48 protein-coding genes, 1 tRNA gene and 1 other RNA gene (2 of these 50 running past the window's edge) are annotated in these 57671 nt (G+C 33.1%); 22 read left to right on the top strand and 28 right to left on the bottom strand.

Translation table 11 applies throughout. From position 1 onward, the window contains the following. The 4 genes from ACVCXO_RS05210 to ffs all read right to left on the bottom strand — a co-directional run. Nucleotides 1–254: the 5' portion of a hypothetical protein gene (locus ACVCXO_RS05210; protein WP_452228541.1), read on the bottom strand. 178 nt of this gene lie to the left of the window's left edge; 254 of the gene's 432 nt are visible here — the first part of the coding sequence; the start codon lies at nt 252–254; its stop codon lies off the left edge, out of view. A gap of 28 nt (nt 255–282) precedes the next feature. Beyond that, nucleotides 283–2718 carry a choice-of-anchor L domain-containing protein gene (locus ACVCXO_RS05205; protein WP_452228540.1) on the bottom strand — a complete coding sequence of 812 codons (2436 nt, stop codon included), beginning with the start codon at nt 2716–2718 and terminating at the stop codon, nt 283–285. Nucleotides 2719–2766: 48 nt separating this feature from the next. After that, nucleotides 2767–3570, bottom strand: coding sequence for an SDR family oxidoreductase (locus ACVCXO_RS05200; protein WP_452228539.1), 804 nt, complete (start codon nt 3568–3570; stop codon nt 2767–2769). Nucleotides 3571–3694: 124 nt separating this feature from the next. Continuing rightward, nucleotides 3695–3792, bottom strand: an RNA gene (gene ffs, locus ACVCXO_RS05195) — signal recognition particle sRNA small type. 88 nt (nt 3793–3880) lie between these two features. Here ffs and ACVCXO_RS05190 point away from each other — a divergent pair. The 4 genes from ACVCXO_RS05190 (at nt 3881) to ACVCXO_RS05175 (ending at nt 7622) form a co-directional block, all read left to right on the top strand. Then, entirely contained in the window at nt 3881–4915 is a 1035-nt protein-coding gene (locus ACVCXO_RS05190) for a glutaminyl-peptide cyclotransferase (RefSeq protein ID WP_452228538.1), read from the top strand. A gap of 3 nt (nt 4916–4918) precedes the next feature. Further along, nucleotides 4919–5308, top strand: a complete 390-nt coding sequence (locus ACVCXO_RS05185) for an acyl-CoA thioesterase (RefSeq protein WP_452228537.1) — start codon at nt 4919–4921, stop codon at nt 5306–5308. A 272-nt stretch (nt 5309–5580) separates the two neighbouring features. After that, nucleotides 5581–5970, top strand: coding sequence for an acyl-CoA thioesterase (locus tag ACVCXO_RS05180; protein WP_452228536.1), 390 nt, complete (start codon nt 5581–5583; stop codon nt 5968–5970). 98 nt (nt 5971–6068) lie between these two features. After that, nucleotides 6069–7622: a hypothetical protein gene (locus ACVCXO_RS05175; RefSeq protein WP_452228535.1), complete on the top strand. Its 1554-nt coding sequence runs from the start codon at nt 6069–6071 to the stop codon at nt 7620–7622. A gap of 376 nt (nt 7623–7998) precedes the next feature. Here the strand turns inward: ACVCXO_RS05175 and glyA are convergent, their stop codons facing one another. After that, entirely contained in the window at nt 7999–9273 is a 1275-nt protein-coding gene (gene glyA / locus ACVCXO_RS05170) for a serine hydroxymethyltransferase (protein WP_452228534.1), read from the bottom strand. A gap of 230 nt (nt 9274–9503) precedes the next feature. Here glyA and fahA point away from each other — a divergent pair, with 230 nt between their 5' ends. Further along, nucleotides 9504–10796 carry a fumarylacetoacetase gene (fahA, locus tag ACVCXO_RS05165; protein ID WP_452228533.1) on the top strand — a complete coding sequence of 431 codons (1293 nt, stop codon included), beginning with the start codon at nt 9504–9506 and terminating at the stop codon, nt 10794–10796. Between the two features lie 68 nt (nt 10797–10864). On the opposite strand, the gene ACVCXO_RS05160 is transcribed toward fahA, so the two are convergent. Beyond that, entirely contained in the window at nt 10865–11710 is an 846-nt protein-coding gene (locus tag ACVCXO_RS05160) for a DUF2911 domain-containing protein (protein WP_452228532.1), read from the bottom strand. Nucleotides 11711–12013: 303 nt separating this feature from the next. Between ACVCXO_RS05160 and ACVCXO_RS05155 the strand changes: the two genes are divergently transcribed. The 11 genes from ACVCXO_RS05155 to ACVCXO_RS05105 all read left to right on the top strand — a co-directional run bounded on the left by ACVCXO_RS05155 (nt 12014) and on the right by ACVCXO_RS05105 (nt 19964). Continuing rightward, a complete protein-coding gene (locus ACVCXO_RS05155; RefSeq protein ID WP_452228531.1) occupies nt 12014–13324 on the top strand; it encodes an ABC1 kinase family protein in 1311 nt (436 codons plus the stop codon). Nucleotides 13325–13327: 3 nt separating this feature from the next. Then, entirely contained in the window at nt 13328–14749 is a 1422-nt protein-coding gene (locus tag ACVCXO_RS05150) for an SDR family oxidoreductase (protein ID WP_452228530.1), read from the top strand. Nucleotides 14750–14977: 228 nt separating this feature from the next. After that, a complete protein-coding gene (folE, locus tag ACVCXO_RS05145; RefSeq protein ID WP_452228529.1) occupies nt 14978–15676 on the top strand; it encodes a GTP cyclohydrolase I FolE in 699 nt (232 codons plus the stop codon). A gap of 3 nt (nt 15677–15679) precedes the next feature. Further along, complete coding sequence (locus ACVCXO_RS05140; RefSeq protein ID WP_452228528.1) at nt 15680–15904, top strand: hypothetical protein; 225 nt, start codon at nt 15680–15682, stop codon at nt 15902–15904. 1 nt (nt 15905) lies between these two features. After that, entirely contained in the window at nt 15906–16589 is a 684-nt protein-coding gene (locus ACVCXO_RS05135; protein ID WP_452228527.1) for an SDR family NAD(P)-dependent oxidoreductase, read from the top strand. Between the two features lie 30 nt (nt 16590–16619). After that, a complete protein-coding gene (locus tag ACVCXO_RS05130; protein WP_452228526.1) occupies nt 16620–17135 on the top strand; it encodes a glutathione peroxidase in 516 nt (171 codons plus the stop codon). A 6-nt stretch (nt 17136–17141) separates the two neighbouring features. Next, nucleotides 17142–17312, top strand: a complete 171-nt coding sequence (locus ACVCXO_RS05125; protein WP_452228525.1) for a Lacal_2735 family protein — start codon at nt 17142–17144, stop codon at nt 17310–17312. 1 nt (nt 17313) lies between these two features. Beyond that, nucleotides 17314–17769 (top strand): TspO/MBR family protein, encoded by a 456-nt coding sequence (locus ACVCXO_RS05120; RefSeq protein WP_452228524.1) that lies wholly within the window; start codon nt 17314–17316, stop codon nt 17767–17769. After that, nucleotides 17769–18233, top strand: coding sequence for an SRPBCC family protein (locus ACVCXO_RS05115; RefSeq protein WP_452228523.1), 465 nt, complete (start codon nt 17769–17771; stop codon nt 18231–18233). The genes ACVCXO_RS05120 and ACVCXO_RS05115 overlap by 1 nt, the downstream gene beginning before the upstream one ends. Then, on the top strand, nt 18233–19543 hold the full coding sequence (locus tag ACVCXO_RS05110) for a cryptochrome/photolyase family protein (protein ID WP_452228522.1): 1311 nt from the start codon (nt 18233–18235) through the stop codon (nt 19541–19543). Before ACVCXO_RS05115 ends, ACVCXO_RS05110 begins: the two co-directional genes overlap by 1 nt. A gap of 58 nt (nt 19544–19601) precedes the next feature. After that, nucleotides 19602–19964: a SnoaL-like domain-containing protein gene (locus ACVCXO_RS05105; protein ID WP_452228521.1), complete on the top strand. Its 363-nt coding sequence runs from the start codon at nt 19602–19604 to the stop codon at nt 19962–19964. 73 nt (nt 19965–20037) lie between these two features. Here the strand turns inward: ACVCXO_RS05105 and murA are convergent, their stop codons facing one another. From murA to ACVCXO_RS05090, 3 genes are all read right to left on the bottom strand, one after another. Then, on the bottom strand, nt 20038–21354 hold the full coding sequence (murA, locus tag ACVCXO_RS05100; protein ID WP_452228520.1) for a UDP-N-acetylglucosamine 1-carboxyvinyltransferase: 1317 nt from the start codon (nt 21352–21354) through the stop codon (nt 20038–20040). A 6-nt stretch (nt 21355–21360) separates the two neighbouring features. Continuing rightward, nucleotides 21361–22035, bottom strand: a complete 675-nt coding sequence (locus ACVCXO_RS05095; RefSeq protein ID WP_452228519.1) for a DUF4290 domain-containing protein — start codon at nt 22033–22035, stop codon at nt 21361–21363. Nucleotides 22036–22354: 319 nt separating this feature from the next. Then, nucleotides 22355–22648 (bottom strand): DUF493 family protein, encoded by a 294-nt coding sequence (locus ACVCXO_RS05090; protein WP_452228518.1) that lies wholly within the window; start codon nt 22646–22648, stop codon nt 22355–22357. Between the two features lie 250 nt (nt 22649–22898). Between ACVCXO_RS05090 and ACVCXO_RS05085 the strand changes: the two genes are divergently transcribed. The 5 genes from ACVCXO_RS05085 to ACVCXO_RS05065 all read left to right on the top strand — a co-directional run bounded on the left by ACVCXO_RS05085 (nt 22899) and on the right by ACVCXO_RS05065 (nt 27437). Further along, nucleotides 22899–23441 carry an AAA family ATPase gene (locus ACVCXO_RS05085; protein WP_452228517.1) on the top strand — a complete coding sequence of 181 codons (543 nt, stop codon included), beginning with the start codon at nt 22899–22901 and terminating at the stop codon, nt 23439–23441. Continuing rightward, the gene (locus ACVCXO_RS05080; RefSeq protein ID WP_452228516.1) at nt 23441–25342 is read left to right on the top strand and encodes a RecQ family ATP-dependent DNA helicase; all 1902 of its coding nucleotides are present in this window, start codon (nt 23441–23443) and stop codon (nt 25340–25342) included. Before ACVCXO_RS05085 ends, ACVCXO_RS05080 begins: the two co-directional genes overlap by 1 nt. Next, nucleotides 25342–26289 carry a methionyl-tRNA formyltransferase gene (gene fmt / locus ACVCXO_RS05075; protein ID WP_452228515.1) on the top strand — a complete coding sequence of 316 codons (948 nt, stop codon included), beginning with the start codon at nt 25342–25344 and terminating at the stop codon, nt 26287–26289. The genes ACVCXO_RS05080 and fmt overlap by 1 nt, the downstream gene beginning before the upstream one ends. Nucleotides 26290–26479: 190 nt before the next feature. Continuing rightward, the gene (locus tag ACVCXO_RS05070; protein ID WP_055442264.1) at nt 26480–26752 is read left to right on the top strand and encodes an HU family DNA-binding protein; all 273 of its coding nucleotides are present in this window, start codon (nt 26480–26482) and stop codon (nt 26750–26752) included. 124 nt (nt 26753–26876) lie between these two features. Next, nucleotides 26877–27437: a YqgE/AlgH family protein gene (locus ACVCXO_RS05065; RefSeq protein WP_452228514.1), complete on the top strand. Its 561-nt coding sequence runs from the start codon at nt 26877–26879 to the stop codon at nt 27435–27437. On the opposite strand, the gene ACVCXO_RS05060 is transcribed toward ACVCXO_RS05065, so the two are convergent. Together ACVCXO_RS05060 and ACVCXO_RS05055 are read right to left on the bottom strand one after the other, a co-directional pair. Then, nucleotides 27430–28275 (bottom strand): aminotransferase class IV, encoded by an 846-nt coding sequence (locus ACVCXO_RS05060; protein ID WP_452228513.1) that lies wholly within the window; start codon nt 28273–28275, stop codon nt 27430–27432. The genes ACVCXO_RS05065 and ACVCXO_RS05060 overlap by 8 nt on opposite strands. 57 nt (nt 28276–28332) lie before the next feature. Further along, nucleotides 28333–28719 (bottom strand): START-like domain-containing protein, encoded by a 387-nt coding sequence (locus ACVCXO_RS05055; protein WP_452228512.1) that lies wholly within the window; start codon nt 28717–28719, stop codon nt 28333–28335. Between the two features lie 126 nt (nt 28720–28845). Between ACVCXO_RS05055 and ACVCXO_RS05050 the strand changes: the two genes are divergently transcribed. Then, nucleotides 28846–28919, top strand: a tRNA-Met gene (locus ACVCXO_RS05050). 465 nt (nt 28920–29384) lie between these two features. Here the strand turns inward: ACVCXO_RS05050 and ACVCXO_RS05045 are convergent. From ACVCXO_RS05045 to ACVCXO_RS04965, 17 genes are all read right to left on the bottom strand, one after another. Beyond that, nucleotides 29385–32564: a T9SS type B sorting domain-containing protein gene (locus ACVCXO_RS05045; RefSeq protein ID WP_452228511.1), complete on the bottom strand. Its 3180-nt coding sequence runs from the start codon at nt 32562–32564 to the stop codon at nt 29385–29387. 190 nt (nt 32565–32754) lie between these two features. Next, nucleotides 32755–33762 carry an L-glyceraldehyde 3-phosphate reductase gene (mgrA, locus tag ACVCXO_RS05040; protein WP_452228510.1) on the bottom strand — a complete coding sequence of 336 codons (1008 nt, stop codon included), beginning with the start codon at nt 33760–33762 and terminating at the stop codon, nt 32755–32757. A gap of 11 nt (nt 33763–33773) precedes the next feature. Continuing rightward, entirely contained in the window at nt 33774–35279 is a 1506-nt protein-coding gene (locus ACVCXO_RS05035) for a sulfatase-like hydrolase/transferase (RefSeq protein ID WP_452228509.1), read from the bottom strand. A gap of 21 nt (nt 35280–35300) precedes the next feature. Then, a complete protein-coding gene (locus ACVCXO_RS05030) occupies nt 35301–37586 on the bottom strand; it encodes a beta-galactosidase (RefSeq protein ID WP_452228508.1) in 2286 nt (761 codons plus the stop codon). Between the two features lie 3 nt (nt 37587–37589). Beyond that, nucleotides 37590–39038: a hypothetical protein gene (locus ACVCXO_RS05025; RefSeq protein ID WP_452228507.1), complete on the bottom strand. Its 1449-nt coding sequence runs from the start codon at nt 39036–39038 to the stop codon at nt 37590–37592. Between the two features lie 4 nt (nt 39039–39042). After that, a complete protein-coding gene (locus ACVCXO_RS05020) occupies nt 39043–40932 on the bottom strand; it encodes an FG-GAP repeat domain-containing protein (protein ID WP_452228506.1) in 1890 nt (629 codons plus the stop codon). A gap of 165 nt (nt 40933–41097) precedes the next feature. Beyond that, entirely contained in the window at nt 41098–42756 is a 1659-nt protein-coding gene (locus ACVCXO_RS05015; protein WP_452228505.1) for a sulfatase, read from the bottom strand. Nucleotides 42757–42933: 177 nt separating this feature from the next. Continuing rightward, nucleotides 42934–43878 carry a family 16 glycosylhydrolase gene (locus tag ACVCXO_RS05010; RefSeq protein ID WP_452228504.1) on the bottom strand — a complete coding sequence of 315 codons (945 nt, stop codon included), beginning with the start codon at nt 43876–43878 and terminating at the stop codon, nt 42934–42936. A 217-nt stretch (nt 43879–44095) separates the two neighbouring features. Then, complete coding sequence (locus ACVCXO_RS05005) at nt 44096–45664, bottom strand: sulfatase (protein ID WP_452228503.1); 1569 nt, start codon at nt 45662–45664, stop codon at nt 44096–44098. Between the two features lie 37 nt (nt 45665–45701). Next, the gene (locus ACVCXO_RS05000) at nt 45702–46727 is read right to left on the bottom strand and encodes a hypothetical protein (protein WP_452228502.1); all 1026 of its coding nucleotides are present in this window, start codon (nt 46725–46727) and stop codon (nt 45702–45704) included. A 235-nt stretch (nt 46728–46962) separates the two neighbouring features. After that, nucleotides 46963–48717 carry an FAD-dependent oxidoreductase gene (locus ACVCXO_RS04995; protein ID WP_452228501.1) on the bottom strand — a complete coding sequence of 585 codons (1755 nt, stop codon included), beginning with the start codon at nt 48715–48717 and terminating at the stop codon, nt 46963–46965. Nucleotides 48718–48729: 12 nt separating this feature from the next. Beyond that, nucleotides 48730–50388 (bottom strand): sulfatase, encoded by a 1659-nt coding sequence (locus ACVCXO_RS04990; protein ID WP_452228500.1) that lies wholly within the window; start codon nt 50386–50388, stop codon nt 48730–48732. 4 nt (nt 50389–50392) lie between these two features. Beyond that, entirely contained in the window at nt 50393–51409 is a 1017-nt protein-coding gene (locus tag ACVCXO_RS04985) for a family 16 glycosylhydrolase (RefSeq protein ID WP_452228499.1), read from the bottom strand. 23 nt (nt 51410–51432) lie between these two features. Next, on the bottom strand, nt 51433–53001 hold the full coding sequence (locus tag ACVCXO_RS04980) for an MFS transporter (RefSeq protein WP_452228498.1): 1569 nt from the start codon (nt 52999–53001) through the stop codon (nt 51433–51435). Between the two features lie 27 nt (nt 53002–53028). Continuing rightward, nucleotides 53029–54897 carry a CRTAC1 family protein gene (locus ACVCXO_RS04975; protein WP_452228497.1) on the bottom strand — a complete coding sequence of 623 codons (1869 nt, stop codon included), beginning with the start codon at nt 54895–54897 and terminating at the stop codon, nt 53029–53031. Between the two features lie 9 nt (nt 54898–54906). Next, nucleotides 54907–56877 (bottom strand): glycoside hydrolase family 127 protein, encoded by a 1971-nt coding sequence (locus ACVCXO_RS04970; protein ID WP_452228496.1) that lies wholly within the window; start codon nt 56875–56877, stop codon nt 54907–54909. Between the two features lie 138 nt (nt 56878–57015). Continuing rightward, nucleotides 57016–57671, bottom strand: the 3' end of a protein-coding gene (locus ACVCXO_RS04965) for a family 16 glycosylhydrolase (RefSeq protein ID WP_452228495.1). It continues 829 nt past the right edge of the window; only the last 656 of its 1485 coding nucleotides appear in the window; its start codon lies beyond the right edge, outside the window — the gene reads right to left on this strand; it ends in the stop codon at nt 57016–57018.

The following is a 57671-nucleotide window of genomic DNA, read 5'->3' as shown; positions in this document are numbered from 1 at the left end:
TCTTGTAGCGCTTTTTCAGCGTCCAACTTTATAGTCGCTTCATTATTTAAAGCCTGCAGTAAAATTTGCTTTTGTTCTTTAAAAATCCCTTCGATATTTCCATCTATTAATATTTCAACATCTACATCTAGATATCTTCTATTAACTAGCCAACCTATCCTATTTCCGTTAGTACTAAAACTTTCTATTTCTCCAAAATCAATATCTGTAATTTTTAGCTTATCTGTGCCGAATAGTTTTTCTAATATTCCCATTTTGTTCTTTTATTGTTCGATTAACAACCTATCTTTTAAGTGTAAAATGGGCTGAAAACGCTTTCTTTGTATTGTTTAATGGTTCTAGATAATCTACGGTAAACCAATAATCGGAAGTTGGCATATCCTCCCCATTAAAAGTACCATCCCAACCAATACTTGAAGGACTTAGCTGTTTCATAAGCTTTCCATATCTATCATAAATATAGATTTTTGCTCCTAATTGATTTTTAGTTCCTAGAATATTCCAGGTATCATTATACCCATCATTATTAGGAGTAAAAACCTTCGGATAATCTACTATAATAGCTTCAAAAGTTAGTTCTTCACAATTATAAACATCTCTAACTTTAACCGCATGCTCGCCTCCTATCACGTTACTAAATACAGGAGAATTTTGCCAATATCCTTCATATAAACTAAACTCATAGATACCAATTCCGGTAACAGTTACTTCTAACATACTGTTATCTGAAAAAGCATCTGTTAATACTTCTACAGAAATACTTTCTGGCGGGTAAGAGGAAACCACTTCTGTAGTATCTAAATATGTACAGCCAGAAATGATATTCGTGACCTGTACGGTATAAAACCCAATAGCTGCGGCATTATATGAAGCTTGGGTTTCCCCAGGAATACTATTTGCTGCTAAAACACCTTCGCCCGTATACCATTGAAAAGTGTAATCTGTTTCACTTAAATTCGTATCTATTGGAGGCGTTTGTAATGCTGTATCCTCTTCTCCAGGAACTAGAATATTATCATTTGCGGCTAAACAAATAAGATATTTATCCTCTAAACCAATGTCTAATAAAGGATGTACAATAAGTGTTATAGGTACAACCTGAAAGCATTCATTCGTTATTGGTTGCACTCTTGCATATACAATTTGTGATGTGGCCGTTGTATTATTAAAATTTGTAGGTGTGGCTATTTGCGTAGCATTACCAAGAATTGCATCTACTTCATTTTCGTAATAATTAAACGAATAATTTGCTGCTGGTAACCCATTTAAAATATCAGATTCTGCTACTGTTAAATCGAAAGTATTAAAACCATCTGTATCTAGGTCGCAAGCACGTAATGGTAAAGGGTTTGATGCTGTTAACGAATTAAAAACATGAATATCAAAAGTAGTAATATCATAACAATAGGTGTATGTATTATCTTCTATTCTTACAAATATAGTTTCTAATTGATATGCATTTTGGTTTGTATACGGAGTCGTTATTGGATTTACATCATTCTCTGCATCATTTTGAGATAGATGGTAGCTTACCGTATAATTGGAAGCAGACTGTGCACCAAGAACAGAATCATTAAACACCTGAAAATCAAAGGTATTAAAACCATCATTATTATCATCACAAATAAATTGGTCATCTATAGCATTCGCTATCGGAACCTGAGTAAACTCTATAGTAATTTCAGCGGTAGCTATACAAGAAGTACCATAAGCAACCGAAACACTATAATGACCAGCTATTGTAACATCTAATGTATTATTATTTTGCCCAATAATTTCATCTCCGTTTCTAAACCACGTATGTGCGGCATCTGTAATTGGTATTTCAGTTTCTAAGGTATACGTGGAACTACCACAAACAGGGTTTCCAGAAGCAAAAGTTATATCATCTCCTAAATCTAAACCAAGATTAAAACTTCCTGCTTCTAAAAAAATAGCAGAATCGTAAGCCGAATCTCTTTGATCTGCCACTACTATTTTTATTTCATATTCTTGATTTGGTATTACTGTAGCATTAGCGGTTAAAACTTCTGTTCTTCCTCCATAGTTGGTACTAACAAGATTATATCCGTAAAAAAAATCTGCATTTGCAGTACAAACTCCTGAGTTGTTTATATTGGTTACACTAACAGGAGTTCCGTCTGGTAAAACAGCCAAATTAGCATAAGTAGTTGTACCTACTTCTCTTAATAAAAAAGCAAGACTATCTGAATAATTACATTCATCACTTCCAGTATACTCTTCGGATGCCATTAAAAACCTAAAACTAAAATCATTGGATGTTGGCGTAAAATTAAACTTGACAAAAGTAGCGTCTCTAGTATTCGATTGCGACAAAGCTATTTCTAGGTCTGTATCACCTGGTAGTCCATTACCAAAATCTGGAAAAGCAGCACTACTCGTATTTCTTACGTTTCCTGCAGGAAAAGCTCTTCCTGTGGTTAGAATAACACCACTTTCAAAAGGAAAATCACTACCTGTTGGCGTTTTAAAATACCCATAACTTTTTGTTTGCGTACTTGTTGGTAAACCCGATGCTTGCTCAGAAAAATTATCAATAACTGCACAATCACTAGCAATAAGAACATCTTCTACTAATTGCTGTAGATCATACTCCGATTCCGGATCTGCTGCATCATTTATACTAATGATTTGTGCATAATTTGTATACGCTAAAAGCATAAAAATTAACACAAAAAAGTTTCTTCTATTTTTCATTCCTTTCTTTTTTCTTACGTATTTCCATATGTTTTTTTTGGCATAATTTTATAACTTATAATGGTTTAGCAACATCTTTTCATAAACCTTATCTGGTAATATGCGTTTTAAAACAATAGAGAATTTTTGCATAAACTCTCCTACTTTATAATGCGTTTTTGGCTTTTTGGTATTCATTACTTTGTACACCGCTTTTGCCATAAGCAAAGGATCTTTACCTTCATCTACATGCGCATCCATTAATTTTAGGGTATTACCATACGGTTTTTTGTATGGTGAATTTTCTTGTATTGGCGCATGAAAACGTCCGGAAGCAATATTAGTAGCAAAATCGCCAGGAGCAATATTAGTCATCTGTATATTAAAGTCTTTTATTTCCATTCTAAAAGCTTCGGTAATAATTTCTAAAGCACCCTTACTAGCAGAGTAAATTCCTCGATATGGAAGTCCCATATATCCAGCAATGGAAGTTATATTTATTATTAAACCAGACTGTTGCTTTCGCATTTGTGGTAAAACAGCTTTAATAACGTTTATTGGTCCAAAAAAGTTAGTTTCAAAATTGGCTTTAATTTCTACTTCTGGTATTTCTTCAATTGGTCCGGTAATACCAACTCCTGCATTATTTATAAGCACGTCAATTCTTCCTTCTGCTTCCACCACTTTTTTAATAGCTGTTGCAATGGTATCAATTTTGGTTACATCTAAAGCGATAATTTTAAATATACTACTAGTTAACTTATTGGGATTTCTACTAGTTCCATAAACGATGTACCCTTTTTCTGTTAAAAATTCTCCAACAGATTTACCAATTCCGGAAGAACCTCCGGTAATTAAAACAACTTTAGACATAAATGTATTTTTAAGGTTTCAAAAATACAATATTAATGGAGAGATTCCCATTATATAGGAACTTCAATAAACCAAAAAAATTTTGATTAGCTATTGCTTTCAAGATTTGAGTTTATTGCATAAAAAAAGGCAAGCTACCTACATCACACTGCTCAACCATTTACCTTTGCTTCGTTCCCGACCTGGAGGATTCAACAGGAGCTAGTTGTGTAGGACTTGCCGAGTGCAAATATACAACCTTTTAATTTTTTCACAATGTTTTTTTTAACTGAATTTTAATAAATATCTTGCATAAAACTTTTAAGACAACATGAGAACATTCAAAATACTCACAATCATATTTTTAGCAACTTTTATTGTGTCCTGCGGAAGCAATGCAACACAGAAAAAAAAGGACTTTACCCTAGTTACTAATGCAAAAAACAATGCTTTATCGCTAGGAGAAGCCTTAAATCTGTCTATAAAAAATCCTAAAAAGCATACTATTACATCTGTAAGCTACACTTTAAATGGTGAAACTATTTCCGAAAAAAGTATTTTAGAAAACACAAAGCTTGGGGAGCATACATTAGAAGCTACCATTATATTGGATGGAGAAACACAAACGGTTTCTCAAAAGTTAACTGTTTTAAACAATACTTCTCCTAAAGTATATACCTATAAAATTATTAATGAATATCCGCATGATATCACATCCTACACCCAAGGATTAGAGTTCTATAATAACGAATTATACGAAAGCACAGGACAACGTGGCGAATCGAAACTTAGAAAAGTGAACTATAAAACAGGAGAAGTTCTTAAAAATATAGATTTAGAAAAAGCTTATTTTGGAGAAGGCCTAACCGTTTTAAATAATAAAGTGTACCAATTAACTTGGACAAGCGGAACTGGTTTTGTCTATGATGTAGATACTTTTGAAAAAACAGGAAGCTTTAAATACAATAATAGTAAAGAAGGTTGGGGAATTTGTAATGACACGAAAACTTTATATAAAAGTGATGGAACAGAAAAAATCTGGACTATAAACCCAGAAACACTTACCGAAGAAGGTTATATACAAGCATACCACAATCAAGGAAAAGTTGTTGGACTAAATGAGTTAGAATGGGTTAACGGAAAAATTTACGCCAATCGCTATCAAAAAAATGGTGTAGCAATTATAAATCCTACCAATGGAGCAATTGAAGGCGTTATAGATTTTTCGCCATTAAAAAAGAAAGTAACACAACACCAAGGTTTAGATGTATTAAATGGTATTGCGTACAACCCGGAAACCAAAACGCTTTTTATTACCGGAAAACGTTGGGATAAATTATTTGAAGTGGAAATCATAGAAAATTAAAAGATGCAGGTTTTTGAATCTATAGTTATAGTAGAACAAAGTGATTTAGACGATCTAAATCATGTGAACAACGTACGTTATGTGCAGTGGGTAAATGATATCGCAAAACAAAACTGGGAAGAAATAGCAACGCCTAATATTAAAAACGAATATTTTTGGGTAATGCTATCCAATCATATAGATTATAAACAAGCTGCATATTTAAACGATACTCTTTTAATTAAAACCTATGTTACTAAATCTGCAGGCGTAAAATCTACTAGAATTGTTGAAATTTTCAACAAAAACACCGATGCTTTATTGGCCAAATCGGAAACGCATTGGTGCTTAATTAGTAGAAAAACACAAAAACCCACTCGAATAACTCCAGAGATTCGCAATCTATTTTTATAAAAAATAATAACGAATACTAACGTACTGATTTTAATAGAGACTACTTCTCTTGAAAACAAAATTCTTCACTCTTTAAAATAGCAACACAAACCATTTGATACAGAAGTTATTACATGATAACTAGAAAAATGGTTTTATAGCTGATTTAATTTTCAGAAACTATTCGCTTTCCTATATTTAAGAAATCATACTTTCCTAAAAGAGAGTCTTCGATTAATAGCAAACTTTTATTGAACACAATTTTTAATTTAATACGCTATTAAATGGACTTTATGAAAACCTTCGAATTTACAGTTACTGTTACCAAAGAAGATTTAGACGAACTCAACCACGTTAACAACATTCGCTATATACAATGGATTCAAGATATTGCCAAAGCGCACTGGCAACAAATAGCTACGGAAGATATATACAACGCTTACTTTTGGGTGGTTCGTAAACATCTGGTAGACTATAAGGCTTCGGCACACTTATATGACGAAGTAAAAATAACTACCCAGTTTATAGATGCACAAGGTGCAACGGCCAAAAGTATTATAGAAATGCACAATAATAGTACACAAAAATTACTTCTAAAAGCAGAAACCACTTGGTGTTTAATGGCTGTACAAACCAAACGTCCTACTCGCGTAACCAAAGAAATTGATGCTATTTTAAATTAAATAATATCAAATAGATACTAAAACCTAGTTTCAAAAGTTATATTTTTAACGTTTAAAATGCATTTAATTATTTTTGCCTTATAATCTGTTTATTATATATGAAAAAGACGCTATACTTCTTAATCTGTTTCTCCTTTCTTTTACTTTGGAGTTCTTGTAGAAAAGACTTTAACTTTTCCTCAAGTGATGGTAATCTTGGTTTTTCTAAAGACACCGTTTATTTAGATACCGTATTTACCAATATTGGTTCTAGTACTTATAACTTAAAAGTATATAATAGAAGTAGTGAAGATATTAGCATACCTAATGTAAAATTAGCTTTAGGCGAAAGTTCAGAGTACCGATTAAATGTAGATGGTATTGCTGGAAAATCTTTCGATAATGTAGAAATTCTTGCAAAAGACAGTATGTACATTTTTGTAGAAACTACCATAGACATTAATAGTTTACCAAATCTTAATGGTGCATTTTTATACACAGATAAAATAGAATTCGATTCTGGAAGTAACCAACAAGTAGTAGAATTGGTTACACTTGTTCAAGACGCTGTATTTATTTATCCTGACAAAGATAATACCACAGGAGTTATTGAAACACTTACCATAGATATTGGAGGAGAGCAAATTGAAACTGAAATCCAAGGTCGATATTTAGAGCCAGACGAATTAACTTTCACGAATCAAAAACCATATGTGGTGTATGGTTATGCCGCGGTACCAAACAATCAAACTTTAAATATAGAAGCTGGAGCACGAGTGCATTTTCATGCAAATTCAGGACTTTTAGTTGCTGAAGGAGCTTCCTTGCAAGTAAATGGAGCGCTAAGTGCCGACCAAGAATTATTAGAAAACGAAGTTATTTTTGAAGGCGATAGATTAGAACCTGCTTTTGCAAATGTACCTGGACAATGGGGAACTATTTGGTTGCTTGACGGAAGTATTAATAATACCATAAATCATGCAACTATTAAAAATGCATCTGTTGGTATTTTATCGGAAGGAAATCCAAACGAAGTCACAAACAAACTAACCATCACAAATTCTCAAATTTACAACACGAGTAATTTTGGTGTTTTAGGAAGAAACACGTCTATTGAAGCAAATAATTTAGTAATCAATAATGCTGGTCAAACTTGTTTTGCTGCTACTTTAGGAGGAAAATATAATCTTACACATTGTACCATTGCTAATTATTGGAACAATAGTTTCCGTCAGTTTCCTGCTTTATTAATTAATAACTTTCAAGAAACTGAAGATGCTACTTTTTTAGCGAATCTAACCGAAGCTAATTTTAATAACTGTATTATCTACGGAAATGATAATCCGGAATTCATAATCGATGAAATTGAAGATGCTTCTTTAGCATTCCACTTTAAATTCACCAATTGCTTAGTTCGATTTAGTGATACTGGGAATACGTTTTCTGGAGCTAATTATGACTTTAGTGATGAAACAAAATATAAAAATATCATTCGTAATCAAGATCCAGATTTTAGAGATTCTAGTGAAAATGATTTCATTATTGGTGCTGATTCTGCTGCTAACAATCAAGGAGACGCAACCTTTGCTTCTCAAGTTCCTTTAGATATTCTTGGAGTAAACAGAACGGCTTCACCAGATTTAGGTGCTTATCAACATATTACTTTTGAGTAATTACGGCTATGTAGACCGGTTCGGTCTTCTTGGGCTTGCACTACTTCTTAGCTAAATTTGATTTTAACCCGCTCCTCTCTTTGGCTAAAGAGAGGTGGATTTATTGAAAATAAATTCGGAGAGTTTGACATAAAATGCGAAGCGATTTTAAAACTTAAGCCAACTCCTTTATCTTCTGGTTAAGAAAAGTTCATAGTGTTAGAATAATGCTTTCTTAACTCCTCTTTCTTCCAATTTTCTTTAAGGAAACTTAAAATTCATTCTCCCTTAAAATAAGAGGAGAGCCACATACTCAGAAAATTTTTATTAAGCACAAAAAAAGCCTACTAAACAGTAGGCTTTTTATTTCCGCGAAAGCGAAATTATTTTAATAAATTTAATCTACAAAAAGAGGTAAATCATGCATCATAGCATTTACTTTACCTGCAATAGTTTCTAATTTATCTTCATCTTCATGGTTTGTAATTACTTGATCAATTAGATCTACAATACCTTCCATATCTTCTTCTTTTAAACCTCTAGTTGTAATTGCTGGCGTACCAATACGAATTCCTGAAGTTACAAATGGGCTTTTATCATCAAAAGGAACCATGTTTTTATTCACGGTAATATCAGCTTTTACTAAAGCATTTTCTGCGTCTTTACCTGTAATATTTTTGTTACGTAAATCGATTAACATCATGTGGTTATCTGTACCTCCAGAAATGATATTATAATCTCTCCTTACAAAAGCTGCCGCCATTGCTGCCGCATTTTTCTTTACTTGTAACATATAGTGCATATACTCTTCTGTAAGTGCTTCACCAAATGCAATTGCTTTTGCTGCTATAATATGTTCTAACGGTCCTCCTTGATTTCCTGGAAAAACTGCAGAGTTTAAAAGGGAAGACATTTTCTTTAAGTTTCCGTTCTTCAATTTTAAACCAAATGGGTTATCAAAATCTTGCCCCATCATAATCATTCCACCTCTTGGTCCACGTAATGTTTTATGTGTTGTTGTTGTAACAATATGGCAATGTGGTAAAGGATCGTTTAAAATTCCTTTTGCTATTAATCCTGCTGGATGTGAAATATCTGCGATTAAAATAGCACCAACAGAATCTGCTATGGCACGAAAACGTTTAAAGTCCATATCACGAGAATATGCCGAAGCTCCTGCAATAATTAATTTTGGCTTTTCACGTTCTGCTACTTCTGCAACATGGTCATAATCTATTAATCCGGTTTCTTTTTTTACACCGTAAAATACAGGATTATATAATTTACCTGAAAAATTTACTGGAGAACCATGTGTTAAATGTCCACCATGAGATAAATCGAAACCTAAAATAGTATCTCCGGGATTTAAACAAGCAAAAAATACTGCGGTATTTGCTTGACTTCCAGAATGTGGTTGCACGTTTACGTATGCGGCACCAAATAAGGCTTTTGCTCTATCTATTGCAAGTTGTTCTACTTCATCCACAACTTCACAACCTCCATAATATCTTTTCCCAGGATAACCTTCTGCGTATTTATTCGTTAATACAGAACCTGCAGCCTCCATTACTTGGTCGCTTACAAAGTTTTCTGATGCTATTAATTCAAGACCATCAAGCTGTCTTTCTTTTTCAGCTTGAATAAGTTCAAAGATTTGTTCGTCGCGTTGCATATAGTTTAATTTTAATTTTCTTAAAGTTGAAAATCTAGTTATAGTTAAATATTTATCAAAAATAACAATTAGATTATTTAAATACATCAAAAAACATATATTTACTTCTAGAATATGTTATTTTTTTAAATAGCATAATAGGAACCTACTTTTATCTTATAAAATTAGCATTAATTTAAAAAGTTATGTAGGTTTGAATAGATTTAATAATTTTTAATTTAAAATATACTATGCCAATTTCAGCTAACAATCCAGATAGAATCTCCTGGTTGCATGTAGATAAAAACTCAGATTTCCCTGTTCAAAATATTCCCTTTGGTGTTTTTCTTACAAGAGATGACATCATTACTATTGGAACAAGAATTGGAGATACAGCAATAGACTTAGGTGCTTTACATCAACTAGGTTACTTTGAAGGTATTCCATTAACAGACGATATTTTTCTTCAAGATACTTTAAATGATTTTATTGCAGATGGAAGAAAAACCTGGAGAGCTGTTAGAAACAGAATTGCAGAAATTTTTGATGCAGATAATGATACGCTTAAAAACAATGTAAAACATAAGGAAATTGTATTATTTCGTTTAGACGAAATTGAAATGCAATTACCTGTTCAAATTGGGGATTATACCGATTTCTACTCTAGTATAGAACATGCAACTAACATTGGAACCATGTTTAGAGGAAAAGAAAATGCTTTAATGCCAAATTGGCTGCACATTCCTGTTGGTTATCATGGTAGAAGCTCTTCTATCATTCCTTCTGGAATTCCTGTGCATAGACCAAAAGGGCAAACGCTTCCTCCGGATGCTACAGAACCCGTTTTTGGACCTTCAGAAAGAATTGATTTTGAATTAGAAATGGCGTTTATTACAACCGATGCTAATGATTTAGGAGAACCAATTCCCATTGAAGAAGCGGAAGAATATATTTTCGGATTAGTTTTATTAAATGATTGGTCGGCAAGAGATATACAGAAATGGGAATATGTACCATTAGGACCTTTCTTAGCTAAAAATTTCGCTTCCAGTATTTCTCCTTGGATAGTTACTTTAGATGCTTTGGAGCCTTATAGAGTAGAAAGTCCGAAACCATTAAAACCACAATTAGAATATTTACAATATAAAGGAAAGAAGAGTTTCGATATTAATTTGGAAGTTGCTATACAACCACTAAAAGCGAAAGAAACAGTGGTAAGCAAATCTAACTTTAAATATATGTATTGGAATATGGCGCAGCAATTAGCACATCATACGGTTAATGGTTGTCCTATAAACTCTGGTGATATGATGGGAAGCGGAACGCTTTCTGGGAAAACTCCAGATAGTTTTGGATCTATGATAGAACTTACTTGGGCCGGACAAAATGCTATTAAAATGGCAGATGGTTCTGAGCGTAAGTTTATTAATGATAACGACACTGTAATTATGCGTGGTTATTGTGAAAAAAATGATACTAGAATAGGTTTTGGAGAAGTAAGTACTAAGTTACTGCCAGTATTCAATCCTAAAAAAAGCAAGTAAACTTTCAAAGATATTAAATAAAAAAAGCGACCAATTGGTCGCTTTTTTCATGTGCACTTGTCACTATATTATTTAGTCCACTCTGCAATAGACTCCTCATTCATTTTAACGTAATCTGTATTACCAGCTTTTTCAGCTAATGCTAATGAAGCTTTGGCAGCTTTAACAGCTCCTTTTTTATCTCCAGATTTTGCATAGATTAAAGCTTGTCTTCTTAATTGCCAAAATTTAGGATCTTCTTTAGACATATCGATAGCTTTATCAATCCAAACTTTAGCTTTAGAGATATCTTTTCCTTCTTCTAAATAATACGCTGCAGCAGCATAATAATCACCTGCTCCTGGTCCTGCCATTATTTTATCAATGCTTTTAGATACCGCTGCATCTGTAGGCACTGTAAAAGGTACACCAACATATGTTTTTGCCCAAAGAAATTCTAAAGTTCCACCATTATTAGATAAGTTATTAATATCCATAGTGAAAGATTCTACATTAAAAGGAATTTCATGAACATCAGCAGAAACTCTTGCTGCAACTTTAGTTTCGTCTAACTCAGCTGGAGCGCCTCCTCCTGCATAATCTGTATAAAAAACAACTTCCCATGCATTTGCTTGTGGAATAGTAAAGATAGCGTAAGTACCCGCTTTAAGCTCTTTTCCTCCTACAGTAATAGGGTTGTTAAAAGTTATTTTAGTTCTTGAGTTTGCTCCTGTTCTCCATACTTTTCCGTAAGGTACAAGGTCTCCAAAAATAGTTCTTCCTTTTACTCCCGGACGAGAATATTCAAAAGTAAAATCGGTTAAACCAACCTTCTGCTCTACTTTACTAGTTGGACTTGGTTGTGGTGTTTCAATTTGTGCATTTGCCGTAAATGAGAGTGCAAATACTAAAGAAAGTAATAAAATTTTTTTCATTGTTTTTAAGTTTTAATGGTTGCTAATTGTAATAGCCCATAAAATTACGCATTACTAAAACTATATTTGTTAACAAAAGCTTAAATAAAAAGGATGTTTTGCCATAAAAAGCAATCTATACAGGTGGAAAAAAAATGCCATTTCTTGCAAGTTTTCATATATTTTATCAATTCATATAAGCTTTACTTATAGTGCTATATTAATTTTGTCTAGTTTTTAAATGAATAAGTTGGACAATTTTGTATATTTGCTTCAAGCATAACAAATTATGCCTATAAAAAGTAATTAAGCATATTCCAACTAATGAAAACGATAGATAAAATACCAATTTCAAAAATACAACGTGCTTCTAAACTAGTAAGCACAGGAGCTAAAGTTGGTGTAAATTACATGAAATATTATGGAGATAAAATGGTTAATTCTAAGGAAGAAGCCAAAGAACGTCTTAATAAAAATAATGCCGAAGATATTTACAACAGCTTGAAACAACTTAAAGGGAGTGCTTTAAAAGTGGCACAAATGCTTAGTATGGAAAAAAGCATTCTTCCACAGGCTTATGTTGAAAAATTCTCTTTATCGCAATTCTCCGTTCCTCCTTTATCGCCTGCACTCGTAATTAAAACATTTAAAAAATATTTTGGGAAATCTCCAAACGAACTATTTGATACTTTTAATGCAACTTCTGTAAATGCTGCTAGTATTGGCCAAGTCCATATAGCAGAAAGAAACGGGAAAAAACTTGCTGTGAAAATCCAATATCCAGGAGTTGCAGAAAGTATCTCATCAGATTTGGCTATGGTTAAACCTATAGCAATGAAAATGTTTAATATTAAAGGAAAAGATTCAGACAAATATTTTAGTGAAGTAGAAACCAAATTAATTGAAGAGACGAATTACATTTTAGAAATAGAACAAAGCATAGAAGTTTCAAAGGCATGTGCACATATTCCTAATCTTAAGTTTCCAGAATATTATGAAGAACTATCTTCTAATAGAATTATTACTATGGATTATATGGATGGTAGACATCTATCCGAATTTACAGCAATAAATCAAAATGAAGACACGGCAAATAAAGTAGGCCAAGCACTTTGGGATTTTTATATGTACCAAATTCATGTGCTTAAAAAAGTACATGCAGATCCACATCCAGGAAACTTTTTAGTTTCCGAGGAAGGAAACTTAATTGCTTTAGATTTTGGTTGTATGAAAAGCATTCCAGATACTTTTTACAAACCATATTTTGAATTAGCAAAGAAAGAAAATATTGAAAATGAAGCGGTATTTCTTTCCAAATTATACGAATTAGAAATTTTAAAAGAGGAAGATACAGAAGAAGAAATTGCATTTTTCACAGAGATGTTTCATAAAATGCTAAGCCTATTTGCAAGACCATTACAGGATAAAACTTTTGATTTTTCAAATCCATACTTCTTTCAAGAAATAGCAGCACTTGGAGCGCATTATTCTAAAAGTACACAATTAAGAAAAATGAATGGAAACCGAGGTTCTAAACATTTTATTTATATTAACAGAACCTTTTTTGGACTCTATAATCTTATGTTCGACTTAAAAGCGAAACACATTAATATTAATAATTTTCACACCATATAAAAAATGAAAATTCTTGTAACAGGCGCAACAGGCTACATAGGTAAACGTTTAATTCCTTTATTGGTAAATGAAGGGCATCATGTTATTTGTGCGGTTAGAGATAAATTACGTGCAGATAAAAGTTACTTACAAGAAGAACATATTGATGTTATAGAAGTTGATTTTTTAAAACCAGAAACTTTAAAAAACATTCCTAAAGAAATTGATGCTGCATATTATCTTATACATTCAATGTCTAATACATCGAATGATTTTGAAAAGTTAGAAGAAGCCTGTGCATCTAATTTTAAATCCTATGTTGAAAAAACGGAAGCAAAACAAGTTATATACTTAAGTGGTATTATTAATGATGAAAACTTGTCTAAGCATCTTAAATCTCGTAAAAATGTCGAGCACACATTACAATCCAACAGCTATGCCTTAACGGTATTTAAAGCAGGAATTATTGTCGGCTCTGGTAGTTCATCATTCGAAATCATTAGAGATTTAGTAGAAAAACTACCTTTTATGATCGCTCCTAAATGGTTAAATACTAAAACCCAACCTTTAGCCGTTCGTGATGTACTTTCCTTTTTATTTAAAAGTTTAGGTGTAAAAGAAACCTTCAACAAGTCCTTTGATATTTTTGGCCCAGAAGTTTTAACCTACAAGCAAATGCTTTTACAATTTGCGGAAGTAAGACAGCTAAAAAGATATATTTTAACGGTTCCAGTAATGACTGCAAAACTGTCTTCCTATTGGCTCTATTTTGTAACGTCCACGTCCTATAAATTAGCTTCCAACCTGGTAGATAGCATGGGCGTTGAAATAATTGGCAAACCAAGTGATATCAATACCATATTAGATGTACATCCCTTAAGTTATAAAGAAGCTGTCGCTTTGGCATTTGAGAAAATAGAACAGAATAGTATTATATCTAGTTGGAAAGATTCTTTTATTAGTAGCGGAAGATTAAAAAATAGCTTTCATAAATATATTAACGTTCCTAAATACGGTTGCTTCCAAGATTATAAAGAACGCAAAGTAAATGACAGCAAAAAAACAATAGATAAAATATGGGCTATTGGCGGACAAACAGGTTGGTATTACGGTAATTTTCTTTGGAAATTAAGAGGTTATTTAGACAAGCTTTTTGGCGGTATTGGTCTAAGGCGTGGTAGAACTAGTGCTACAGATTTAGACGCGGGAGATGCTTTAGATTTTTGGAGAGTGATATATGCAGATAAAGAAAAACAGAAACTCCTACTCTATGCAGAAATGAAACTTCCAGGAGAAGCTTGGTTGGAATTTAAAATAGAAAATGGTATATTAAAACAAACGGCGACTTTTAGACCTAGAGGAATACTTGGTCGCTTATATTGGTACAGCGTTTTACCTTTTCATGGGGTTATTTTTAATGGCATGATAAATAAATTGGCCCTTTAATGAAATTAAATAGAAAAAAAACAGACAAACTTTATGAAATGGCTTGACTTTTGAGGGTACATCCTTAGAAATTATACCTAAAGATAAAGGTGTAATTCATCTAATGCGTAAATAAATAAAACCTAGTAGCTTTAAGCACCCTAGATAACGCGCATAACACCGTTTCTAAACGATAACGTTGCTTTGCTTTAAAAACAGTTTTAAAGACAGCACATAAAAAAGATTATAATGAAAACAGAAACATTAAAAAAGAATGCCGAAGATAAAATCGGACTAAATGGCTATAGTCATGACGATATTGGTGATGACCATTTATATACTGGATTACAAACACCAATGAAAGCAGATGCTTTTAAATTAACGGATACCGAAAAAAAAGAACGTATAGCAATACTTTTTGAAGAGATTATGGATGTTATAGGATTAGACCTTACAGACGATTCTTTAAAAGGAACTCCTAATCGAGTTGCTAAAATGTATATAGATGAAATATTTTCAGGATTAAATCCGAAAAACAAGCCAAAAATAGCATTATTTGATAATAAATATCAATACAACCAAATGCTTGTTGAAAAAAACATTACCTTTTACTCTAATTGCGAACATCATTTTGTACCAATTATCGGAAAAGTGCACGTTTCATACATTTCTTCGGGAAAAGTTATAGGATTATCTAAAATAAACAGAATAGTTCAGTATTTTGCAAAAAGACCGCAAGTACAAGAACGATTAACAAACCAAATTGCAGAAGAATTAAAAACAATTTTAAAAACAGAAGATGTAGCAGTAATCATAGACGCCAAACATTTATGCGTTTCCTCTAGAGGAATTAAAGATGATACATCTGCTACTGTTACCACATATTACGGAGGAAAATTTAATACTCCACATAAAGTTACCGAATTACAAAATTATTTAAAAAACTAAGTCATGGATATAATAGACAAAGCATTAGAATTTGAAAAACAAAAATTAAACTCTTTATCTACAAGCGATAGAGTTATTATTGTTAGAGAAGCAAAAGCCCTAATTTTAGGTTTAAACGAAATTTATAAAGAGAAAAAAGATACAGAAATCATGGATATCATGAAAAGACTTACTGCTATTAAAATAAAAGTAGAAAAAAGGTTAAAAGGAAGACCTTTAACTGCTTAGAATGAAAACGTACATAGTTATTGGAGGTAGCAAAGGTATTGGTAAGGCTATTATTGAAACGTTAGTGGAAGATAATACCATTATTAATATTAGTAGAACTGCTCCTGGTTTCCATCATGATAATTTAACACATTATGGTTGTGACGTTTTGGTGGATGATTTGCCCGAAATAGAAAAAGCCGATGGCTTGGTATATTGCCCTGGTAGCATCAATCTTAAACCAATTTCTCGATTAAAAATAGAGGATTTCAAACAAGATTTCGAAATAAATGTTATCGGAGCTGTTAAAGCTATTCAAAAGTATTTACCTACTTTAAAGAATAGCAAACACGCCTCCATATTATTATTTAGTACCGTAGCATCCAAATTGGGAATGCCATATCACGCCAGTATTGCAACTGCAAAATCGGGTGTAGAAGGCTTAGTAAAATCACTTGGAGCAGAATTAGCTCCAAGTATTAGAATTAACGCCATTGCTCCTACTGTGACAGATACCGCATTAGCTTCTAAGCTATTGCGCAATGATAAAATGATAGAAAATATCACAGAACGCCATCCATTAAAAAAATATCTAAAACCAAAAGAGGTTGCAGATATGGCTGCTTTTTTACTGTCTGAAAAAGCTTCTTCTATGTCCGGACAAGTATTTGAAATGGATTGCGGAATTGTTTCTTTCAAGATATAAATAACGAAACACATACTAATTACTAACATTATGCTAAATTTTCTTAAGAAAACAAAAGGGCCAAAAACACCATCTACTTCTGTTTATGATATAGAAATTAATGGCTTAGATGGAAATGCCATTCACTTATCCCATTTTAAAGATAAAATGTTACTGATAGTTAATGTTGCTTCGGAATGTGGTTTTACAGGCCAATACGAAGATCTTCAAAAACTATATGATACATATTCTGAAAATTTAATGATTATTGGCGTGCCTTGTAATCAATTTGGTAATCAGGAATCTGGAACTCCTAGCGAAATTCAAAGTTTTTGTCAGAAAAATTATGGGGTTACCTTTTTAATGACCGAGAAAACCGACGTTAAAGGAAGTAACCAACATCCGCTTTATAAATGGTTAACGCAAAAAAAATTAAATGGAAAATCAGATTCTACTGTAAAATGGAATTTTCAGAAATATCTTATAAATAATGAAGGTCAGTTAGTGGATTATTACTTTTCTACAACAAACCCAATGAGTACTAAAATCACAAAACATTTAAACTAGAAAATTATGTTCGGGTTATTTAAAAAGAAATCACAAATAGAAAAACTTCAAGACAAGTACAATAAATTGATGAAAGAATGGCATCAACTTTCGAATATAAACCGATCCGAAAGCGATAAAAAATATGCAGAAGCAAATGCTATTTTAGAAGAAATAGATATCCTTAAAAAAGATTAATATGCAATTTATCAAAGTATTCTTACCGTTCTTAATCTTAAATTTTGGTGCTCTCGGTATTGGTCGTTGGCTTATGGCTAATGGACCGCAAAGCGAATGGTACAACAATCTTAACCAAGCACCTTGGACGCCACCAGGCTGGGTTTTTGGGGTAGCTTGGACTATCATTATGATCTGCTTTTCTATTTATATGGCGCAGTTATATCATAAAGTCCCCATCAAAGAAGTAGTTACTCTTTTTAGTATACAGTTTATTCTTAATGTACTCTGGAATTATGCTTTTTTTAACCAACATCAAATTGCTTTAGGTTTATTAGTAATTATATTACTAACCATTATTGTATGTTATTTCTTTTTTAAATTTAATACCGTACAAACTAGATATCTCGTACTACCATATATGATTTGGTTATGCATTGCTACATCCCTTAATGCCTACATTTTTATAAATAATTAATGAAAATTTACACACTACATAAAAAGCAAAATCTTCCAATTTCTGTAGATACAGCTTGGGCATTTCTTTCCGACCCAAAAAATCTAAAAGTAATTACTCCAGAATATATGAGTTTTAAAACGCTTTCAGGAGCGGATAGGCCAATGTATGCAGGGCAAATTATTCAATATATAGTAACTCCAGTTTTAGGAATTAAAACCAAATGGGTTACCGAAATCACCCACATAGTAGATAAACAGTATTTTGTAGACGAACAACGTTTTGGTCCTTATGCGCTTTGGCATCATAAACATTTTATTAAAGCAATTGATGGCGGTGTAGAAATGGAAGATATTATAGATTATAAAGTCCCTTTCGGATTTATTGGACGCTTGGTACATCCTTTTTTAGTAAAACCAAAGCTGGAAGAAATTTTTGCCTATAGAAAAGAAAAATTAGAAGCTCTTTTTGGAACCTACAAATAATGAAAGAATCTATAAACATATTTTGGTTTCGACGCGATTTAAGATTAGCAGATAATACTGGATTATTTCATGCTTTACAAGCAGGAAAACCAGTACTACTACTATTCATTTTTGACACAGAAATATTAGAACAACTACCCAAAAACGATGCGCGTGTTACTTTTATTCATAATACCTTACAAAAGATAAACAAGGACTTACAAAGTAATTACAATAGTAGTATTGCGATGTATCATGGTAAACCTATAGACGTTTATAAAAATCTATCCGAAAAATATACCATAGATTCCGTGTTTACCAATCGGGATTATGAGCCGTACGCTAAAATTAGGGATACGGAAATTTCAGCATTCTTAGAAACCAAAAACACAGCCTTTAAAACCTTTAAAGACCATGTTGTTTTTGAAAAAGACGAAGTGGTAAAAAAAGATGGTAAACCATATTTAGTGTATACACCATATATGAAAGTATGGAAGACAACTTTTAGAAATAAGAATTTAGAAACATACGATTCTAAAAGTTTATTAAATAATGTATTCCAAGAAAAAAACCTTCCTAATTTAGGTTTGGAGGCTATTGGTTTTACGCCATCCAATCAGGAGATAAAAGGATATGAAGTTACTTCTAATTTGATTCAGAATTACGAAGCAACTAGAAATTTTCCAGCAAAAGATAGCACTTCCAGATTAGGTCCGCATTTAAGATTCGGAACCGTTAGCATTCGCAAAATGATGCAAAAAGCAATAACTGAATCTAATGAAATATTTTGGCAGGAATTAATTTGGAGAGAATTTTTCATACAAACGCTTTGGCATTTCCCACAAACACTTACCACAAGTTTTAAACCCCAATACGATAACATTGCTTGGCGTAATAACGAAGCAGAATTTCAACTTTGGTGTGAAGGTAAAACCGGCTATCCTTTAGTAGATGCTGGCATGCGAGAATTAAATGAAACAGGCTTTATGCACAATCGCGTGCGTATGTTGGTTGGCAGTTTTTTATGCAAACACTTACTAATTGATTGGCGTTTAGGCGAAGCTTATTTTGCCGAAAAATTACACGACTATGAAATGGCTAGTAATATTGGAAATTGGCAATGGGTTGCTGGTTGTGGTGTAGATGCCGCTCCTTATTTCCGAATTTTTAATCCTACCACCCAAATTCAAAAATTTGACAAACAATTAGAATATATAAAAAAATGGGTTCCAGATTTTCAAGAACTTACCTATCCAAATCCAATGGTAGATCATAAAGAAGCTAGAGAACGTTGTTTGATAACGTACAAAGCGGCCCTAAACGCAAACTAAGAATACCTGAACACATTTGGATACAGGATTTTTAACTTTAAAAAATAATGCAAAAAATATGAATACAAAAGAAGTTGCCAATACCTGGTGGAAAATGTGTAAAGAAGAAAAACATATAGAATGTGTTCATACATTGTATGCAGAAACGGCTATTTGTAAAGAGATGCCTGGAACGCCAGGTGAATTAACTATTGGAAAGCAAAACATTTTAAATAAAAGTCAAGAATGGCTAGAAAGCGTAGAAGATTTTCATGCTAGCGAAGTTAGCGAGCCTATAATAGCAGGTAACTTTTTTACGGCTAAAATGACTTTTGATTGTACCTTTAAAGGAAAAGGAAGACAAAAGATGGAAGAGGTTTGTGTGTATGAAGTTAAGGATGGCAAAATTACTAGTGAACAATATTTTTACGACATAGATTAATCTAAGAATTAAGTATATAAAAAAAGCTTCGAAAGTAATTTCGAAGCTTTTTTGTTTTGTATAATTTGTAGTTTTAATTTCCTTCTACACGTTCAATCTTTGCGCCAATAGCACGTAGACGTTCGTCAATATTTTCATAACCTCTATCAATTTGCTCAATATTATGAATAGTAGAGGTTCCTTTAGCAGATAAAGCTGCAATTAATAAAGAAACTCCTGCTCTAATATCTGGCGAAGTCATTGTAGTAGCTTTTAATTGTGATTTAAAATCATGACCTATAACAGTTGCTCTATGTGGATCACAAAGAATAATTTTCGCTCCCATATCTATCAATTTATCAACAAAGAACAAACGTGATTCAAACATTTTTTGGTGCACTAAAGCACTTCCTCTTGCCTGTGTAAGTATCGTTAAAACAATGCTCAATAAATCTGGTGTAAATCCTGGCCAAGGCGCATCAGAAACAGTTAAAATAGAACCATCTATATAACTTTGTATCTCATAACCATCGGTATGCGCTGGAATATGAATATCATCTCCTCTTCTTTCCACGGTAATACCTAGTTTTCTAAAAACATTTGGTATTTGACCTAAGTCATCCCAACTTACATTAGTAATGGTCAGTTCACTTTTTGTCATAGCAGCTAAACCAATCCAACTACCAATTTCAATCATATCTGGAAGCATTCTATGTTCTGTTCCACCTAATGCGTCGACGCCTTCAATAGTTAACATATTAGAACCAACACCTGTAATTTTTGCTCCCATTCGGTTAAGCATTTTACAAAGCTGTTGCAAATAAGGCTCACAAGCTGCGTTATAAATAGTTGTTGTTCCTTCTGCTAAAACAGCAGCCATAACGATGTTTGCGGTACCTGTCACTGATGCTTCATCTAGCAACATGTATGCTCCTTTTAGTTTATCTGCTTCTACACCGTAAAAATAATCTTCTTTATTATAACGAAATTTTGCTCCAAGTTTAATAAAGCCTTCAAAGTGTGTATCTAGTCTTCGTCTACCAATTTTATCTCCTCCAGGTTTTGGAATATACCCTTTTCCAAAACGAGCTAAAAGTGGTCCAACGATCATAATAGAACCTCTTAGTCCACGACCATCAATCTTAAATTGTTCCGACTCTAAGTAATTTAAATTTACTTCATCTGCTTGAAAAGTATAAGAACCTTTTCCTAATTTATTAACTTTTACGCCTAATTTTTTTAATAATTCTATAAGCTTATTAACATCTACAATATCTGGAATGTTATTTATAGTTACTAACTCTGGAGTTAGTAATACAGCACATAAAATTTGTAAGGCTTCGTTTTTTGCTCCTTGAGGTTGAATTTTTCCTTTTAATTGGTGACCTCCTTCAATTTTAAATGTTCCCATGAAATACTAGTAGCGTTTTCTGCTTCGACTTTGGTTTGTGTTACTGTTACTTTTTTTATAATGCGTTTTCTTAGTATTCGTATTGGTATTTGTATTCGCATACTTCTTTTTGCTTCGCATTAAACTTGTAGAATCTGATAAATCTTCTTCCGATTCTTTCAAGTTAATTTTCCCATCTGATAATTCAAATAAATGATTAAAAATAATATAATCTTCTACAGTATCTTTATTCCAATTTAAAAAACACTTTTTCATATGATTAGCAATAGTATAGACTAAAGCTTCTTTCATTTCACCATCTTCCCAAGTGTTAGCAACATCAATCATGGTTTTTATATTATTACCATAAAATCTATATTTAGGAAAATTCTGAGGATATTCTAAAGTATCAGGTCTTGCGTATAATTCTTCACGAGAAGGTTCTGGGTACGGAGAATCTACATCGATATCAAAATCAGCCATAATAAAAAGCTGATCCCAAAGTTTATGTTGAAAATCTGGTACATCACGTAAATGTGGTTGCATGTTTCCCATTACAGATATAATGGCTTTTACTAACTTATTACGTTCTTCTTTGGTTTCACGTGTTTTAGCATGTGCAATCATTTTCTGCATATGTCTTCCATACTCAGGAATAATTAAATGCTCGCGTTCTGTGTTGTATTCTAAAATATCTATCAAAATTTAAGTGTAGAGTTATATTATTTGCACGTAGTTATTATGCTTGTGCAAAGTACAAAAAATATTTAAAACTGGAGTTCGACTTAATCTTTGTTTTCAGTTTGAATGCATTTTTATTCCATTCGCAGTTATTATTTTGAAGGACGAACTAGTTAATTTGAAAAATTAGGACAAATGCATCCAACCTTTTAAAAACCCTAAAAAAATGCAATTTTATCGTATATTTTTTTTACAATATCTCTATATTTTAATAATTTCACGCTTCAAACCTCGCCTTTTCTTAGGCTTCTGAAAATTAAATTTTAAGCAAACCTCAGGTTTAAAGGCTAATAACTCCTTCTACATTTTCTGCAACTTCTTCATATTTTGCAATTACTGCTTCTGGATTTTCCATAACTACATGAATGGAAATACTTGTGTATTTTCCGTTTTTTGATTCCATAGTATTAAGAACAGCACCAATATTATCAAATAAAGCTTCAATTTCTGCAATTTTGTGCAAGTCTGATTCTACTATAAATTTATATAAATATTTGGATGGCCATGTTGCAGTATCATACAATTGCGCCTTTAATTTTGTATAAAATTCTTCTGGGTTTTGTTTTTCGCTCATGATTAAAAAATATGTGGTAAAGATACGGTTTCCTTTACATTTCTGAAATGCGTTTAACATTTTTTGGGTAAACGAATAATCCTATTTTTGAAACATATAAGCCTTTTTTATAATGCATTCCATCGCTACAGAATGAAAAAAGACAAAGCATCCACTAAAAACAGCATTTTACAACCCATCGAAAAAAGTGCAAAGGAGTTCTTTATTTAAGATTTAAATTCCGATTTTTACACCCAAAACCTTGCCAAACTTGAATACAAAGAAAATTATCATAACTGGAGGACCAGGAACGGGAAAGACTTCTATAATAAATGAGCTTATTAAACGAGGCCATAATTGTATCGAAGAAATATCTAGACAAATCACCTTAAAAGCTCGTGAAGATGGTATTGAGCAACTCTTTTTAACAGAACCTCTTTTATTTAGTGAATTACTTTTAAAAGGAAGAAAAAAACAATTTGAAGAGGCAAATGCTTTTAAGGAAGACTTTATCTTTTTAGACAGAGGAATTCCTGACGTCTTAGCATATATGGATTTTATTGGTGATGATTATCCCGAAGAATTTAGAAACGCATGTAAAGACAATTTGTATGATCATGTTTTTATTTTAGCGCCTTGGCAGGAAATTTTTAGTAGTGATAGCGAACGCTACGAAAATTTTGAACAAGCAATAGAAATACATAAACACTTATTAAACACCTACAAAACCTATAATTATAGCTTAGTAGATGTACCATTTGGGTCTATAGAAAGTAGAGCCGACTTTATTTTAAATGTGGTAAAAGCATTGTAATGCAAAATGCGATAAACATATTAGAACGTTATTGGAACTTTACCAGTTTCCGCCCTTTTCAAGAAGACATTATAAATGCAGTAATTGCAGGAGAAGATGTTATGGCACTAATGCCAACTGGAGGAGGCAAGTCTTTATGTTTTCAAATTCCTGCACTTGCAAAAGATGGTATTTGTATTGTCGTTTCCCCTTTGGTTGCCTTAATGAAAGACCAAGTAAAAACGCTAACAGATAAAGGTATTAAAGCTATTGCGCTTACTAGCGGCATACATTATAAAGAGCTAGATACGCTTCTAGACAATTGCATTTATGGTAATTATAAGTTTCTTTATCTTTCTCCAGAACGTCTACAGCAAGAACTAGTTCAAGACCGCATAAAACAAATGAATGTAAACCTTATTGCTGTAGATGAAGCACATTGCATCTCACAATGGGGAAATGATTTTAGACCGTCCTACAAAAACATAGAATTATTACGACAAATAAAACCTAGTGCGAATTGTATTGGACTTACAGCATCTGCAACACCTTTGGTGGTAGATGATATTATAAAAGAACTCGATTTTATAAATCCTAAAATATTTAAACAATCTTTTGCAAGACCAAATTTAGCATACATGGTTTTTCATGAAGATGATAAATATTACAAAATGGAAAGCATTTTAAAAAAACAGAATGCGCCTTCCATCATTTACGTTAGAAATAGAAAATCTACGGTAGAGATTTGTAATATGCTAGCCAAACAAAATATAAGCGCTACCTATTATCACGGCGGACTAAGTAATAACGAAAAGGACAAACACCTAAACGACTGGTTACAAAACAAAAACCAAGTAATGGTTGCTACCAATGCTTTTGGTATGGGAATTGACAAGCCGGATGTGAAAACCGTTATTCATCTAAACTTACCAGAAAGTATAGAAAGTTATTTTCAAGAAGCCGGTCGTGCCGGAAGAAATGGCAAAAAAGCATTTGCCGTTATTCTAAAAAATAATAGCGATGAAGCTTTAGTAAAAAAGCAATTTTTGGACGGATTACCTACCATAGATTTTGTAAAAGTAGTATATCGAAAACTCTGTAGCTACTTTCAAATATCCTATGGTGAAGGTGTAGATACCACCCATCAATTTAATTTTAATCAATTTTGTAAAACCTATACATTCAATACCATTTTATGCTATAATGCTATTCAGTTTTTAGATAGAACTAGTGTCATTAGTTTATCGAAACAGTTTAATAGACAAACGCAAGTACAGTTTATAATAAGCAACAATAGTTTATTTGCTTATTTACAGCATAACAATCATTTAAGCCTTGTTGTAAAATCTATTTTAAGAACTTACGGTGGTATTTTTGATCAAGAAATAAAATTAAACACAACGCTAGTAGCAGATAAAGCTTCGGTGAACGAAAACATTGTATTAAAAGTTTTAGCGCAATTAGAAAAAGATGAAATAATCACGCTAAACACCTCTAAAACCGATGCTGAAATCACTTTTCTAGAACCTAGAGAAGACGACAAAACGATTAATGTAATTGCAAATGTTTTAAAACAACAAAACACATTAAAGCAAGAACAAGTTGCTGCTATTTTAAGCTATGTTAAAAAAGAAGACCTTTGTAAAAGCATACAACTACTCTCCTATTTTGGGGAGAAAGATTTAAAACCTTGCGGTATTTGTTCTGTCTGTATTACCAAGAAAAAACCAGAAGTAAAAGAAATAAAATCCGTTAAAAACGCAATCATTAGCTTATTAGAAAACGGCCATTTATCTTCAAGAGCAATTTTAAAAGAATTACCATTTTCTGAAAAAGAAATGAATAACACGCTCCAATTACTATTAGAGCATCATATTATTACTATTACAAAAACGAACACCTACAAATTAGCACATTTATAATGAGAGATTTAAGAATCGTATTTATGGGAACTCCAGACTTCGCAGTTGCCACTTTACAAACATTAGTAGAAAACAAATACAACATTGTTGGTGTAATTACTGCGCCAGACAAACCTGCTGGTCGTGGTAGAAAGTTGAATGAATCTGCAGTAAAAGAATATGCCAAATCACAAGGTTTACATATTATGCAACCCACCAATTTAAAAGCAGAAAGCTTTACCGAAGCATTAGCAGCATTAAACGCTAATTTACAAATAGTAGTTGCTTTTAGAATGTTACCTAAAGTTGTTTGGCAAATGCCAGCATATGGTACTTTTAATTTGCATGCTTCGCTACTACCTAACTATCGTGGTGCGGCACCAATAAACTGGGCGGTTATAAATGGCGAAGCAAAAACAGGTGTCTCTACTTTTTTTATAGACGAAAAAATTGACACTGGTGCAATGATTCTTCAAGAGGAAGTTACCATTGAAGAAAACGAAAACGCCGGAAGCTTGCATGATAAATTAATGTGCTTAGGAAGTAATCTCGTTTTAAAAACCGTTGGTCTTATAGCGGAAGGAGATGTGGAAACAACACCACAGCCTGAAAATGCAGAAATGAAAACGGCATATAAATTAAATAAAGATAATTGTAAGATCGATTTTAACGACACTTTAGATAATATATATAATAAGGTAAGAGGATTAAGTCCGTATCCTGCTGCTTGGTGTATTTTACAAAATAAGGAAGAGACATTAGATATTAAAATTTATGCTGCCGAAAAAGAAGTAGAAGCACATGATTTAGAAATAGGAAAAGTAATAACCACAAAAAAAGAGATAAAGGTTTCTGTTCAAGAAGGTTACTTAATTATAAAAGAAATTAAGCTTCCTGGAAAACGAAAAATGGATGCAAACTCCCTTTTAAACGGTTATAATTTTGATGAAAACGCAAAAATGCTGTAAAGCCTTATGCTTGTTGACTTGTTAAAAATTCGATAAAATCCACTAGCTTTATTAACAAAACGCATAAGTTATTAACAAAAAAGCGTATTTCCCTTGCTATTACTTGCGTGGTTTGAATTTCCGTATAATTTTGTAGAGGATATAACAATAATGTTTAACCAACAATTTATTAATACTTAAAATTAAAATTATGAACAAAACAGATTTAATCGATGCAATGGCAGAACACGCAGGAATTACTAAAGCAGCTTCAAAGAAAGCTTTAGAATGTGCGTTAATAGAAATTGAAGGTGCTTTACAAAAAGGAAACAGAGTTTCTTTAGTAGGGTTTGGATCTTGGTCAGTTTCTAAAAGAGCTGCAAGAGATGGAAGAAATCCTCAAACAGGAGCTACTATAAAAATTAAAGCTAAAAACGTGGTTAAGTTTAAAGCAGGTTCAGATTTATCTAGCGCTGTAAACTAATTCTTTTTTAGAATATTTTAAAAAAGCCTTCTTACTTAAGAAGGCTTTTTTTTATGTTAATTTTAATAAATATTGGTTAATTAATAAAATTTTACTAGATTTAGTACAGTCAAAATAAATCTTTATGATTTCAACCAAACCAAAAAAGGGCAATTTACTTATTGCAGAACCTTCTATTATTGGAGACATGTCCTTTAATAGATCTATTGTTTTACTCGCAGATCACAATTCAGATGGCTCTATTGGCTTTATTTTAAATAAACCATTAGAGTACACCATTCACGACCTTGTACCAGGAATTGATGCAGATTTTAAAGTATACAATGGCGGTCCTGTAGAACAAGACAATCTTTATTTTATTCATAAAGTACCCGAACTTATACCAAATAGTATAGAAATATCTTTAGGTATCTTTTGGGGAGGAGATTTTAGTAAAGTAGCAGAACTTATTGCGGATAAAAAATTAAATAAAAAGCATATCCGTTTCTTTTTAGGATATTCTGGCTGGCAAGCCAACCAACTGGATGATGAACTTAAATCAAACTCTTGGGTGGTTACAGAAAATGTATACAAAAAAGAAATTATCGAAAAAAACTGTGAAGCTTTTTGGAGAGAAAAAATGCTAGAATTTGGTGGCGAATATAGTATATGGTCTAATGCACCAGAAAACCCCAGTCTTAATTAGATAATCTAATTTTTACATTTAGTTTTTTAACTAAATCTTCCGCTATAGTATGATCAAATGCTTTCTTTCTGTATTTGGTTATAGACTGTATTCCTGTGATAACATTTGTTATAAATAATTCGTCAGCTTTTTGTAATTCAAAAGGAGAAATAGAAGCTTCCTCCAAAGTGATTTCTGGTATTAACGCAATGACTTCCATAATTTGCTTACGCATAATTCCTTTTAAACAACCATCTGTTAAAGGCGGAGTTTTAATTGTTTTTCCTTTTACTAAAAATATATTTCCATTTAAAGCTTCTACAACGCTCTTATTTGTATTTAGCAGTAAACAGTTGTCTAAGTTATTTTCGTTTCCATAAATACTTCCTACTACGTGTAACGCCTTATTATTTGTCTTTAGTGTAGATAATAAACTTGGAGACACATAATAATCTTTAAATAAGTCTACCTCATATTTCTGCGAATTAATAAGATAAAAATCGGCATCTAATTTTGCGGTACTTATTACATAATCGATTTCATTATTTTTTGGAAGATATAAACCACCTGCTACTCTATTCACCATTAACTTCACTCTTGCAGATTCATCTGACAAATGATTTGCTGTTAAGGTTTCTAAAATTTGTTCTTCTAAAAATTCCATCGTAAAGTGCATTGGTATTTCCATGCGCATAATACGCATAGAAGCCATTAGTCTAAAGTAGTGATCTTCAAAAAACAATAGTTTACCGTGCGAACATTTTATAGTTTCAAATATAGCGTCACCATAATTAAAACCTCTATTGTTAAACGAAATTATATTTATTTCGTCCGTAATATTTCCATTAAAATTTATCATAAAAAAGTCCCGAAAATTAATTCGGGACAAATATAAGTTTAATAATCGTATTCTTTTTTAAGCGGAACCTAATACTTGCTTTAAATCTGAAATTTGATTTTCCCAAAGCATTTTGGATTCTTCCACCTCATCTTCATCTGCAAAATCGGTAATCATGATAGAAACATCTTTAGTAATTTCGTCTACTTGAATTCTAATTTCAAAAAAAGTAGAACTATCTTCATCATCCAACCATTTAAATTTAATGCGTTCGCCACTCTTTTTACTTAATAGTTTGGCTTCTTCTTCTGAACCATCCCAAATAAATTTAAAAAACTCTCCTCGAGAATTTACATTTTCTGCATACCATTCTGATAAACCAGAAGGCGTAGAAATATATTGATATAACAGTTGCGGTGATGCATGTATAGGGAATTCTAATTCGTATTTAACTTTGTCGCTCATAGAAAAAATAATATTTTGTTCAATATATACATTTAATTATAAAGTTCTAAAATTTATTTTTAAAACTTTTTAATTTGTTTGTTTGCGTGCTTAAGAATTGTTTATATATTTGCAAACTCAAATTATGGCGAGGTAGCTCAGTTGGTTAGAGCGTTGGATTCATAACCCAGAGGTCACGAGTTCAAATCTCGTTCTCGCTACAAAACGTAAGGTTTTATTATTAAACGGTTTAGATATTTCTAAACCGTTTTTTTTATACCTATACGAAAGGGTTTTCTTGAGGATTAAAGCGTTTTACCAGACCAATTAGCAAAGATGGATCCCGAACAAAAATGAATATTATCTGCGTTTTATGTTCGATAGAGACCTATTCGGGATGCAAAAAAAATAGTTTTTCGTTATAAAAAGGTAATAATTTTAAAACTATCCTCCTCCTACATCTTATTTTAGAGTGCATTTTTTAGATCAAAAAATATCCAAATCCCAAAAGAAGTCATTACTTTTCTGTAACATGTATACCTATTTATTTCGACACTTATCTGACCACCTTCCATTATTCCCTATTAGAGCATCGACTTTAATAGCCGTTTTTTTTAGTCACAAATGCTACTCCAAGTTAAGAGGAACAAATTTCATGTAAACGCTAATTAGCATTTGGAGAATAATTAACGTTTTAAAGTAATATGTCCCTTAAACTGCTGTTCTCCTATGATAATATGATACCAATAATCTGAAGACGGTAATTTCTTGTTTTTAAATGTTCCATCCCAATTTACATTACTGTTTATAGCAGAATATAATAATTTGCCATAACGGTCAAAAATATAAACCTCTGTAGAAGCAAAATAATTAGATATAGCTAAGGAGAAAGTATCATTATAAGAGTCATTATTTGGCGTAAAAACCTTAGGAATATAGAAATGTAAATGCGCAATAGAAACCGTAGTATCACAATCAGATGATTTCACATAAAGGATATATTGACCTGCAACTACATTATAAAAGGTAGGGTTTGTTTGAAAAGAAATGCCATCTAAAGAATATAAGAAATCTCCTGTACTTGTCATTTCGACAACAATATCACTCCCATTGGAAGTTACAGCTTCAATAACGGGTATATCTATTTGCGAAACATAAAAATTAATAATGGTAGTAGAGCAACTATCGGATACTTCAACAGAATAATCCCCTGCACTACTAACCGTTATGCTATCTGTAGTTTCGCCCGAATCCCACAAATAATTAGGAGTTACTATCGTGGTGTTTGCATATAATATAATGGTTTCCCCTTCACAAAACATTACAAATTCTTCCACGGTATCTAATGGTTGTGTTCCCTGATTTACATACATACAAGAAGTTGCATCCAATTGAAAATCATCCCAGCAAGTTACGTTTCCTGGATTAGTTGGTGCAGTTCCTAGATTGACATACATGCAAGAAGTAGTATCTAATTGAAAATCATCCCAACACGTTACATTCCCTGGATTAGTAGGTGCCGTTCCCAGATTTACATACGTACAAGAAGTAGTATCTAATTGAAAATCATCCCAGCAGGTAATGTTTCCTGGATTAGTAGGTGCCGTTCCTAGATTTACATACAAACAAGAAGTAGTGTCTAATTGAAAATCATCCCAACAAGTTACATTTCCTGGATGATTAGGTGCCGTTCCTAGATTTACATACAGACAAGAAGTAGGGTCTAATTGATAATCATCCCAACAGGTAACGTTTCCTGGATTGGTAGGTGCAGTTCCTAAATTTACATACAGACAAGAAGTAGCGTCAAATTGATAATCATCCCAGCAGGTCACGTTTCCTGGATTAGTTGGTGCAGTTCCTAGATTTACATACAGACAAGAAGTAGGGTCTAATTGATAATCATCCCAGCAGGTTACGTTTCCTGGATTGATAGGCGCAGTTCCTAAATTTACATACATACAAGAAGTTGCGTCAAATTGAAAATCATCCCAACAATTTACATTTCCTGGATTAGTAGGTGCCGTTCCTAGATTTACATACATACAAGAAGTAGTATCTAATTGAAAATCATCCCAGCAGGTAACGTTTCCTGGATTAATAGGAGCCGTTCCTAGATTGACATACGTACAAGAAGTAGCGTCTAATTGAAAATCATCCCAACAGGTGACGTTTCCGGGATTAGTTGGTGCAGTTCCTAGATTTACATACATACACGATGCAACGTCATATTGAAAATCATCCCAACAGGTTACATTTCCTGAATTAGTGGGTGCTGTTCCTAGATTTACATACATACAGGAAGTAGCATCTAATTGAAAATCATCCCAGCAGGTTACGTTTCCGGGATTGATAGGCGCTGTTCCTAAATTTACATACATACAAGAAGTAGTGTCCAATTGAAAATCATCCCAACAGGTCATATTTCCTGGATTAGTAGGTGCCGTTCCTAGATTGACATACATGCAAGAAGTAGCATCTAATTGAAAATCATCCCAACAGGTGACGTTTCCTGGGTTAGCAGGTGCCGTTCCTAAATTTACATACATACAAGAAGTAGCATCTAATTGAAAATCATCCCAGCAGGTAACGTTTCCTGGATTAGAAGGAGCAGTTCCTAGATTTACATACAAACATGAAGTAGCGTCTAATTGAAAATCATCCCAACAGTTTACATTTCCTGGATTAGTAGGTGCTGTTCCTAGATTTACATACGTACAAGAAGTAGCGTCTAATTGAAAATCATCCCAGCAGGTAACGTTTCCTGGGTTGGTAGGCACCGTTCCTAGATTTACATACAGACATGAAGTAGCGTCTAACTGAAAATTATCCCAACAGTTTACATTTCCTGGATTGGCAGGTACTGGATTTACAGTAATCGAAAATACATCTGAAACCGTATTACATGACGAATTATTCAAGTTCACCATAGATTCGGCAACTTTTGATCTATAATAGGTTGTAGCAGTAATACCGTTTATAGTGCTACTTGCTGAAGTTTCCCCTGATATATCTGTCCAAGTAATCCCATCCATACTTTCTTGCCATTGATAAAAATGTGAAGTAAAGACAGAGAAATCTGGAGTTACGGTTAGTGTTGTTGCATAAGGCGTTTCACAGCTAGAAATGGAAATATTTGGATTATTTGCGCTATCACCAATCGAAATAAAATCACCACAAGTTTTAAAGACAATATCATCTATTGCTAAATCATTTCCATAACCACCAACGCCGTTATTTACCATTTTTAAAATCACTGAAGTCTGACCGACTAACGTTTGAAATACCAAGCCATATGGAACCCATTCTCCAGTATCTGTGCTTAGTCCACCAAAAAAATCACCAGTAGTTCCTGATGCTAGCTGCGTTGTATCTAAACTATCCCATATTTCAAAACTTACATTACATGGATTTGGCAAGCTACCAATGTTATACAAATCTCTAGGTGTTAAATTAACCAACCAAGAAGAGAATTCATAGGTTGTATTTTCACAAAGTCCAGAAACAGGTAAACTAAAAAACTCGCCTGGAGTATGACTAGCATTAACAATTAACATTCTTCCATTAGTATCGCCTGGTGTATGATCTTCGAATCCGTAATTAGGACCATCAAACCAATTCCAGTAGTCTGAACTATTGGAAACGGTATATTTACCATCACCAAATACTGTGGCACCTAAAAAATTATAAGTTGTTGTTCCTGAAGGCAAGGATACATTTTGCAAAGTAGCACTTGGAGCAGTACCAAAATTTTCCGTAAAAATGGGGTCTCCAGAATTACCAGAGCAAAAGCTTAATTGCGCATTGCTATCTAATGAAATAAAAAGTAAAATTAATAGTATACATACTCTATTTTTTAATGCCATGTCCAAGGATAATTAGTTACTGTATTGGTTATTACCTTGCTATATTACTTTAATATTTATATAATTCTCAGTGCTTTTTTAACTTATAATAAGAGTATTTTACCTAAACCCATTTTTAGAATTAATAAGAAATTTTATAAAATATGGGAATTGTTCCGAAATAAAATAATTAATAAACAAGAAGACTAGATTAGCAAACATTAATTTTTTTCAATTCTTCTTCCGAAAAACTTAAATTTTCTAGAGCTTTCACATTTTCTTTTAGTTGCTCTGTGGAACTAGCTCCAATTAAAACGGAAGTAATTTCTGGCTTATGAAGCAACCATGAAATTGCCATTTGCGATAATTTTTGTCCTCGTGATTCTGCAATACTGTTTAATACTTTTACCTTGGCAATCGTTGCTTTTACTTTCTCGGCATCCAAGTGTGTGTTTTCTTTTGCGGCTCTAGAATGCAGCGGAATACCTTTTAGATATTTATCGGTAAGCATGCCTTGCGCCAAAGGAGAAAAGGCTACACAACCCAAGGCTTCTTCTTTTAATGTATCTAACAATCCATCTTCCACCCAACGATCTAAAATAGAATATCGTGCTTGATGCACTATAAAAGGCACATTCCAGGCTTTTAGTAACTTTGAAGCTTTCGCTGTTTCTTCCGGTTTATAGTTAGAAATTCCAACATACAATGCTTTTCCTTGCCTAACGATATCCGATAAAGCTAGCATGGTTTCTTCTAAAGGTGTGTTTGGGTCGGGTCTGTGATGATAAAATACATCTACATAATCCAATTGCATGCGCTGCAAACTTTGATCTAAACTAGAGATTAAATATTTTCTAGATCCCCAATTTCCATAAGGTCCAGGCCACATATCATAACCTGCTTTGGTAGAAGTAAATAACTCGTCTCTATAAGACTTAAAATCCTTTTTAAATATCCTCCCAAAATTTTCTTCTGCAGCACCATAAGGCGGTCCGTAATTATTAGCTAAATCAAAATGAGTAATCCCTAAATCGAATGCACACCTTAAAATTTCTCTTGCATTTTGAAATGCATCCACAAATCCAAAGTTGTGCCATAACCCTAAAGATATTGCAGGCAATAACACACCACTATTACCGCTTCTATTATAGATCATTTTATCATATCTATCTTCGGAAGCTTTATACGTTTTAGTGTTTGACTTATCCTTTATGGTCATTTTGAAAAGTATTAATTTAGACTAAATGTCTTTTCAAAATGTGGCATTTTATCTGCTTTCCATTCTTCACCTGTTTTTTTATTATGCCACCATTTTGGTTGCACATGTGTTTCGCTCCACGCTTTGGCATCTGCTACTAATTTCCTTAAAACTTCAGGATGCGCTGCACTAATATCATTAGTCTCGCTAATATCTTTATCGATATCAAATAACTTCCAATCTTGTTTATACGCCTTTACAGCTTTCCATTTTCCATTTCTTACACCAACATCACTAAATCCATTTCTATGTCTCATAGTGAAGATATTACCATCTTCTCGAACTTCTTTATTCGTCATAAAATTATTCCACATATCTTTCCCATCTAATGTTTTAGTCGAAGGAATTGTAGCATCCGCTAATTTTGCAAATGTTGGATATAAATCTAAAGCAGAAACAGGATCGTTGTACACATTTCCTGCAGGCACAACACCATTCCAATGGAAAAACATTGGTACTCTGTAACCACCTTCATAAACACTTCCTTTCCCTTCTTTTAAAGGGAAGTTATTTGCTCCTTTATCTGGTCGCCCTCCATTATCACTATAAAAAACGATTAGCGTATTATCATATTCACCAGTTGCTTTTAAAGTTTCGACAATACTCTTAACACCTCTATCTACAGCATACACCATAGCGGCATAGGTACGACGGTCTTTATCCTTAATATTAGCAAACATTTCTAAATCTTCTTTCTTCGCTTCCAAAGGTGTGTGTGGCGCATTATAAGACATGAACAAAAAGAACGGATTGTCTTGTTTTGAAGATTCGGCAATAAAACGAACGCCATGATTAGATAATTCATCTGTTAAATACTCGGTATCATTGGTTACTTTTTCCCCATTATGTTCTAAAGGAGATAGGTAATCCCAAATCACTTTTACACCTCGTTTTTCAGCATCTGCATACTTTTTCTTATAATCTTCTGGATGGTAATTATGTCCACCTCCTAAAAAGCCATAAAAATCATCAAATCCTCTGTTATTTGGGTGGTATTTATCTACTGCTCCTAAATGCCATTTACCAACAAGACCTGTTCTATAACCAGCCTCATTAAGCATTTTACTCATAAATTTTTCATTTACATCAATACCTTGAGCAATGGTTTCGCTATTTGGTGGTAAATTGAATTGTGCACCAATAGTGTGTGCATAACGACCGGTTAGAATTCCTGCACGACTAGGACCGCAAAATGGATGTGGTACATACGCCGAAGTAAATTTTGTTCCTGTGGCAGCCAAAGCATCTAAGTTGGGTGTTGTAATATCTTTAGAACCGTTAAAACTAACATCCGAATATCCCAAATCATCACATAGAATCATGACAATATTTGGTCGTTTTGGCGTCTCCACCATTTTAGTTTCCACCGTTGTATTTTCTTCTTTTGTATCTTCTGCGCCTTGTTTGGTAGCGTTACAACCTACAGCTAAAAGTAGCAAAAAACTGCATGCTCCTATTATTTTTCTTGATATATTCATTTGTAAAAGGATTTAGTATTTCTATTCATTTTTAATTTCTTCGATAAATAACACTTCATAAGGTTTTAGCGTTGGTGATGCTTCCATTGGCACGCCATCTATTAGCTCTTTAAAGGCTATTATTGTATTCGATTTTCTATTTTTTACCCGCAACTTTACGTCTGTTTTTCCAACATTTAGTATCGATAACACTTGGTTTCCTGCCTCATTTTTAATCACTCTCCAGATACATTTTTTTACGTCATTCCCATCGTTTTCAATAATCTCTACGGTTGGCAACTGATTTTTAGCATCTAATATAGATAATGCTTTAACTTTCATTTCTTCTAAAGTTGCAACGAATAGTAATTGACCATTACTTGCTTTTAAAGCGGAAATTGGCCTTCCATATTCATCCGTCTTCAGACTTTCATTATCTATAACAATTATTCCTCCAGCATCTAAATGCTTTTGAAGCGTTAGCAATTCGGAAGAGGTAACTTGTTTTGTTTTATGAATTAATATAACATCCCAATCTGAATTATCTATACGTTTGATGATGTTTTGAGTGACAAAACCTAAAGGCAAACCTTCAAAATTTAAGCTTTCATATAAAGCAAACATCGTATCCATATATCCCGCATTCTGAGTAGCCGATGTTTTAGAATAAAATAAACGAATAGGTTTTCTCTGTTGCTGAAAGGCTGTAATCTCTTCCGAAAAACGATTTAAATCTAATAGTGTGTTTTCTAATTCGAATGTAACACGTGGCTGCTGATTGTTAGATCCTGCATACCCCTTCCCTGAATTTGCACGTAATGAACCATCTTCTCTTCTAGGCCAAAACCAAGTTTGTGAAACGTTTAAACCTAAAATATGTGCAGACCAATACGAAGCTCTAACGTATTTAGGATTCATATATAAATCACGAACATGACTGCCGCTAAGCAAATGGCTTTCCGAATTAAAATTGATTTGATTGGGTTGAATCGATTTTAAAAAGTCGTAACCCATATATAATTCTCTCCAGTTCCAAATATAATTATCGTCCCATTCAAAAGTGTCAGGTCGCGTATTATTGTAATGCGATGCAGCGTCGTTTCCGTTAATTTCACTCAATTCGGTTAATGCTTCCCAATCGATTCCAGAATCTGGATCATTGTCTGTAAAAATAGAAGGCATTACTTTTAGATGTGCTTTTGCTTTAGGATCGTATTTACGGATTTCAGATTTCATAAACGTAAACCAATCTGTTACTCGTTCTTGATTAAAAGTCGTCCAATCGTACCATTTCGCAGTACTTCTTTCTGAAATATCTACAGGTAAAACAGTAGCTATGGCATCAAAATCTTTCAAGTTTGTATTCCAAAGTGTATTTAAAACTGCTATCGTTTTATGCTTTTCTTGAAGCCAAGTTTTAAATTTTTGAATGGTATAATTGGAAACATCCGATCGAAACCAAACTTTCTTTTTACCATTCGTGTAATTAGCCCAACGAGGTTCATTTGTTAACATATACCCTAATTGCGTATATTTTTTTTCTACAAAAGTTGGAACTGTTGCCTTAAATAATTTGGATAACATATCTAGTGCTCCAGGATTATCAATATCATACGATGTAAATGGTTTACCAATAATTTGACCAAATTCTTCACCATAAGCACTGGAAGCCCATTTTGGTATCCCTTTATGCGAAATAAACACAAAACCTGTGTTGTTAGATGTATTGGCTTGCAATCGTTCTGTTACGGATTTATTTAGATTTCCTTCTTTATTTTCTAACTGACTAGGAGCAATAAAAGCATTATTTAATGCTCCAAAATATGTAGATAGCTTATCTGAAGTAGGTTTCCATGTGTAATCATGCAAAAATACCGGTCTATTTTTATACAACAAACTGCTTCCTTTTAATGTGATTTCTGACCAATTTGGTCTTATATAAGGTGTTCTTTTAATCTCATTATTGACTAATTTCTGAGCAGTTTCTATAGTCTCATCTAATAGTTTTATTACATCATTTCTTTCAAACTTTGGTAGTTTCTGCGCCATTATAGCTGCACTATCTTTATAGATATTTATTTGTTTGAATAGTTCCGTATTTTCTTCCAAATTACGTTCATCCCAAATGGCAAATTTTAAAAACGTTTCGGCAGTAGCAATTGCTAATTCTTCTTTATGCGTTTCAATATTTTGCTGTTCTAAAGTATGGATAAGTGTTTTAAGCGTTTTAATTTTTGTCTTAGCGATAGACTTTGTAGACTGCGATTGTACAGTGGTACAAGACAACATACTGACTAAAAATAAGATATACAAAGAAGCTCTAATCATCCTTTATTGAAAATATAAACTATCTAAAACAGTTTCATTTTTATTCGTATCGATAACCACGATTTGCATCGTATCAAAATACGCTGGTTTTTCGATTGCTACATTCATTTTAAAAACTTTTAAAGGATTCACGCTCTCTACATCGTAAGATTTTAAAAGAGTATCTCCTGTTTTAAATTGCAGTACCGCTTTACCTTCTATAAAAACCCCATACGTGCCTTCTACACTATTTCCGGAATTAGTAAATGTTATTTTTTTGGTTGTAATTCCTGCTAAATTCACGTTTAAAACGGGTGCATTTTCAATTTGAGCAGCACCATGAATTTCTCTGTAATCAAAACTTTCGTTTGGTGCTAAAGTATAAAGTGGTGTTTGTACTTCCGTTTCTATATATCCTTCCGACAAGCCACTACAAAAAATAGCATTGTTTAAACCATGATCGTATTCCAATTCTGGATTATAAGGCTCCATAATTTTCGCAAAAGCGGTATTGGTTTTTTTATTCACGTAACACAACCAAGACTCGGAAGCTATCATGTGAATTCCTGCCATTTGGTTATAATCGTATGCTACTTCATAAATTCCTGGAGCGACTTCACCATTCCAGTTGGTACCATGATTGTAATATTTCTCAATATGTTCTGGATTCTTTTTATCTAATTTAAAACGATTACGATTGAGGTAATTCCAACGTTGGTCTGCATTGGTTGTGATTTCGAATTGTTCTCCATTTGGTAACTTTAAATTTTTATCAAAAGGAACATAAGCCACATAGTTTTCACCATCATGTAATCCTTTTTCCGTTTCTGAAACATGCTGACTCGAAATTTTAAGTCCGCGTTTCACTTCCCTATCCCCAACATTTTTTAAGGTGTGATCGATATATACCAAACTACTATTGGGTTCTATATATAATGTTCTTGCATATTGTATTTCTTCCTCAATTTTATCGGGATACACAAATCCTATATTGCCAAAAAACTTAGGCACAGGTAATTGTTGCACTCCAGATTGCACTTCTATAGTTTCAAAACCTAAGTCGTTTTTCCCTTTAGTTACATCGTAAGTAGCAGCACCAATAATTACTGGTGGTGGCCAACGATTCCCTCTATTTCCTTCTCTATCTACAGAACAGTTTTCAAAAGGTAATGGTACTAATCTATAACCTCCAAAGTTGCGCCATTCGTTTTGTTTTATTTCGTCTGTTGCAGGAAATGTTTTCCCTAACATTTCTGAATTCAACCACAAAGAAGGCACTTCTCCTAAATTATATTCTAGAATTCGTCCTCCAGCATCTGACACAACAGCCAAGCTGATATATTTGTTTTTGGCAACATATACGTTTTCCCAATTCCAATTTTTATAATTTTCTTCTACAGAAACAGTTTTCGGGTTTTGTGCTATACAACTACATGTTATAAATACTATTAAAAGGGTTAAAAGTGATTTCATGTATTTATTTTTTAAGTGTTTTACTTCCTATTGTATATATGGTATTTAATTTACGAATTGGCACATCCACTTCTTCTCCATTAGTATATAAAACGGATGCGGATTCGATTTTGCTACAGTTACCTAAACCAACATGCAATTGTGTGTTAAAGCTATGGGAATAAGAGGATGATGTAGCACCAACTATTCTTTTATAGGTATTACCACAGGCTTTTATTTTTAAAACAGCTCCCATTGCAGTTGCCTTTCCTGAAGGCGCATATCCAACATCTACAACCACATATTTATTAGTCATTGACGTATGATTATTTGTAAATAAATGCCATCTACCTCTTTCATTAGCACAAACAATATCGAGGTCACCATCTTTGTCATAATCAAACGCATCTGCTCCCATTCCTGTAGCTCCTAGTTCTTTTGTTATAAGCCCATGAGAATTTACACTTTCGAAAGACTTTCCACCTTTATTTAATAAAAGAATATGTTTATTTTCTGTTGCTGAATTGCCGTAACGCAATACAAAAATATCGGACCAACCATCGTTATTAAAATCTCCAACAGCCGTACTTGTGGTTTGCTCTGCAATATTAATTCCGAAGGCTTCTGTGACATCCACAAACGTACCATCTCTATTCTCTAAGAGTTTAGCAGGCAGTTTTTTAGATGCAATAATTTCTGGTGATTTTGTAACATGATGTAAAACACCACTAGTTGGCGAATTGGTATAACCAGCTATTCTCCACTTTCCATTACCAATATGCCCAATATATAATCCGTTGGCTTTCGTGTCTTCTGGAAATCCTTGTGCTTCAGCTTGTGTGATTTTTAAATCATGATGTCCATGCTTATCTTCTTTACGTTTCCATAATTTCTTTTCAGCACCTAAGAAAATATCAAAATTTGGATAAGCCATCTGTAGATTTTCGATTTCCAAATCACCATCTACTTCAATATTTTCAAAGTTGAAAGCATTTCGTCTTGCAAAAAAATAAAAGGATTTAGTTTCTGCATCATATTCACTTTCCGAATCAAAAGGCAATTTTGAACGTGTTAAAAACAAATCATTATCGCCATCATTATCAAAATCAATTTCCGAAATACTATTTACTAGGTTTATCTTCGGAAGATCTCCGAAAACAGTTTTGGAAGCATCCACAAATTTGCCATCCGCTAAACCTTTGACTAAAACCATTTCTTGACCTCCATGAAAGATAATATCTGTAATATTGTCTCCATTATAATCTATAAGCGAGGTTCTCATGCTCATTCTATCTGCATGTGGTAAATATTGACTAAACTTGAATGCTAATGCAGTATCACTATTATAAACAACATTTCCCTTGTCTAATGCCTTTAGCGTTGGAAATGCAGACGTAATTAGATCTAATTTTCCATCTTGATCGATATCTACCAATTTTGTAGCGCGACCACGACCACCTTTAAAATGCTTGTAATCTCCTTCTTTTTTAATAGTACGATTTGGAAATGCTTGATAAAGTCTCACCTTACGAGGATTTTTTCCATCTCCACCACCAGGTTGAACAAGAATATCTACAATGCCATCAAAATTATAATCGCCAACTGCAATACCATGCGTATCACCAAAAATAAACGGCTCCCCTTTTTCGTAAACGCCATTATTATTCCAATATAATTCTACACGACGCGAATGTTCCATCAATAATAAATCTAAAAAACCATCCTGATCTAAATCGGCTATTACTGCATTGTCAAACTTTCTACGCGAACGGTTTTCTAGTTGAATAATACTTTCATCTTCAGAGAACTGTGTTGTAGCTGATTGTGCTTCAGTCTTAACATTAGTTATTTGTTTGGATTGTGCTCTGCAACTGAAGATTAGTAAAGCGGCAAAAATTGTTATTATTGATTTCATTTTTATTTTTTTTGAAAAACACCCCTAAGAGCTTTGCTCGATAGTTTCAAAACAAAATATATTTTGTTTCTCACTAATCCTGAAGGTGATAATCTTATGATTCAACTTTTAAGTTTCGATTTCAAATTCATTTTCAACTTCATTTTGACTTATCGTTTTTCATTTCTATAACTCAGCCATATTTCCTTTCCAACCTTTATTAAATTGAATCATTAATTCTTTAACGATTTCCGGATTATCTTCAGCAATATTCTTTGTTTCTGTTGGATCTGTTTTATGGTCAAATAATTCTACAAACACAGGTGGTTTTTCTTTATTTTTATAATCTTTCCAAACGATAAAACGGTATCTATCTGTACGCATCGCATAACCCATTAGGTCGTTTTCAAACAAATTTCTATCCCATTTATCACCTTGTTGCTTTTTTATTTTCGCTTCTTGTTCCTCTATTAAAGGGCCAAAATAGGTTTCGCGCATACCAACAGATAAAGGGTTTGCGGCCCATTCTCTTAAAGCTGGTGTTGGAAACTGACTAAACGCAGCATCTTTCCATTGTTTATTTGGGTTGCTTAATAAAGGCACAAAACTTTGACCTTCTAAATGCGCTGGTTGTTCCAAACCTGCTAATTCGTCTAATGTTGGATACATATCTACCAACTCTACTAAAGCATCGGTTGTTTTCCCTCTAGTTCCTGCTGGCATATCTGGTGTCCAAATCATCATTGGAACACGAGTTCCAATTTCATAATTGGTAGCTTTTCCCCAAATACCCATTTCTCCAAGATGCCAACCATGATCACCCCAAACAATAATAATTGTGTTATCTCTAACTCCAGCATCATCCAAACCTTGAATCATTTTTCCGATTTGTGCATCTATGTATGATACAGAAGCTAAATAGGCGTGTTTTAAAACTCTCGCCATTTCATCATCAATAGGTCCTTTTTTAGGAATTCCGAATCTGGCACGTAATTCAAAGGAAGGATGTAAACCCATTGTTGCTCCATTTTCTGGCGCAGTAGTTTGGGTCGCTAATTTAATTTTTGAAGCATCATACATGTCCCAATACTTTTTTGGCGCTAACCAATCCAGATGTGGTTTTTTCATTCCCATTCCTAAGAAGAAAGGCTTATCGGGATTTTTTTCTAACATGTCTTTTAGCGTTACAATTGCTAATTCTGCATTGTAACCATCTTCATAAAACGTATCTGGCACATCTGCGTTTTCGTAAGCTGGTCCTTTTCCTAATCCGTTTCTTGGTGCATCCGGCCCATACTTAGCAATCATATCTGCTTGATTCTTTTTAAACATCTCTTGGCTTTCTAGATTTGCAAAACCGCCTGGTGTTCTACTTCTTTTTATAGTCATTTTATCGTTAGCAGGTTCTCTACTCCACGATAAATCTAAATCTGCAAATGCTTCTTTGTGATAAATTTTTCCGGTATGAACGGTTTCATAGCCATTATTTTTAAAATGCTGAGGAAGTGTTATAATATCAGGATTTGCATCTCTAAAATAGGTGAAATTTTCAACTACATTAATGGTTTCTGGTCGCGCACCTGTCATTAAACTAGCTCTAGACGGACTACAAATAGCTTCTTGACAATATGCTCTATTGAATAATAAACCCTGACTTGCTAACTTGTCTAAATTTGGCGTAACAGCAATATCGGAACCGTAAGCTCCTAGCTCTGGACGTAAATCGTCAATAGCAATAAAAAGAATATTGGGTTGCTTTTTGGGTGCTTCTTGTTTGGTTGTATTGTTGGTCTTACAACTCATTACAAGTGCTAAAAAGCCAATTAAAATCAAGCGTATTTTCATAGGAAGTATTTTAGTTTATACCGATAGTACAATGTCTCCATAATCAACCAAATTATAAGCATCAAAATTATCTGTTAGGTGCATTATTTTATCCTTTCGCTTCTGAAAAATTAAAAGTTAAAAATGCTGACCCCTTAATTATTTCTGAATACAAAAAGCGATTAAACTATTAATAAACTATTTTTTTTTAGTCCAAACTCGGATATAATCAACATACATCGTAGTTGGCATACCTTGTAATTGCTTTTTTGCTTCTTCATCTTCCAATGGATCTACAGCTCGATTAGCATTATTTGAAAATTTCACAAAAGGTCTTCGCAAACCTAAAGAAGCGGTTACGTTCATTGGCCTATACCAATCTGTGTTAGGTTTACTTGCAATTTTCACACCATCAACGTACCATATAATTTCTTTTTCATTGACTTCACAACCATAAATATGATAATTTTTACTTGGGTCATCTTTCAGTCTGTATTTATTTAATTGTGTTTCTGGATGCTTTTTTGGTCTAAACCATACGTCTTTTCCATTTTGTTTTTTAACCAAATGTAAGTTGTGATCGGAATCCCTAATATCATCTTGATGTCCTTTATGCCAATCAAACTGCTGTAATTCTACAATATCAATTTCACAATAAACGGTTTTGCCTTCTTCTACGGTTCTGTCGAAATCACTATATAACCACAAAGAAGGACACACTCCATAGCCATTTATTGGTCCAAGAACATCTATTATAGCTCCCTTAATTCTAGCTTCAACATATCCGGTTGTAAAGGTTTCTTTTGATTTTAAAATACCCGATTTAAAATAAGTTCCACCGTCAGAAACATTATTTTCATTGTGTTGCATTATTAATTCGGCCACACCGTTGTTTAGCTTAATATTTTTCGTGTTGTCCCATTTCCAACCTGTGGTGTTTGGCAAGCTTTTAGTTTTAAACCATTTATCCCAATTGATTTCGGTAGTATTAAATTCATCCGATAAATTGTTAACTAACTTCCAATTATTTGCAGTTTGAGATGCTGAAGTTGGTTGATAACTTTTGGTTTCTGGTATTTGTTTTGACTTACAACTTGTGGTCATAAAGACAAGTAACACTATGTAATAGCATAATTTTTTCAATGGACTTATATTTTAATTATTGGATTTCTAATAAAGGTATTCTTCTTTAGTTGTTTTGTTAGAATTACAACTCATTGCTAGTACTAAGAAACCTATAAAATCAGGCGTAATTTCATATAAAAAGAGTTTATAGTTTAATTTTATCTCGTATGACAAGTTAGCACTAAATTAGAAAATGATAAACTAAAAAAATATCTGTTGTGTGCATTATTTTATCTTAATCTAGATCCAATAATTGATGCAGTTGATTATTTAATTGCACTTTGATTAGAGCATATTTTTTATCCGTAGCCAAATTTGTCCATTCGTAAGGATCGTTGGTGTGGTCGTATAATTCTTCCTTACCATTAAAGTATAAGATATATCTGTATTTTTCTGATCTTACAGAATAACTTTGCTCATTAGGCAAACTACTTTTATTTTTTCCTCTAACAACTGTTAATGCCACATCTGGTCCATTCCATTTATAAGCTTCATCATTTTCTAAAAAAGGTTTCAGACTAAAACCATTTAAAGGTTTCCCTAAATCATTTTTAGTATTCATGGATTTGATATTACAAAAATCTGCAATAGTTGGATATACATCAATTAATGAAACAGGATGATTTATGCGTTTCCCTTTACTCTCTTTAATACCTAAATCCCTAATAACCATAGGCACTTTAGTAGTTTCTTCCCAAAGATTATTTTTATAAATAAAATCTTTTTCTCCAAGATTATAACCATGATCACTCACTAAGATAACAACCGTGTTTTCATTAAAACTACTGTTACGTAAGGCATCCATGACTTTCCCAACTTGATCGTCGGCAAAACTCACACAGGCTAAATAAGCTTGTACATATTCACGTAAACCATCATCGATACTATTATAAGAGGCTTCTAAATCTTGGTAATGTGTTGTCCATGGCATTGCCCATGAAAATGTGGTTCGATAATACGTGTCTTCATTATCATTCTTTTTTATCACAGGAATTTTTAAAGTTTCTAAAGGATACCTATCAAAATATTTCTGTGGCGCAACTAAAGGTGTGTGTGGTCGCACAAAACCAACTGCCATAAAAAAGGGCTTGTCCTTTTTAGAATTATCTAAACTTTTTAATTTATTAACTGCCCATTCCGCGCTTAATTCGTCATTTAGCAAATCGCGATCCTCATCACTTACATAATTAAATGGTTTCTTATTTTTAACATCATACCATCCATTATATCCAGGAGTAGAATCTGTAGCTTTTACTTTAGGCACATCTGCAAGAGATGTAAATAATTCATCATTTTTATTAGAATAATATGCTTTAGGCGTGGATGGATGCGCGACAACCTTTTTCCCATTGTAAGCATAAGGTCCAAAATCGTTTTCTATACCATATTCATCCCATTCCGATTCCTCTCTGTGATGCATTAATTTTCCTGTAGCATATGTGCTATAGCCATTATCACTCATAAACCGAGCTATAGATTTGCTGTTTTTTAGTACGTCATTATCAGTCCAGTTATCAAACCAAAAATTTTTAGAAACATGCGGATAAATACCTGTTAACATACTCGCTCTCGAAGGTGCACAAATTGGTGCGTTGGTATGTGCATTTGTAAATACAGTGCCTTCTGCAGCTAAAGCATCCATATGTGGTGTTTTAACTTGTGGATGGCCACCTAAAAAACCTGTATAATCATTTAAATCATCAACGACAATCAATATTACATTTGGTTTCTTTTTATGCTGACTAATTAACAAATTTTGAAAGAAAATAGTAATAACTATTAGTAATATATACTTTATTTTCATTTTTGAATTTTGATTTTTTTCTAAAAATAAGACTTAGTTATAATTTGTCTTTGTTCTTCCTTTGGAATTCTCGAAATTTCTTCTCTTGTTTTGAAGTCAACTTTTGATTACTTAAAAACCAATATGCTCTTCTTGCAATAAAAATATCAGAATCTAAAAGCGAAATTACATTCTTATTTACAGTTGAAGAATTTGGGTTCTTATTCTGCATTAATTCAAATAAAGATGACACTTCTTGATACGATTCAAGATTCTTAAATTTTTCACTTAAACGATCCAAATATAATTTAGGAATGTCTATTTCTGAATTATTAAGTGAGCGAATAGCAGATAGTTTTTGTTTTTTTTCTCCCTGAAAGAACACTTCAGATACGGCATATAAATAAGTGTCAGGTCTTGCTTTTTCTAAATAACCAAATGCGTTTTTAAGCAAAAAATCATCTTTTAAAACGCGGTAAATAATAATATCCACAAAATCTGCTTTGTATATATTTCTTTGCTCTAATTCTTTTAATGCTATATTAAAATAAGTGTGATTATCGTTAGTAATAAAATTCTTTAATTGTGAATTAGAAACAGATTTACTTGTTTTTTCTTTTATTACGGAAACAATATTTCCATTTGCCCAATGCCATAATGTATAACAGGTTAAAGCTGCTCCAGGAACCGTGTCTTTTTCATCTAAAGACAAAATTGTTGCACCAGAAATAGCATCAACGTCTTGGTCTATAGCACTTGGAACCGTCCAAATATCTTCAAGAAAAACATCTCTAAAAGGTGAATCTGAATTTTCTAAAATGTTCTGCAGTTTTTTATAATCGTTGGGTTCAAATATATCAGCTTCATATTTTTCTAGGGTCACTCCTTTTTTAATTTGATACTTTTTATACTGACCTATATTATTCCAGTACAATGTCACTGGAATAACCTTACAAACTTCTGCCAAACAAATAACGGATTTAACATCCATATAATATTCGATAGGAAGACCATTTTTGTTTTGTACTTCTGTAAGTATAACCTCTACAAAATCATCTTCTCCAGGATGTTTAATTGAAACCATATGTTTGACTTCGCTTAAGTCTAATTGTCCTCTGGAAATAATCCCATTGAAAACCAAAACTAGCGAAATTACCCACCAAAATGTTATTTTAAATTGACTTAGCATTTATTATGCATAACAGCGTACCTCAAATAACTTTACATTTTTCGCACCATATGTTTCAGTCATTTTAATTCTAATGGCTGTCGTTTTAAGTGTTTCAAATTTTAGTTTAATTAAACGTGTTCTATTGGCTTCAATTGCACCAAGTTTTTCCCATTTCTTCCGGAACGCTATTTCCATACAAATCATCATTTCTGCTATCTTTTCGCATCATAATGTTTCGTTTTACATTCGTGTCACATTTTAATTCTATATGCGCAAGTGAAATTGATTTTTCCCATTCCATTTGAATTTCGGCTGATAAACCATTAGACTGCCAGTGGTTAATTTTACCATCAATATCTCGAGACATACCATTGGTTAAGTTTTTAACATCTCCTGAAAAAGTAGATGACGCGAATATTAAACTTGCTTGTCTAGCTAAATCATTAGTATCTTTTGCTGGTCGCTTTGGAATAAAGACATCATCTCTAAGCAATTGTTCTTGTAATTCATTTATGTATTTTTTAGCAACTTCTCTAGGCAAGATCTTTCTTTTATTACAAATAGTAGCAGCTGTACCAACTGCTTGCCCCTGCAATGCACAAGTTGCCATAATTCTACTAGAAGACAAAGCAATGTGCGTTTGACTAACATTACGACCAGCAAACATTAAGTTAGAAACATTTTTTGAATATAAGCTTCTAAACGGAAACTGATACACTTCCTTAAAGTGATAATGAAAATAACTTGGTGGTTCTGATATATTTTCTATACCACCTGGATTATGTTCATCTAAAGACCAGCCTCCAAAAGCTACCGCATCTTCAAAATGTTTATGCTCTGTCATATCCTTTTCTGAAACAATATAGTCTCCTATAAAACGACGCGATTCTCTTCTGCCTGGTAAAGAACCAACCCAATCTAAAGCCAAATTTTCAGCTTCAGGAAACTTACCCGAGTTTTTAATAAAATCCCAAACGCCATGTAAATATGCCATTAATTTATGTCTATTCACCTCTGCATCTGCAATGATATCATCTTTACTACCAACTTCTATCCACCAAATCCCTTCGTGAAATCCTGCGAATTTTCGTCTTTTATGACCACCTTCATGGGTGTATTTTATGGCATAAGATGGCGGTGTATATTTCATTGGTTTTCCCATATCTTTTGAAGACATTAAAAGCGATGCTCCCATTTGCCAACCGTCTGGTTTATCTGGAGCATATTTTTCATTGAATTCTGCTTTGCCTTCACGTCCAGTTCTATACTCTGCGCCAGAAGTTGCCGCTAGTAATCCATCACCTGAACAGTCAATAAAAATTGGCGCATTAATAGTGTACATTTTTTCTGTTGTAGATTGCCAACACAGTGCCGATTTAATTTTATCACCATCCATAACGGCTTCAATTGCTTGTGTATTGAGCATCAAGGTTAAATTAGGCTCTCGAAATACAAAATCATATAAAACATGATCAAATACAGGAAATGCTTCCTGCTCATTTTCAAATCGATTATGCAATAGTATTTCTTCTATAATTCCTGTTTCTCGCTCTGCTTTTCCTTCTATATTATTAACACCGTTTAAGTGTACTCGTATTTCACTTGAAGCATTACCTCCTAAAACAGGTCTATCTTGAATTAAAACAGTGTTTGACCCGTTTCTAGCTGCAGCAACAGCAGCACAAATACCAGCCGCGCCTCCACCAATAACGGCAACATCATAATTAGACTCAGGTTTTCTATTTGGTGTACCAGTTTTTCCTGTTCCAAGATGGTACCATTTATCTTCTTCTGTATCGTAAATTATATCTTTGGTACTTGCACATGAAGTAAATACCATAGGTACAACTCCTGCAGCAATAACTGCTGTAGTTCCTTTTTTGAAAAATTCTCTTCTCTTCATAATTAGGCTATTTTATTTGGTTGGTAGATTTCCTTCCCAACCTTTATTAAACTGTTTTATTAGTTTATAGATTAATTTAGGATTATCTTCTGCTATATTTTTTGTTTCTAAAGGATCTGTTTTATGATCAAATAATTCTATAAATACAGGCTCTGTTTTAAAATTATCTCTGTCTTTCCATACTACAAATCGATATTGATCCGTACGCATGGCATAACCCATTAAAGTATTTTCAAATAAATCTCTATTCCATTTATCTCCTTGTTGTGCTTTAATGCGCTCTTCGACTTCTTCTAATAAAGGACCAAAATATGTTTCTCGCATTGCTGGTCTAATAGGAAACGCTCCCCACTCTCTTAATGCTGGCGATGGAAATTGGCTAAATGCTGCCGACTTCCATGCTGTGTTCGGGTTTTCTAATAAAGGCTTGAAACTTATACCTTCAACATGATCTGGGATTTCAAGTCCTGCTAAATCGGCTAGTGTTGGATACATATCCACCAATTCAACTAAAGCATCCGTTGTCTTTCCTTGACTTCCTTTTGGCATATCTGGCGTCCAGATCATTAATGGTACACGTGTGGCAATTTCGTAATTGGTTGCTTTTCCCCAAATCCCCATATCACCTAAATGAAAGCCATGGTCACTCCAAACGATGATAATTGTGTTATCACGAATGCCTTCATCTTCTAATGCGGTTATCATTTTACCAACTTGTGCATCTACATAACTCACACAAGCCAAATAGGCGTGTTTTAAAGTAATTGCTAAATCTTTATCTATTGGACCTTTTTTAGGAATACCGCTCCTTACTCTAAGTTCGAAGGATGGATGCAATCCCATTTCGGCACCATTTTCTGGGCCTTCAGATTCGAGCGCAAGCGCAATTTTATTTCTATCGTATAAATCCCAATACTTTTTTGGTGCAACCCAATTTAAATGTGGTTTATTAAAGCCTAAACCTAAAAAGAAAGGCTTCTCGTTTTTTGATACTAGCTCCTTCATTGTGGCAATAGCTAACTCTGTATTATAACCATCTTTATAAGTGTTATCAGAAACATCAGCAGACTCATAAGCTGTTCCAGAAGCTAAACCAAATTTAGCAATATCTCCATACTTAGCGATCATTGCTTTACGCGTTTCAGCGCGTTCTTTATTGTTTTTTTCTAAGGCAAAACCAACTGGGTTTTTGATGCCTTTTGAAGTCATACTATCTAAAGCTGGTAATCTACTCCAAGATTTTTCTTCATCTAAATCGCCATGATGAAAGATTTTACCTGCATAAACTGTTTCATAACCATTCTGTTTAAAATGTTGTGGTAAGGTTACTACTTCTGGATTTACTTCTCTAAATTTTATATAATTATGAAAAACGCCACTTGTTTCTGGTCGAATTCCAGTGAGAACACTTGCTCTTGAAGGACCACAAATAGCTTGTTGGCAATACGCATTATTAAAAAGTAAACCTTCGCTTGCCAACTTATCTAAGTTAGGACTCACAGCTATTTCTGAACCGTAAGCTCCCAATTCCGGGCGCAAATCGTCTATTGCAATGAATAGAATATTAGGTTTCTGTTTTGACTTTACCAGTTCAATATTAGACTTACAATTAAATAAAAAAAGGAGTGCAATTAATAATCCTAAGTTTTTGTATGGTATTCTTTTTAACATAATATTAATTGGTTTGCCAAACTCTTATATAATCTATTTGATATTCTGCAGGTGTTACTAAATCGGATGCTTCAGGAATACCTAACCAAGGAAATGTTTCAGAATCAAACCAAATCCAATATGCAACATCTGTAACCCAACGGTCTGGATCTGCACCATTATTTGTTACTTCTGCTTTTGTAAATGTTCCATTTGGATGCAATTCGCCATCGATATATACTTTTACATATTCTGAAGTCCATTCAAATCCATAGACATGAAAATTGTCTGCAGTATTATTATCGGCTTGTATGTTTCTGGTATAAGCAGGTCCGTTACCATTTGGTGAATAGTAATCGTTATTTGGCTCCCAACTTATCATGTTAAATTTTAATCTTTTTTTCCAATCCGCATTTGTTTTATGGCCTCCAAACATTTCAAACATGTCTAATTCTGATTTATTTGGAACGCTTGCTCCTGCTCCAGGTCCAGTAGTCCAAAAAGAACTAGTAACCTCTGCGTTAGCAGCTTTACTTCTAATTTCCATATATCCATACTGAAATTGTGCTTTGCTAATAACCGCTGCAGTAGTAATGTTTTCGTAATCAACCCCATTTTGAGGTATGGAAGAAAACGAAAAATCAGGTTCCCATTTTGTCAGTATTTTTAGCATATTATCTTCTACTATAGCATTTTCTGTACTAAACTGTGAAGGCGCTCTACCTATAAAGTTAGATTTATAAATACCATCTACACCTTGAATTTGCCATTTCGTTTCATCTAAAACGGCACCATTAAATTCGTCACTAACTTGTGTATTTAACACCCAATTCCCTAAATTGTCTTGATCGGATAATGGGTAGTTGGCATTTGGTGTCGGATCAGGATCTGGGTCTGGATCCGGTATTGGATCTGGGTCTGGGTTTTCATTATCCATTGGATCTGGCTTAGCATCATCACTATCAGAACACGATATATTTCCGAAGGTAAAAACCAAGGATAATAGCACAAGTAGTATGGTATTTTTTCTAATTGCTTTCATAGTTTTTAATTTTGAATAATTCATTAATTTCTCTGAAGTTTTTCTTGTATCTCTTCTAAAGAAAGTCCTTTCGTTTCTATAAGATATTTGTATAATACGAGCAGACCTACAAGTACAATACCTGCGTAAATTATAAAAGTTGTGGAAGCTCCAAAATGTTCCATTTCTAAAGGGAATAAGTATTGCACTAAAGCACTAACGGTACTAGAAATTAAAGCAAATAAAGGTATTGCTACACCACGGTTAGAAATTGGAAAAATCTCTGAAAGCAAGACCCACATAATTGGTCCGATAGAAAAATTGAAAGCAGCAATAAAAGCTAAAATACTTAGCAATATTAACATGGCATTCATATTTGCAGTTTCTTTAAAAATAGAACCAGAGTTATCACGAACAGATTCTACTCCAAGAATTTCAGTTAAAGCATTTTTGAATGCAATATCACTATTAAATTCTTTTCCTACTATAGCATTTAAATTTTCTATGCTTGGAATGTCCTTCATTTTAACAATAGCATCTGGAGTTACCTCGTAAGTTGCTTGCTTAAATCCGTAAGAAACAGATGATATACTTATAATAATTAAAATTAAACCAACAATTACTATTGGTCTACGACCAAATTTGTCAATTAAAGTTAAGGAGATTAAAGTAGCTACTAAACCAATTACACCAATCCAAATGGTACTAGAAAATGCGGCATCTGTGCCTAAACCTAATTGCTCAAACATGGTAGGTGCATAAATCATAACAGCATTCATACCTGTAAATTGCTGAACTACTGCTAGGGTAAATGCTATTATTAATACGATTCTTGTTTTACTACTAAAAATCTCTTTTATTTGACTGAGTGTTGATGAACTACTAGTGTTTGAATTTTCTACACTTGCAACCATTTGTTGCACTTGTACTTCTACTTTATCTTCTGGATATACTTTTGCTAACGATTTTTTTGCGTCGTCAATTCTACCTTTATAGATTAACCAAGAAGGACTTTTTGGAATTAAAAACAATAAGAAAAACCATATAACTGCTGGTATTATTTCTATACCAAGCATATAACGCCAGCCGTTTTCCGCTAAATTCAAATCTTTTACCCATTGTAAATCAGATCCCATTTTTTGTAAAATCCAATAATTAATTAAATAAGCTGCTGTAAAACCAATTCCCATATTTATTTGTAGCGTAGAAACTAATTTACCTCTTTGCTCTGCAGGTGCAATTTCACCAATATACATAGAAGCTAAAGTAACGGAGCTAAAGGCTAATCCACCTAAAAATCTAAACCAATATAAAGATAAAAATGATGGTGCAAAAGCAGAACCAACGGCAGAGACAATATAAAATATCGCGATAATTTGTAGTGTTAACTTTCTTCCAAGCTTGTTTGCTGAAAATGCGGTTAGCGGTAATGCTATTAAAACTCCAATACCAGGTGCTGAACCTATTAAACCAACTTGCGAAGCTGTTAAATTAAATTCTTGGGTGATAAATTTAAATCCTCCCGAAATTAATACAGCATCTAAACCAAAGACAAACGAGCCTATAGCTACTATTATAGCGTATATAAATGCATTTTTTGTGTATTTACTCATTTTTATTGTTGTTTAGTTAGTTTATATTTAGTTCCCTATTTTGATACTCTTGTTTATTGTTGAAATAGTCTTAGTCTCTGTTTCACCATTCGTCCAAGTAATTTTTACTTCTACTGACGCACATGCTCCTAATCCGAAATGCACAAAATTATTATGACTTAAAGAATATTGGGCACCTGTTGTGCCTAGACGTTGTGATTGTTTATTCTTACAGGATTTCACCTCTACAATGGCTCCTAGAGCGGAAGCTTTTCCGCTTTTAGAATTACCAACTTCAACCGTGATATAATTATTTTTTTTTGCTTCTGTAGTTTCGTTTTTAAATAAATGCCATTTTCCACGTTCGTTTCCTATGACAACATCTACTTTACCATCTTGGTCATAATCTAAAGTTTCAACAGCCATACCTATAGCGCCGAGTTCTGTGGAAATGATATTGTGATTTTGAACCTTTTCAAATCCTAATGCACCTTTATTTAAATAAACTATGGATTCATTAGCATGAATTAAGTCTCCTCTTCGAATAACCAATAGGTCCTGAAAACCATTATTATCAAAATCAGCAACACTAACAGCCATTGTATGTTCTTTGTTAGTTAAACCAAATTCTTTGGTTACGTCTTTATACTTTTTTCCATTATTTTCTAATAGCATATCATTTAAACCTTCGGAATGGTTCTCTTCCGTATACCTTTCTACACCATGAACAATTCCAGTAGCTGGTGCCCAAAGAAAACCTGAGATTCGCCATTTTCTGTTACCAACATAACCAATATACCAACCTTTCTTTTCTTTGTAATTTGCATTATCTGGAAACCCTAATGCATCACTATTAACTAATCTAATATCTTTACCAGAATGTGTTTCACCTTCAAACTCATAATTGTAAGAAGCTTCACCAATATAATAGGTATCGTTGTTTGGCCACTGCGACTGAAAATTTTCAAGATGCAATACATCTCCTATTTCTATATCTTCTAGCTCTAATTCGCCTCGTTTAGTGAAAAATCCTAAAGTTTTTGATTCCTTATCATAAAAAGTTTCCCCTTTTTTAAATTCGTTTCCTCTAGTGATATATAAATCGAAATCACCATCGTTATCAAAATCAATTTCAGCAATACCAGTAACGTCTTCAATATCCTTAGGAAATACTTTTTTGGATACATCTTCAAACGTTAAATCGCCATTACCTTTGTAAGCTTTTAACGCACCTTCACCATATAAAATGAAATCAAAAATAGTATCACCATTAAAGTCGGTAACTAACGTTTTTTGACCATTCACTTTTATTGCTGGTATGGTTCCATGTAAGATTAATTGACCGTTGCCATCGTTCTCGTAGATATAATTCTCGGTTTCTCCCTTTTTATCACCATCAGGAAACGCAAAATTTAATAAGTCCAAATCACCATCGTTGTCCCCATCTATAAAAGCAACCGTTCTACCACGCATCATTGCCAATGGGGCTTTAAAATCGCCCATTTCAATAAACTTACGTTCTTTAGTCACACCAAACATTTTAGAATTTCTGGCATTACTACCAGATCCTCCACCACGCGACATGATCACTTCTAGATTTCCATCCATATCGATATCGCCAACAGAAACACCATGTAAATCTCCCATGATAACATCATAAGGCTTTGCGAATTTGCCATTGTTATTCCATTGCACTTGAATTCCGAAACCATGATCGTTAATCAGTAAATCGAGATGACCATCTTGATCTAAATCGGCAACTACTGGAGCATCCCATTTTCTAAGATTTTTTTCTTGTCTCGGAAATTCTTTGAAGACCTCATTGAATTTGGTTTGAGAATACCCAAATCCGACGCAAAAAAGCATACAGAAAACGAGTATGGCATACTTTGAAATATGTTTAGTGTTTTTATTCATAGTTCTATTTTAGTTCCAAACCACAGGCATAAAGACTGTCATTTCTGCTTGACCTCTATTACTCCAAGCATAATATGGCACCAATTGTGTTTTATGAGATTTAAATTGTGGTTTTGTTACCGATTGGTACATTTCGTCCGTTTTACCTTCTCTAAGTAAAAGTTCTACATCGATCGTTGTTACACCTCCTAAAAAATCAGGTTTGTGTACTGCTTTTAATTCGGAGCCTGCATTTAAGTATACATCTAAAATACCAGCATCTTTTGGTAAATCTGGTGTTTCAATACAATATACTATTGGTCCTCTTTTTACTGCTACTTGATGTCTTACTTCTTCAATTCTATTGTGACCTTCCATTAGTTTTACTTCCATTGGCATGTCTAAAGTGATACTATCACCTGCTTTCCATGTTCTTTCTATACAAGCAAATGTTCCTGGTGTTATTTCTATAGTTTCACCATTCACATTTAAGGTACTTCCTACTGCCCATTTCGGAATTCTAACTTTAATTTCAAATGCGGTGTCTTTACATGCATCCACTGTTATTTTCACTAAACCTTTCCAAGGATAATCGGTATCTTGAGAAAGCTTCAATTTAGAACCATCTAGCATCGTTGTATCTAAATTATTTCCTCCAAATAAAACTACAGCAACACCATTTTCTGATAGATTATAAGCCCAACCTGAAGTTTTACAAATCGTTCTTACCAAGTTTGGTGGACAACAAAAACATTCTAAATACGGCTGTCTTACCGGACTTTCTGTTACATCATCATGTGAGTCATAATTTCTAGAATTATTTACCATTCGTAATGGATTAGAATAGAAATAGTCTTTTCCTTCTAAACTAATACCAGATAAACCACTATTATATAAAACCAATTCTATAATATCAGCATATCTAGATTCTCCTTTAATACCCATCATTCTGTTACTAAACATGGCATTACAAAGGTTAGCGCACGTTTCGTTATAAGCAGTCATGTTAGGCATCATATAAGCATCGATAAAGCCTTCTTCAATCATATCTAAACTTGTAGAAGCGCCATAATGCGCTTGACCAACAGCTCCAGTAACGTACATTTTTTTACCTGTCACGTTTTCCCAAAGCTTATCTAATGCATCCAACAAAGCTTTTTCACCAGTTTCTGCATACACATCTGCAGCTCCTGCATAATAGTATAAAGCTAATACGGCATGACCAACAGCCTCTTCCGATTCTCTAAATGGTGTACGTTCTTGCACCATATCTCCAATAGGATAACCTACCGTTGTAGAATCATGTTTAATTTCGAAAGTTCCTCTTCTATTAATAAATTTTTCGGCAAGATTTAAATACTTTTTATCTTTTGTTGTTCTGTACAATTCTACCAATCCCATAATTTGGGTTTGGTTAAAACCAAAACGTTGATAATGCTTGGTATCTGGCATGAAATACGTGTACAACAAATCGGCTTGTTTAATAGCGATATCTAAAAAATTACGTTGTCCAGTAATACGATAATGAACAGATCCAGCAATAAATAGGTGTCCGAAATTATACATTTCGTGATATTTTCTATTTTCAAAACGGTCTGCACCTTCTGTTATTTGAATATGTGTATGTATATAACCATCCTCTTCTTGTGCTCTTCCAATTACAGCAATATATTCATCTAATTCTTTTAAAAGAGATCCATCTTTTGTAAGTCCGTAAACATACATTTTAGCTTCCATAAATTTATAGAAGTCTCCATCATGCCAATAAAATCCTTTGTGTTCACCTTCCTTTTCTCCTGCAGCAATTTTAAAGTTATTTAATCCATGACCAATGTCACCACACAATAAATCACCCATATAAGGGAGCATTTTATCTCCTGCGTCTTTTACTTTCTCTGCCCAAAAACCGTTTTCCCATTTGCAATCTCCAAAATTGATGCTTTTCAATTTTACGTATGGACTTTCGGATGTATTTGTTATTGCTTTGTTGTGTGTGCTCATTTTTGTACTCTTTATGTTTTTATTGTATTAATAGGATATCTTTATAAACACCCGTAAAGTCCCTCAAGGGACAATCTTTACTTTAAACTTTTTTAGTTTTCAGTAATCCTCAATGTGACAATCCTAGCTTTAAACTTTTTATTTCTTTTTTATCTGAATATCGTCTATTAAGATTTTAGCTGCTCTTATTTTTGGCAAATCTTTCTTTCTTACTTCAATCGCTAAAGCATCGTTTATAGCGGAAGCCTCTGTTCTAGAAAGATCTGCTTCAATAGTAATCCATTCTCTTCTTGGTAATTTTTCAAGGTCTGAAAATGTAACTTCCAATTTTGGATTTTGTAATATCATATAAATATTATCTGGAACATCGCCTTGGTCTAACCATACTTTTGCACTTAATTGATAGTTGCCAGCTTCCAATTTTAAAGAACCTTCAGGTCCAATTGCAACTACTTTTTCATCTTCTAAGGTATCTGTTTTTCCATAGCCAGTAAACTCAAGACTATTAACCCCTTTGTAATAATCGCCATGAGCAATATTTAAAAATTTTGAAGATGCTTCATCTATAGTCCAAAATTTTTGGTATTCATTATTCTCCGAATTTTCTGGAACTAACATTAATGGTCTCGGATTTTCTTCATAAAGAATAGGCCCTTCAAATCCATAAAACGCAGCATCTTTAGCTAATAAATTATCCGAAGGCTTTTGCCAAATACGCATATAATCTATTTCGAAATCTACAGGTAATTCTTCTTTATGAGGTAATCCTAGCCAGAAGAAAATTTCAGAATCTA

Source organism: Lacinutrix sp. MEBiC02404 (assembly GCF_053601575.1).
Note: the sequence above shows the minus strand (reverse complement) of the source record. Positions and strands in the feature narration are given on the sequence as shown.

Excerpts from the sequence above, each read along its gene's own strand:
- murA (WP_452228520.1), bottom strand. The coding sequence starts at position 21,354 with ATGGGAACATTTAAAATTGAAGGAGGTCACCAATTAAAAGGAAAAATT.
- ACVCXO_RS05070 (WP_055442264.1), top strand. The coding sequence starts at position 26,480 with ATGAACAAAACAGATTTAATCGATGCAATGGCAGAACACGCAGGAATT.
- ACVCXO_RS05060 (WP_452228513.1), bottom strand. The coding sequence starts at position 28,275 with ATGATAAATTTTAATGGAAATATTACGGACGAAATAAATATAATTTCG.
- ACVCXO_RS05185 (WP_452228537.1), top strand. The coding sequence starts at position 4,919 with ATGCAGGTTTTTGAATCTATAGTTATAGTAGAACAAAGTGATTTAGAC.
- ACVCXO_RS05140 (WP_452228528.1), top strand. The coding sequence starts at position 15,680 with ATGGATATAATAGACAAAGCATTAGAATTTGAAAAACAAAAATTAAAC.
- ACVCXO_RS05115 (WP_452228523.1), top strand. The coding sequence starts at position 17,769 with ATGAAAATTTACACACTACATAAAAAGCAAAATCTTCCAATTTCTGTA.
- fmt (WP_452228515.1), top strand. The coding sequence starts at position 25,342 with ATGAGAGATTTAAGAATCGTATTTATGGGAACTCCAGACTTCGCAGTT.
- fahA (WP_452228533.1), top strand. The coding sequence starts at position 9,504 with ATGCCAATTTCAGCTAACAATCCAGATAGAATCTCCTGGTTGCATGTA.
- ACVCXO_RS05130 (WP_452228526.1), top strand. The coding sequence starts at position 16,620 with ATGCTAAATTTTCTTAAGAAAACAAAAGGGCCAAAAACACCATCTACT.
- ACVCXO_RS05105 (WP_452228521.1), top strand. The coding sequence starts at position 19,602 with ATGAATACAAAAGAAGTTGCCAATACCTGGTGGAAAATGTGTAAAGAA.
- ACVCXO_RS05120 (WP_452228524.1), top strand. The coding sequence starts at position 17,314 with ATGCAATTTATCAAAGTATTCTTACCGTTCTTAATCTTAAATTTTGGT.
- ACVCXO_RS05025 (WP_452228507.1), bottom strand. The coding sequence starts at position 39,038 with ATGAAATCACTTTTAACCCTTTTAATAGTATTTATAACATGTAGTTGT.
- ACVCXO_RS04975 (WP_452228497.1), bottom strand. The coding sequence starts at position 54,897 with ATGAATAAAAACACTAAACATATTTCAAAGTATGCCATACTCGTTTTC.
- ACVCXO_RS05150 (WP_452228530.1), top strand. The coding sequence starts at position 13,328 with ATGAAAATTCTTGTAACAGGCGCAACAGGCTACATAGGTAAACGTTTA.
- ACVCXO_RS05055 (WP_452228512.1), bottom strand. The coding sequence starts at position 28,719 with ATGAGCGACAAAGTTAAATACGAATTAGAATTCCCTATACATGCATCA.
- ACVCXO_RS05045 (WP_452228511.1), bottom strand. The coding sequence starts at position 32,564 with ATGGCATTAAAAAATAGAGTATGTATACTATTAATTTTACTTTTTATT.
- ACVCXO_RS05020 (WP_452228506.1), bottom strand. The coding sequence starts at position 40,932 with ATGAAATCAATAATAACAATTTTTGCCGCTTTACTAATCTTCAGTTGC.
- ACVCXO_RS05000 (WP_452228502.1), bottom strand. The coding sequence starts at position 46,727 with ATGGTTTCAATTAAACATCCTGGAGAAGATGATTTTGTAGAGGTTATA.
- mgrA (WP_452228510.1), bottom strand. The coding sequence starts at position 33,762 with ATGACCATAAAGGATAAGTCAAACACTAAAACGTATAAAGCTTCCGAA.
- ACVCXO_RS05200 (WP_452228539.1), bottom strand. The coding sequence starts at position 3,570 with ATGTCTAAAGTTGTTTTAATTACCGGAGGTTCTTCCGGAATTGGTAAA.
- ACVCXO_RS04980 (WP_452228498.1), bottom strand. The coding sequence starts at position 53,001 with ATGAGTAAATACACAAAAAATGCATTTATATACGCTATAATAGTAGCT.
- ACVCXO_RS05065 (WP_452228514.1), top strand. The coding sequence starts at position 26,877 with ATGATTTCAACCAAACCAAAAAAGGGCAATTTACTTATTGCAGAACCT.
- ACVCXO_RS04970 (WP_452228496.1), bottom strand. The coding sequence starts at position 56,877 with ATGAGCACACACAACAAAGCAATAACAAATACATCCGAAAGTCCATAC.
- ACVCXO_RS05090 (WP_452228518.1), bottom strand. The coding sequence starts at position 22,648 with ATGAGCGAAAAACAAAACCCAGAAGAATTTTATACAAAATTAAAGGCG.
- ACVCXO_RS05190 (WP_452228538.1), top strand. The coding sequence starts at position 3,881 with ATGAGAACATTCAAAATACTCACAATCATATTTTTAGCAACTTTTATT.
- ACVCXO_RS05110 (WP_452228522.1), top strand. The coding sequence starts at position 18,233 with ATGAAAGAATCTATAAACATATTTTGGTTTCGACGCGATTTAAGATTA.
- ACVCXO_RS04995 (WP_452228501.1), bottom strand. The coding sequence starts at position 48,717 with ATGAAGAGAAGAGAATTTTTCAAAAAAGGAACTACAGCAGTTATTGCT.
- ACVCXO_RS05035 (WP_452228509.1), bottom strand. The coding sequence starts at position 35,279 with ATGAATATATCAAGAAAAATAATAGGAGCATGCAGTTTTTTGCTACTT.
- ACVCXO_RS05080 (WP_452228516.1), top strand. The coding sequence starts at position 23,441 with ATGCAAAATGCGATAAACATATTAGAACGTTATTGGAACTTTACCAGT.
- ACVCXO_RS04985 (WP_452228499.1), bottom strand. The coding sequence starts at position 51,409 with ATGAAAGCAATTAGAAAAAATACCATACTACTTGTGCTATTATCCTTG.
- glyA (WP_452228534.1), bottom strand. The coding sequence starts at position 9,273 with ATGCAACGCGACGAACAAATCTTTGAACTTATTCAAGCTGAAAAAGAA.
- ACVCXO_RS05005 (WP_452228503.1), bottom strand. The coding sequence starts at position 45,664 with ATGAAAATAAAGTATATATTACTAATAGTTATTACTATTTTCTTTCAA.
- ACVCXO_RS05160 (WP_452228532.1), bottom strand. The coding sequence starts at position 11,710 with ATGAAAAAAATTTTATTACTTTCTTTAGTATTTGCACTCTCATTTACG.
- ACVCXO_RS05015 (WP_452228505.1), bottom strand. The coding sequence starts at position 42,756 with ATGAAAATACGCTTGATTTTAATTGGCTTTTTAGCACTTGTAATGAGT.
- ACVCXO_RS05135 (WP_452228527.1), top strand. The coding sequence starts at position 15,906 with ATGAAAACGTACATAGTTATTGGAGGTAGCAAAGGTATTGGTAAGGCT.
- ACVCXO_RS04990 (WP_452228500.1), bottom strand. The coding sequence starts at position 50,388 with ATGTTAAAAAGAATACCATACAAAAACTTAGGATTATTAATTGCACTC.
- ACVCXO_RS05125 (WP_452228525.1), top strand. The coding sequence starts at position 17,142 with ATGTTCGGGTTATTTAAAAAGAAATCACAAATAGAAAAACTTCAAGAC.
- ACVCXO_RS05155 (WP_452228531.1), top strand. The coding sequence starts at position 12,014 with ATGAAAACGATAGATAAAATACCAATTTCAAAAATACAACGTGCTTCT.
- ACVCXO_RS05180 (WP_452228536.1), top strand. The coding sequence starts at position 5,581 with ATGAAAACCTTCGAATTTACAGTTACTGTTACCAAAGAAGATTTAGAC.
- ACVCXO_RS05030 (WP_452228508.1), bottom strand. The coding sequence starts at position 37,586 with ATGATTAGAGCTTCTTTGTATATCTTATTTTTAGTCAGTATGTTGTCT.
- ACVCXO_RS05175 (WP_452228535.1), top strand. The coding sequence starts at position 6,069 with ATGAAAAAGACGCTATACTTCTTAATCTGTTTCTCCTTTCTTTTACTT.
- ACVCXO_RS05205 (WP_452228540.1), bottom strand. The coding sequence starts at position 2,718 with ATGAAAAATAGAAGAAACTTTTTTGTGTTAATTTTTATGCTTTTAGCG.
- folE (WP_452228529.1), top strand. The coding sequence starts at position 14,978 with ATGAAAACAGAAACATTAAAAAAGAATGCCGAAGATAAAATCGGACTA.